Genomic DNA, 47,388 nt, shown 5'->3' with positions numbered 1-47,388 from the left:
TAGCCGGCCGCTTAGACCCCCTCACCCCAACCCTCTCCCCCAAAGAGAATCGCGAAAATGTTTGGGGGTGAAGGTCAAGCGATTGCCGCGATTCTCTTCGGGGGAGAGGGGGCTAAAAACTGCACGACCTCCCCGGGAGGGTCGCGAGGAACGAGCGGGGAGGGCGATCCGCGACGCAGAGGCCGAAGCGCGAACAGATTCCGCTGGCCCTCCCCGGGCCTGAGAGCCCGACCCTCCCGGGGGGAGGGTTTCTGTTTATTAGCGGCTTACCGCTTCGCCACGCTGTCGATGATCTCCTCGAGGTCGTATTTCGGTTGGTAGCCGATCGTCTCGCGGATCCGCGTTAGATCGGGGACGCGGCGGCGGATGTCTTCAAAACTCTCGTCGTAGGCGTCGGCGTAGCTTTGGAAGCGGATCGTGGTGTCAGGGTTGACGCGGCTGCGGACCATTTCGGCCAGCTCCAGGATCGACACCGGGCGGTCGCTACCGATGTTGAACACCCGTCCGTGCGCCGCTTCGTTGGCCACCAGTTCTATCACCGCTCCGACCACATCGGCGACGTGAGCAAAGCAACGGACTTGGCGGCCGTCGTCGTGCACCACGAGCGGATCACCGCGGCGGGCGGCGTCGACGAACCGTGGCAGCACCATTCCGTAAGCACCCGTTTGCCGCGGTCCGACGACGTTGAAAAAGCGTCCGATGACGACCGGCAAGCGATGCTGGCGGTGGAAGGCGAGAGCGAGAAATTCGTCGATCGCTTTGGAGGCTCCATAGCTCCACCGGCAGCGGGTCGTCGAGCCAAAGACCAAATCGTCTTCCTCGTTCCAAACCGGTTTCGGATTCTTTCCGTAGACCTCACTGGTGCTGGCGATAAAGCACCGCACGCTGTCCCCGGCCGCGGCCCGAGCACCGAGCCGATCGAGGATCAGCTGCGTTGGGTAGATGTTACGTTCGATCGTGCGGATCGGCTGCGCGGCGATCAAGGCCACGCCGACGGCGGCAGCCATGTGGTACACCTCGTCGGCCCGGTCGACCAACTCGGCGGTCAACTCCGGATCCTCGATCGTCCCCTCGATGAACTCGAGCTGCGGATGGGAGCGGATCGCGGCCAAGTTGTCGCTCCGCCCGGTCGAGAGGTCGTCGACCACGACGACATGGTCCCCCCGCTCCAGCAGGCGTTCGGTTAGATACGATCCGATGAAGCCGGCACCGCCGGTAACGAGCGTTGTTTTCACGCGAATGCTTTTGCTGGAGAGAGGAGCGAGCGGGGAGCGCCGAAGAGAATCGCGGGGGCGAGTCGGCCTGGTCGCGGGGGGCGTCGGAGCGTCAATCCTTTCCGCTGTGTCGGGGCACCGGTAGACTACGCCTGTCGGAAAAGCCTAACGAAAAAATTGTCGACCGTGAGCCATCCTCAAATCGAGGGAATGATAGCAGTGCTGGTGATGTTTCGGACTCGACTCTCGCAGGCCGACCGTCGGCTGCGCTTTCGCTCGCCCACCTGGTTCTCGCCACGCTCCGTGGCGGTCGCTGGACTCGCCCTCAGCCTGAGCCTGCTCGGGTCGGCTCGGCTCGCAGCCCAGGACGACCCGGCCCCAGCCCAAACGCCCCCGCAAGCGACCGGGGTCGCGGAAGCGAGTGAGGCAGCCGAGGCGAGCGAAAACCCCGCAGCGCTCGCCCAGTACGCCGATGCGGCCAACTTCCAAACCAACGGCGAATTGGAGTTGGCGATCGAGGCCTGGCAGGAATTCCTGAGCGAATTCTCCGAAGACCCGCTCGCTCCCAAAGCGGCGCACTACCTGGGGGTCTGCTACATGCAGTTGCCCACGCCGAACCACCAGGCGGCCGCCGAGGCTTTTGAGCGGGCACTGAAGGACCAAAAATACGGGCTTCGCGAGGAGAGTTTGTCGAACCTCGGGTGGTGTCGGTACGCGGCGGGAAGCGATCCAGAGTCGCCCGACGCGAAGCTGCTCGGCAAAGCGATCGAGGCCTACAAACAACTGATGCAGGAGTTCCCCCGCTCGCGGTTTGCCGACCGGGCGCTCTTTTACAGTGGTGAAGCGCATTACGCGCTCGACCAGCCCCGCGAGGCGCTGCGGTACTACGATCGGCTGCTCAAATCGTCGCTCGCCGAAGAGTCGGCGCTGCGGTGCGATGCGATGTACGCCCGCGGTTTGGCGCTGGAAGATTTGAAGGAGTACGACCAAGCGGCCGCCGCCTACCGCAGCATGCTCGAGACGTGCGGGAGTGATTCGCTGGCCTCGGCGGTACGGCTTCAATTGGCCGATCTGCTGGTGCTGCAGGAAAAATATCCCGAAGCCGAACAGGCGTTCAGCGAAGCGATCGTCGCCGGCGGGCCCGAGCTGGCTCGCTCGATCTACCGCCGCGCGTACGTGCTGACGCAGATGGACCGGGCTGCCGAGGCGGCCGCGGCTTACGAGTCACTGATCGAGCAATTCCCCGAGTCGCCCTACGCGGCTTCGGCGCTGCTGGCGGCGGCTCAGAGCTACTACCGTGCGGGTCAGTTGGCCGAAGCGGCCGAGCGATTCCAAAAGGTCGTCGACAATCAGAGTGACGAGGCGGGGGCCGATCGTTCGGCGGCGACCGAGGCGGCCCACTGGTTGTCGGTGCTGGCGCTGCGGGAGGGTCGCGTCGAGCAAGCCGAGCAGATCGCGCGGGAGCAGATCGCCAAAGGGACGGCTGGTCCGTACCAAACCACGCTCCGCTTGGACGCCGCCGAAGCGCTCTCGATGCAGCCCGAAAAACAGCAGCAGGCGTTGGCGGAGTTCGAGCAGATTCTCCAGGACGCCCCGGACGACCCGCTCGCCCCTCGGACGCTCTACAACGCCGCGTTCACCGCGCTGCAGCTGGGCCAACCCGCCAAGTCGCTGGAGCTCACGGCCGCTTTCACCAAACGCTTTGCCGAAGATCCGCTCGCTCCCGACATGCAGTACATCGCTGCCGAGGCGCACCTAATGGCTGGCGACCCAGCAGCGGCGAGCGATCAGTACGCCGCGCTGCTCGAGTCGGCCAGCGAGAATCCGCAGCGGCCGCTGTGGGTGCTGCGTGCTGCTTCGGCAGCGCTCGCCGCCGGAGAGTACGACCGAGCGATCGAGCAGCTTCAGCAGAACCTTGAGACGCTTCCCCAGGCTCCGCAGAAGGCCGAAGCGCAGTTCCTGATCGGCTCCAGCTACCTCGCTTCGCAGCGGCCCGCCGAGGCGGTCATCGCGTTCGAGCAGGGGCTCGCCGCCGATCCGCAATTTGCACGAACCGCCGAATTGTTGCTGCGGCTCGGGCTGGCCCAGCGAGCGGCCGACGACGGGGCGGCAGCCAAACAAACCTGGCAGCGGATCGTCACCGATTTCGCCGATACGCGTGCGGCCGATCAGGCGCGTTACCAGTTGGCTCAGCAGGCCTCCGATGCCGGTGAGATGTCCGAGGCAGTGAAGCTCTACAGCGAATTGCTCCGCGAGGGGGCCGAGCCCGGGCTGCGGCCGTTCGCTCTGTACGGGCGGGGCTGGAGCTTGCTGCAGCTGAAGGAGTACGAGCCGGCGCTCGAGCCGCTCAACTCGCTACTTGAGGAATTCCCCAAACATCCGCTCGCCGACGACGCGCGGTTGGCCCGCGGAATCACGCTCCGGCGGCTGGGGAAGAACGATTCGGCCAGCGAAGATCTGCAGGCTTTCATGGAGCAGTCTCCCGAGGGCATGAATCTCGGTCACGCGCTTTACGAATTGGCGATGATCGACCGCGAGCGGAAACAGCCCGGTGAGGCAGTGGAGAAACTCCAGCGACTCGTCGCCGAAGTCCCCGACTATCCCGCCTTGGCCAGCGTCCGCTACGAATTGGCCTGGGCTCTTCGCGAGGCCGATCGAGCGGAAGACGCGGCGGCCGAGTTCGCCAAGCTGGTCTCGCAGTTCCCAGAATCCGCGCAGGTGGCCGAGGCGAGCTACTTCGTCGCCGAACAACGGTATGCGGAAAAGGACTGGACCGCCGCGGCCGATGCCTATCGCACCACGGCCGAGCGGGCGGAGGATCCGGAGCTGCTCGAGAAGGCGCTCTACCGACTCGGTTGGTCCCATTACCAGCAGCAGGAGTATGACCAGGCGATCGAGGTCTTTGCCCGCCAACTCGACAAGGCCCCCGAAGGCAAACTGGTTCTCGATGCACTGATGATGCAGGGCGAAAGCCACTTCAAGGCGGAGAATTACGAAGCGGCCTTGGCTGCGTACGAGCAGGCCCGCTCATGGATCCTCGAGCACGATGGCGAGGGCCGCAAATTCTCCGACCCGGCCGAACAACAAGTTCGCGAGTTGGTGTTTTTGCACGGTGGCCAAAGCGCGGGACAGCTCGGAAAATGGCAGGAGGCGCTCACCTGGTACGACCAATTGCGGAGCCGCTACTCGACCTCGAGCTACCTGCCGCAGGTGTTTTACGCGACCGGATTCGCCCATCAGCAGCTCGAGGACGACGAGCAGGCCTTGAAATTCTATGCCGAGGTGGCGGACAACTACCGAGACGAGTTCGCCGCACAAGCCCGCTTCATGATGGGAGAGATCTACTTCAAACGCCGCGATCTCGCCCGAGCGATCCCCGAGTTCAAACGCGTGATGTATGGCTTCGGCGCGGAAAAAGCTCCCGAAGCGATCCGCCAATGGCAAGTGAAAAGCGGCTTCGAGGCGGGACGTTGTGCGGAGCTGCTGATCCAGAACAACCAGGGAGAGCGGCGGCAGCAGGCGATCGAATTAGCCGAACGCTACTACCAGTTCGTCATCGACGGCTTTCCTCAGCATGAGTTGGCGGCTAAAGCACAGGAGCGGGTCGACGTTCTCGAGCGGTTATGAGCGCGAGTACTGACCGCCCGAATTCGATTCGGAGAATGAGCGTGAGACCCGTAGCTCTGGTGGTTCTGATCGTGACGAGCGCGAGCCTGGGGGGCTGGGGAGCCTCGGCTGCCGCTCAGGCACCGGCACCTCCGGTGGGTCCCCCGCCCTGGGCCACCGATTTCGATCCCGACGAGGCGGAGCTGCGGGCGCTGGCTAACCCCGAGCCCGATCCGGCCCTGGAGGGAGCGGCCGGTGAAGAATCGGTGAGGGCTCCCTCGGGAATCGACTTGATCACGTTGATCGGCCAGGGGGGCAACTTCATGTGGCCGATCGGGGTGATGAGCATGCTAGTCGTCACGCTGGCGGTCGAGCGGATGCTCAGCTTCCGCCGCCGCCGAATGCTGCCACGCAAGCTCGTGCGGAGGCTCGACGAGTTGATGAACGATGGCGGGGCGGAGTTCGATCCCGAGGCGGCGTTTCAGGCTTGCCTGGAGCATCGTTCGGCGGCGGCCAACGTGATCGCCGCGATGCTGATGCGAACCGGACGGCCGCTCGACGAGATCGAGCGGGCCGGCAGCGACACGGCGCAGCGCGAAGCCGACGGGCACGCTGGCCCCATCCGCTGGCTGAATCTGGCCGCCGCCGCGACGCCGCTGATGGGGCTGCTCGGAACGGTCTGGGGGATGATCGTCGCCTTCCATACCTCTTCGGCGCTCACGGCCGATCGGAGCCGGAGCGAACAGTTGTCCGAAGGGATCTACGTCGCCTTGGTCACGACGTTAGCCGGTTTGGCGGTGGCGATTCCCGCGGCGATTATCGCCCAGTATCTCGAGAACCGGTTGGTCAAGATCTTTCACCGGATCGAAGAGCTGGCGTTCACGATCGCTCCGGCGCTCGAACGGTTTCAAGGCCGGATGCGGATGGATGCTGACGCCCGTTTGCAGCCGATCACGCCGCCGACCGAGCGGGGAACGTCGCCGTCCGTTGCCGCGGCCGCACCGCCAGCCACGGGCACGGCAACCGGCACGCCAACCGGCACGGGGCTCGGGCGAGGGGAGAGCGAAACTCGATCCCGCGGCGGGGGCGGCAAACCGGCAGCGACCAGCCGCTGAGTGAAGGCATGAGCGTAACCATCAAACGATCGGCCGCCGCGGGGACTCTCAGCCTGACTCCCCTGATCGACGTCGTGTTCTTGCTGCTGATCTTCTTTTTGGTGACCAGCAAATTCGACGAACAGGAGCGTCAGTTGCCGATCGAGCTGCCGGTGGCGACCAGCGCCACGCCGATGACCGAGCGGCCGCGGGAGATAACGGTCGACATCGATCGCGAGGGGAACTTGTACGCCAATGGCCAAGCGGTCACGCCCGAGGAGCTCGAAGGAGTGCTGCGGCGGGCGGTGGCGAACAATCCGGTCCATCAGCTGGTCGTCATCCGCGCCGACGCGGCAGTCCCGTTCCAGCCGGTCGTGTTCGTGATGGATCTGTGCAACCGCAGCGGCGTGGCCGAATATACCGTGACCACTCAGGAGGGGCCCGGCGCCTAAAGGGGCGGCCGCGGCCAACCAGCGATGCCTCGACCGTTAGGCCAAATTCTGCCCCGCGATGATGATCGCGCGATGGAGCGAATGTGGCCGATGGACCTCGCGCTGGCCGCCCTCAGCGGGATCGTCTTGTACACCGTGGCGACTCGGCTGCGGATCGACGACCCGCGGCCTCTGTACAGCGCCTGGACGTACTTCATCGGCGTTCCGGTCATCGTGGTCGCCTTTTCGGTGCTGCTGCGGAGCGTCGCCTCGCGGTTCGTGCGGCGGTCGATGCAGCTCGGGTTTTTAGCCAGCGTGCTCGTCCATTTGCTGCTGGTGATCGCCGCCTTCAACGTGATCATCTTCAGCCAGTACTGGCCGGCGGCGACGCCCGGAACCGAACCGGTCCGGACGCCGATTCGCAAAACCGTTCCCGATTATCTGTTCAATCGCTCGGTCGCTTCGCAGGAGAAGCCCGATTGGGCGCGACCGGTCGATGCCGCCACGGCTTCGCGGGTGCTGCCCGAAGAGGAGCGGCGGGTCTCGCCAGCCGAGGAAGCTGCCGAGCTGCTCGAGATGCCGCGCGAGCAGCCGCGGTTGCAGGAAGTCGAACAGCCGCCGCCGAGCCCGCCGCGACGCGAAGCGGTGGCGATGCCGAGCCCCGCATCGTCCGCTCCGCCGCTGCCTCGACAGGACCTCCGCCGCTCGCCCCAGGTCGAACTCTCGCTCGAAGTCCCCGAAGTCGCGATCGCCTCGATCCCTGAGGCGGCGGCCCCGGAGCGGCAAATCGACGATCCGGCGGCGAGCCAGCGGACGCGGCCGGCCGAAATCGAGCTGCGGATGTCGGCGGCGGAGCAGGCCCCCACGATGCAGCCAGAGCCATCGCTGCAGTCGGTTCAGCCGGCTCCGGTCCAGCGACGCATCGATCGTGGGCTGCCGCGAGTCGGAGAGCTGGCCGCTGAGCTCGCCGAGCCTTCGCGGACTCGTCGCGATGTGCGGCAAGCTCCGGCCGGAGCCGCACCGACGCCTCCTGCGATGCGGATCGCCCGCGAGGCTCCGACAGCCCTCGACCAGCTGAGCGATCGGGCAACGCCGCTGGGACCGCGGGAGCCGACCAGCGGAGCGACGCTCGAGCAATCCTCCGACGCCACCGGTGCGATCGCCGCGATCGCTCCGAGCGGAGCGTTTGATGCCCCGCTGGCCCGCAGCGACCAGGCGAGGGCAGGGGGGCCGCGGATCACGGCGGGCGGAGAATCGTTGGCGGTCGAAGAGCGTCGCGGGCGTGGCCGTCGCCCGAGCGATCTTCCCGAAGCGGCGCTCGAGGGACCCGACCTGTCCGATCTGGTCACTCCCAGCGGCACTCCGCGGACCGGCGCGAGCTCGGCGCCCGGCGAGGCCGCCCCTCAGGATCGGCTCGGCCAGAGCGATGCAAACGCCATCGGCATGGGGGCGACGGGACTGGCGGGGACCGATCCGACGATGCTCGGCGGACCGGCGGCGATCGATCCGCGGCTCGACCCGGGACCCGCCGGAGGGCCCGAGGGGATGAATCGCCGCGACCGGCTGGCGCTGGCCGACGCGCTGCCCGAAGTCGCCGCGGCGGATTTGAGTCCCCCGTCGGATCGTCGTCGCCAACGGGGCGGTCCGATGACGCCGGCCGGCAGCGAAGTCACGGCGGTGCGGCCCTTCGAGCGCCGCGCCATGCGGACGCAAGGGGGAGGTCCTCCGGCTCCGGTCGGCGCAGTGGGGCCGCAGACCGAGGAGGCGATCGAACGCGGCTTGGCCTATCTGGCCGAGCGGCAAAATCCCGACGGCAGTTGGTCGCTGCAGGGACATGGCGAGGAGATTCAGATCCGCAGCGACACGGCCGCCACTGGGCTGGCCCTGCTCGCGTTCCAGGGAGCCGGCTACACGCACAAGCAACATCAGTACGCCGAGACGGTCGCCCGCGGACTTGAATTTTTGCTCCGGATCCAGCGGAGCAACGGCGACCTGTTCCGGCCCGAGGATGACGCCTCGAACCGCAATGCCTGGTTTTACAGCCACGGCATCGCAGCGCTGGCGCTCGGCGAAGCGTACGGCATGACCCGCGATCCGGAGCTCCGGGAGCCGGCTCAGCGGGCGATTAACTTCATCGTCACCACCCAACATCCGCGGTACGGCGGATGGAGATACCTGCCGCGGTCGAGCAGCGATACGAGCGTCACCGGGTGGATGATGATGGCCCTCAAGAGTGGCGAGCTGTCAGGCTTGGAAGTGCCCGAGTCGACCTACGCGGGGATCGATAACTGGTTGGCGGTCGCTCAGGAAGGGGCCGTCCGCGGCTCGCGCTACCGCTACAACCCGTACGCCGCCAACACGCCGGCCCAGCGGCACGGCCGCGTCGTCTCTCCCTCGATGACTGCCGTGGGGCTGTTGACTCGGCTCTATGGAGGCTGGACCCGCGAGCACCTCGATATGCAGCGCGGGGCCGACTATCTCGCCGAGAACCCGCCAGCCATCGGCACGCCACGCAGCCCGGCTCGCGATACCTACTACTGGTACTACGCGACGCAAGTGATGTTTCACATGAAGGGCGAGCACTGGGAGAACTGGAACAACCAACTCAGCCCGCTGTTGGTTTCGAGCCAAGTCCGGGAAGGGCCCGCCGCCGGAAGCTGGAACCCCAAGCTCCCGATCCCCGACCGCTGGGGACCGCATGCCGGAAGGCTGTACGTGACGGCGATGAACCTGCTCAGCCTCGAAGTCTACTACCGCCATCTGCCGATCTACGAAGACACGGCCAAGTGAATTTCGTGCGCTCGGGGGGCCACGGAAAAACATGGGCCACGGAAAAACACGGGCCACGGAAAAACACGGGCCACGGAAAAACACGGGCCACGGAAAAACACGGGCCACGGAAAAACACGGAAGAAACACGGAAGAGGACGGAAGAGGACGGAAGAAGACGGAAGAAGACGGAAGAAGACGGAAGAAGACGGAAGAAGACGGAAAGAGGCGAAGAACCAAAGGGAAGAAAGACACCAAATCCTCCTTCCTCTTCCGTGCTTTTCTGTGTCCTTCCGTGGCCCCAACTCGAGCGCGTGGCCCCCGCAGGAATTCGCGACTTTTATTGGGCGGCGCTTCGGGAGCCTTGCGGGCCTCCGCTGATCGGGTGCCCCTTGGGGAGCGGCCGGGCGGCGGTGGCGATTCCCCGTTTGTAGAGATGCTCTTTGATCTGCCGGAATTCGGCAAAGCTGTCGGGGTAGACCCAGACCGTGACGGTGGTGGTCGTCGGTTCGCGGCCCGCCAGTTCGATGTCCAGCAAGGACCGCTCGCTGCGGAGGACTTCCTCGACCGGTTCCGCCACCAGCCCGGGCGTCGGCTCGATCGTCATCGAGACCAGTTCCAGCCGGGTGGCGAGGCCGACCGAACCGCCGCGATTGACCGTCGTGCGGCTTCGCTCCATTTCGTAGCGTGCGGTGTAGCCACGGATCGGTCCGACCAACGACTCGGACGTTCCGGAGCGGGCGCCGCCGGCGGCGCGGCGAAAGTCTTCGCGGATCGCTTCGATCAGCAGTTCGATCGGGACGACCGACAGCCGCCCCGCTTCAAGCCGCATGTGGATTTCCTCGCCAAAGACCGTTTTGGCCATCGGGCTCGGCAGATGCTCGAGCGTCACGACGGGATCTTTCTCGCCCTCCAGTCGCTGTTGCTGACCCAGCAAGTCGGTTAATTCCTTCTCCCGCTTCGCCGCTTCCGCCGCCAGGGCTGCCGCCTGCCGTTCGGCGTCCGAGAGCGTCGCCTGCTTCTTTTCCCATTGCTCGCGAGCCGTGGCCAGCAGGTCCATCAGCACCGCCCGTTCCTGGCGGCGGCTGAGCAGCTCGACGTTGTAGCCGGTGAGGTCACGGTTGAGCTGCAGGACGTTTTCGGCGACCGCGTCGGCTCGCTGGATCGTCTTTCGCAGCTCGACCGCTTCGGCCGAAGCGGTGGCCGATTCCCGCACCGCCTCTTCGGCGACTTCCCGCGAACGGGCTCCGAGGATCACGACCAGGATGATCAGGATCCCGACGAGGTTGGCGATGATGTCCAGGAATGAATCATGCCCCATTTCCAGGACGGCTCGTTTGCGGCGGCTCATTGCGGCTTCTCCTGCTCGACTCGGACGCCACTGCCGCGGAGCAGGGTCTGCAGCTGTTCAAAGCGGCGCTCGGCACCCGCGGCGACGGTGACTACCAGCACCGGATCCCAGCGGCCGTTCTGCATCGCCAAGCCCCAGCTCTCGACGCGTTCCCGCAGCGCCGCGCCGAGTTCCACGACCGCTTGCTGAACGTCCTCGTCGCGGACCGCGATGATGCGCGGCTCGCCATTACTGCGGCCAGCCGGCAGCAGAACGAACCGGTCGGGCTCACACTGCAGCCGCATCTGGCGAACGATCGAGGTGCCTCGTCGACCACTCATCGAAGCCGGCAACGCCCAATCGTTACCCGCATGCAACTCCGGAGGTTGATCCGCGTCGGAGCCACGGCGACTGGCTTGAAAATTCGGAGACTCGGCCGCCTCGCTGAACATTTTTGCGTGCGGGTCGGGTGGTGGCGGCGTTTGCATCGGCGAGCCGACCGGCGGGGCTGCGGCACCGGCCGCAGCGTTCACTCCGGAGGGTGGCGTCTGCGACGATGCGCTGCTCCCGCTTCCACTGCCTTGCCCTCCGCCGCTGATTTGCCCTTCCGTTTCGGTCCCCCCATCGCCGCTGAGCGGATTGGAGACGTCGCCCGCGATGTTCCCCTCGCTGCGGTCGCCCTGAGCCGTGGGCGCTAGCCCCGGGCCCGATTCTTGAGCCGTGGGCGCTAGCCCCGGGCCGGTTTGGGGCGCCGAACCGGCTGGACTCGCGGCGAGGCTGTGGCGGTTTGCTTCGGCGGAACCGGCGGTGGGTTCCTGGCCGTTGGCGGTTTCGGAACCCGCGGCTAGCGCCTCGCGGCTCAGGTTGCTGGAACCGGCGGTGGGTTCCTGGCCGTTGGCGGTTTCGGAACCCGCGGCTAGCGCCTTGCGGCTCAGGTTGCTGGAACCGGCGGTGGGTTCCTGGCCGTTGGCGGTTCCGGAACCCGCGGCTAGCGCCTTGCGGCTCAGGTTGCTGGAACCGGCGGTGGGTGCCTGGCGGTTCAGGTTGCCCGGTTCGAGCCCGCCGCCGGGGCCGAGTTGGCCGTTGCTTGCGGCGACGGCTTCGCGGCTGAGTGAGCCGTAGCGGCCGGGCATTGCGGCGATTTTGGCTTTTTGGCGGAGGACGGCTTGGTGGATCGTTTGCACCAGCTTGTCGTGCAGTTCGGGGTCGGCCTCAGGGAATCCGAGCCGCAGGTCGTCGGAGATCAGCTCATAGCCGAACTGGTCGTCCCAGGCGGTCATTGCGATCCGGCAGGCGGCATAGGCGTGGATTCCGCCGGGGCGAACCAGCAGCAGCGGGTAGGGGGGAGGCGATTCGGGGTCGGTCTGTTGCCAATGGTCGCGGACCGCGCGGAGGGCGGCGTCGAGCGGGTTTCCGGGACCGAGCGGACCTTCGAGATGTTCGGCCGTGATCCGCACACCCTCGGGCTGAATGATCACCGCTTGATCGGTGCACTCGACGTAGACCGGTCGGCGGTCGGTGCCGTGGGTGCCTTGGTAGGGGACGATCACGACGCGGGGCGGTCGGCCGCTCTGGGCTTGCTGGAGCTCTTCGAGCCGCTGTTTCTCCTCGGCGACCCGCGAGCGGAGCGAGACCAAGCGGGCTTCGGCCTGTGCGGTCGTGGCGTCCGAGGGACGCTCGGCCGCGGCCGCTTCGTCCGCCAATTCAGCCAGCTCTTGGCGGAGCCGCCGCAGATGGGCTTCGAGGTGCGCGAGCTCGCTCCGCCGCTTCTCGAGCTCGGCGGTTTGCCGCGCCCGCAGCTTCTGCAGCTCCTCGGCCCGCCACTGTTCTTCCTCGGTTTGCAGCTTGGCCGCCTGGGTCTGCGAGTGGGCGATCTGCGCGGCCGAATCCTTGGCTTTCTGAGCGACGAGCGCCAGGAGCAGGATCAGCGTGCCCATGGTGCAGACCAGGACCGCGAGGAAGGGGAACAGGTTGGGTGCCAGCGCGTGGCGCGAGCGACGGCTCATGCCGCCTTTCTCCGTGCTGCCACCCGGCCTTCGGACTCGCTCGCGACCGCCGCCGGGAGCCGGGCTGCGAGGATATCGACCGCACGAGCCAAGATCCGCATCGCGTCAGCCATCCCGGCGGCTCCAGCAACGCCCTGCAGCGTCCGATCGAGCGTCTCGACCGACACGTCCAGGGTCCGCACGTTCTGGTCGAGCGTCCCCTGCAGCCGCTCGAGTTCGTGGGCTCGCGAGTGGCTTTCGGCGAGCAGTTCGCTTTGGCTGAGCAGGGCTTTTTGGTGGGACAGGAGGATCCGCGCGTTGTCGCTGAGCGCCGTCTGCCACTGCTGCCAGCGGTGATCGATTGCGTCGGCTCCCTCGCGATTGGCTTGCCGCAAACTGGCGGTGTGCTGCCGAAGCGTCTCTCCGAGCGAATCGCCGAGCGTCTCGTGGAGCGCCTCGCGGAGCTGCGTTCCGGCCTCGGCGGCGGCTTGATGCCAGTGGCCATGGGCCTCGTCGATCGTTCGCCGCCACAGTTCGGCTTGGAGCTGGACGGACGATTCGACCGCGCGGCGGATCTCCACCGACATCTGGGCGATCGCCCGAAAAGGATCTTCCGCCGCTGCCTCTTCGGCTTCGGCAAGGACCGCTGGGAGCAGCTCACCGGCCCGGGCGTCGATCCGCTCGAGCAATCGCCGACTCGACTTCTCAATCGGAAACTGCAAGAAGATCGCGATCACGCTCAGCACGATTCCAAGCGCGGTGGTATCGAAGGCCACGTACAGCCCGGCCTTGAGGCGATCGACTGCGGCCGTTCCGTCGGTGAAGTCGAGTCCGCCGAGCGTTTCGGTGATCCCGATCACCGTGCCGAGGAAGCCAAGCATCGGGATCGCCCAGACGATGATCCGCACGAGCTGCAGGGCGTCGTGGTCACCGTCGGCGGCCCGGTCGGCCGCTTCCCGCATGTCCTCGCTGAGCTGCCGCGCGTGGCCCCGCCGACGCTGGGCGTCGAGCAGCCCGGCAAGGCGATTGGCCAACGGAGTCGCCGCCACGCTCGCCGGGAGTTCGGCCAAGTGGTTCCGCCAGGCGTCGAGCCGTTCGAGCAGCGGTCGGGCCGCGGACGCTTCGGTCGCCGGCAACGTGTCGAGGCCCGCCAGAGCGTGCAGCGATTCGGGCAGCAGATCGCGATCGCTGACCGCGTCCATCTGGCGGTGCCCGCGCTGCATGCGAGCGTAGCGGGAGCCGAGCTGGGCGACCGCCATCCAGAACAGGACGGTCGTGGCGACGGCGATCGGGTGTCCCAGAAAGTATCGCTGCAGGCTCGGCACCGGGACCGCGAACACGACCGCGTAGAAGACGCCGGCCAGAGCGAGCCCGGAGAAACGGTTGAGCATGGTGAGCAGCCCTCGCGGCGTGGTGCAGAGCGAGCGTGAAGGAACGACCGCCGCAGAGGGTGCCGAGAAATCGACCTCGCGGTCAAGAGGAACCGGTGTCCGGTGTCCGGTGTCCGGTGTCCGGTGTTCGGTGGCCGGTGTCCGGTGTCCGGTGGCCGGTGTCCGGTGTCCGGTGTCCGGTGGCCGGCTCCCGGCTCCCGGCTCCCGGCTCCCGGCTCCCGGCTCCCGGCTCCCGGCTCCCGGCTCCCGGCTCCCGGCTCCCGGCTCCCGGCTCCCGGAGACCGGTTGCCTTCTTCTGCTCTTGGCTTTGCGCGAATTGCTGAACTAGGCTTGGGGGTGGACGAGAGGGTTGTCGGCTAAAGCGGATGGAGCGTCTTTTCCGGTTGTTTTGCTCGGGCAAAGTCCGCCCAGTTTGGCAAAATGCTTGAATGAGCTAAGTCAGCTTTTAGAATACAGGTGTTCCGCAGGACCGCAGGGGCAAATCGCATGGGCCGTTCACGGATGCTCGGGGCCGCCATGTTGGGGGGGTGGTTGCTCGTCTTTGTCGTCGATTCGACCGGGACCGGGCAAGCTCCTCCGCAGGGTTCACCATTGGAAAAGGCGACATCGGCAGCGAAATCGCCGCCGGTCGTCACACCGATGGCCGTGGCCGACGGAATGCTAGGCTTCGCTTCCCCCGATGCCGCGGGGGGGCAGATGGTGACACTTATCGATTCGCGGCACAGTTGGATGGCGGTGTACGCGGTGGACGCGAAAGGCCAAATTCGGCTGCTCAGTTCACGACCGCTCCAGCAAGATTTTTCCGTCCAGTACAACGTCATGGACCCGACGCCGGCCGAGATCGGCCGTTTAAAACCACGTTAAAACCGAGTCAGGTTCCGACCGATGGCCAGCAATTACCTCTCGTTAGATGAAGCCGCAAAGATCCTTGGGCTCTCTCCCGACCGCTTGGTCGAGATGCGCTCGCAGGGGGAGATTCGCGGTTTCCGAGATGGGGCGAGCTGGAAATTTCCGCAAGACGAGGTCGACCGGCTGCTCGCCGAGAGCGGCATCAACGTGCTCGCCGATGACGAAGGGATGCCGGGGGGATCCTCGATCCTGGTCAGCGAACAGCAGGTCGGTTCGGCAATCCGCGAGGGTGGCAGCAAGATCATCGGCGGCGACAAGGAAGAATCGACGTCGGGGATCGACCCCTCGGCCGACAGCGACGTCCAGCTGGTGGCCCGCCAAGGCCATGGCAGCGACGTGCAGGTTGTCCCGAGCCGATCGGCCGGGGAGGAGCAACGCGAGCCGCAGGCGGTCGAAGAGGGGGACGAAGATTTGTCGCTCGCGCCCGAAGAATCGGGGCTGCTCGATCTAGCGGCCATCGAGCCCAAAGAAGGTTCGACCGGTCCGGTCGTCGGCGCTGAAGATTTGGCTTCCTCCGGCTCCGGAGGCACCGGACCGGGCAGCGATCTCGATTTGCAGCTCCACGATTCCAGCGCCGACGTGCTCGGCGACATCGATTTGGCCGGCAAGGAAAAAGGAGGCACGGGCGACCTGGTCCGCGGCGACAGCGATCCCGAACTGGGGCTCGGTGGAATCGACGATGCACTCAGCGAAGATGACGACCTGGTGATCGCGGACGATGACGACGACGATCTGGTCCTCTCGGGCGTCGGGAGCGATATCTCGATCGCCGGCGACAGCGGCATCAACTTGATGAGCCCCTCGGACAGCGGCTTGTCGCTCGAAAGCGAGCCGCTCGACTTGGCCGGTTCGAGCATCTCGGCGCTCGACCTCGGTGGCGACGCCGGCTCCTCCCCTTCGGCCGGAGGAAGTGGAAGCGGCTCGCTGGTCGATTTCCAGTCGGACGAAGAATTCCAGCTCTCCCCTTCGGGGGTCGGGCTGGAGGCCGAAGATGAAAGCGGCTCGCAAGTCATCGAAGTCGAGGATTCCGCGGCCTTTGTCGGCGATGTGGATTATGGCGATGCGGCTTTCGGCGGTGATGCAGCTTTTGGGGGCGGTTCGGTCGTCGCCGGCGAGGGGCTGCTCGACGACGGCGCGGTGATGGCCGACGAAGGGCTGGTCGATGAAGGCTTTGTCGACGAGGGGATGGGGCTGCAGAGTGGCGAGCCTGTCGCCGCCGCGGGAGCGGTCCCCGTCGCGTACGAAACGCCGTTCTCGGTGTGGAGCGTCGTCGCCCTGGCCGGGATCCTGCTGCTGATGAGCATCGGCGGAATGCTGATGACCGATCTGGTCCGCAACCTTTGGACCTACAGCGAACCGGCCGCGCCGGTCAGCTCATTGACTGACGCCTTGATCAGCATGGCCGGACTCGAGTAATCACCGACGCTGCAAATTCATGGATGGATGCGCGATGGATCGCCAACCCCGCCCCCGTAAACCGACGCCTGCCAAGCCCCGTTCCCGGCGAGCTCCTGCGCTCGGCAGCCTTTTCTTCAGGGGTCTTCTGCTGGGCGGCCTGTTGCTGGGCGGCCTGGTGCTGGCGGGCGGCTGCAGTTGGCTCGAGCACAGCAAACTCGAACAGTACCAATCGGAGAATGACCGTCTGATCGGCGAGTTTCGAGCCGAGCGGCAGCGGAGTTCGGTGCTCGATGAGCGGAACGAAGAGCTCAGCGATCGGGTGGCGGCCTTGGAAGACCGCTTGGCGAAGGTCTCCGGTTCGCTGCGAGAAGAAACGCTCGAGGAAACGCGTTCCGCGGCCGAGAGTATCGACGTCACCGAGCCGCCCGCCGAAGCGTCCGAGCGGCTCGCGGCCCCCAAGCCCTCGTGGCGGCAGCGGTTTTGATTTGCCGCAACGCGCTAGCCCGAATTATTTATCAGCCGCAACGCGCTAGCGTCCGGTTCCCTGGGTGTTCCCATAGCCTCTGCAGTGCACAGCGGTTAGTGGCACAGTCGTTTAACGGCAAGCCGAAGGCGACTGCTTTTAAAACACCGACGCCTTCGGCTTGCCGTTAAACGATTTTTTTCCGCCTCCGCCCCGCCCCGTGGTGATTTGTCGCTTCTTTGCACCGTGCGGGAAACAGGAGTACGGACAGCCGCGTAAGATCGTTTATACTGAGAGCGTCCCGCCCCACCTGCGATTCCCACCTTCGCTCCCCCCGGCCGCCTCGAAATCCTGCTGCACTTCGGACCCTGCTGCACTTTGGACCCTGCTGCACCTCGGACCCTGCGGCAAGGGTTCCCAACTGCGAACGCCGGAGAATGACGCTGCATCGGGAAGATCCCTCTCCCGTTCTGCTCCAGCGCTTCGTTTGCTCCGCCCACTGAACGCCTCGACCACCCTATGAACGCCCGTACCTTGCTGCCGTTGCTCTTGGCTCCCGCTCTGTTGCTGGCGGTGGGCTGCGGGCGGGAGCCGGACATCGTCCAGTATCAGATCGATACGCGTCCGCCTCAGGAATTGCAAACCGAGCAGCGGATGATCGGAGCGATCGTCCCCCAAGCCGACGCAGTCTGGTTCTTCAAGATCGTAGGACCGGCGGACGATGTCGAACCGGTGGTCGAGGAAGTCCGAGCGTGGATCGCCGACGTCCAGTTCGAGGGGGGCGAGCCGGTGCTCGAGTTGCCTGCCGAGTGGACGCGGCGCGAAGGGGGCGCGATGCGGTTCGCCACGGTCGAGATTCCCACCGAAGGCGAATTGCCGCTGGAGATGAGCGTCTCGCAGCTCGGCCGCGGTGCCGAATGGGGCGAGCTGGTGGCGATGAACGTCAACCGCTGGCGAGGCCAAATGGGGCTGGAGCCGTCGGAAGAACCATTCGCCGCAGCCGAACCGCTCGCCACTCAACCCGGCGGTGCTGAACAGGCCGGCGGTGCTGAACAGCCCAGCGGCGAGGGACCCACCGAGGGCGAAGTCGCGATGTGGGTCGATTTGAGTGGGGCCTTTGGCGGCGGCCCAAGCAGTATGGGAGCGAGCAGTATGGGAGCGAGCAGTATGGGAGCGGGCGGCATGGGAGGGGGCATGGCCGGAGCTCCCTTCGCCGGTGGAGCTCCCTTCGCTGGTGGGACTCCGGCAGGCGGACCGCCGCAGATGCCTCTCGGCCCGCCCGGATCGGCTGGCGGGGCGTCGGCCGCTGGAGGAGGGTCGGCCGATGGCGGGGCATCGGCTCCCGACGGGGGCGGGCAAACCGGAACCGAGGAGCTGACGTACGAGACTCCCGAGGGCTGGCGGCCGGGCAGGATGAGCGCGATGCGATGGGCCGCGTTCAATCTCGGTCCGGAGGATCGCCAAGCGGAGCTGACGGTGATGCCCGCCGGGGGGAATGTTCGCGACAACGTCCGCCGCTGGCTGGGACAGATCCGCCCCGACGGAGTCGACGACGCGCTGCTCGACCAAGTGATCGACGCAGCGCAGGAGGTGACGGTCGATGGACGGACCGGCCAGCGATTTTTGCTGCCCGGCAGCGGTGAAAATCCCTCAGCGATCGATGCGACGATCGTTCCCATGGACGAAGGTCGCAGCCTGTTCATCAAAGTGCTGGGCGATGCCGAAACGGTTGCCGAGCAGTCCGACGAGATCGGGCAATTTCTCGAATCTTTCCAGATGAACCGCTGATCTCGCTTGGGAGATCGGGCGGGCAAACGCAAGCACAAAAACCATGGCTACAGCGAACGTCAACGATTGGTCGACTGTCGAACGAGATCCGGAGGCCGCTTCGGAGTTCCGTGCCGGATCGCTGGCGTGGCAAGCGCTGGCGGCGATCGGTTCGCTGAAGCTGACCGTCGTCCTGTTTGCCCTCTCGAGCGTCTTGGTGCTGGTCGGCACGCTCGCCCAAGAAGACCTGAACATGGTCGAGGTGAAGCAGCGGTACTTCACCTCCTGGATCGCGGCGATGCGGTTGGAAGACTTCGTTCCGCAGGCTTTCATTCGCCACCAGACAATCCCGGGCGTGATCCCATTTCCTGGCGGGGCATTGATCGGCGTGTTGTTGATGGCGAACCTGATCGCCGCCAAGGTCACGCGGTTCCACATCCGCGCCAGCGGCGGTCGACTGCTCGGCGGGGCGATCGTGTTCCTGTTTGGGCTGCTGTTGTGCTACGGCGTGATCGCCGCCGGCCATAGCTCTGATGGCGTGCAGGGCCAACCGCCAATTTCCTACCAAACGCTGTGGAGCGGACTCGTCGGAGGAATGGCGGTCCTGTGGGTGGCGGCGGTCTACCGGGCGATCGTCGCGCCGCGGACCGGCTGGCGCATCATCTGGGGCTCGTTGGCGCTGGTCACCGGCATCTTCGGTGTCGCCACGCTCCTCGGCTATTTCTCAATGTCCGCGTCGAGCTTGCGGATCACGTGGCAGCTGATCCAAGGTACGATCGTCGCCGCTGTGCTGCTCGTCGGCAGCCTGCTGATGTTCGGCAAACAGGGAGGCAACCTGCTGCTGCACTTCGGCGTGGCGTTGCTGATGATCGGCCAGTTCGCGTTCGGCGACCAGCAACTCGAGCAGCGGCTCAGCTTGGTCGAGGGGGAAGCGACCAACACGCTGGTCAACATGGACCGCCTCGAGCTAGCGATGATCGATCGATCCAAAGAGGGAATCGAAGCGGTCACGGCGGTTCCCGAAGCAACTCTGCGGCGGTTGCACAAGAGCGGCGAGACGCTGCGGGATGCGCGATTGCCAGTCGACGTGCGGGTGGTCGAGTTTTTTCCGAACAGCACCCTGATCCGGTCGAGTGAAGCGAAGGGTGAGAATCTGGCCACGACCGGCAATGGGGAACGCGTTGTCGCAGTTCCCCAGGACAGTGCGGGCGGGGTCAGCAGCGAAGTCGATCTGGCTTCGGCCTACGTCGAGCTGCTCGACAAGGAGTCGGGCGAGTCGCTTGGCACGTACCTCGTCTCGCAGTTGCTCAACGACCGGCAATTTTTGGCGATCGGCTCGAGCCAGGACATGTTCGATTCGTTCACTGCCGGGGGGCAGGAGTTTGATCTCGGGCTGCGATTCAGCCGCGTTGCCAAACCGTACTGGGTGAAGCTCAAGGACGTGCGGCGTGTGAATTACAGCGGCACCGACACGCCCCGCGATTACTCGTCGTTCATCACGCTCGTGGACACCGAGACCGGCCAGGTTCGCGACGAGCGGGTGTGGATGAACAACCCGCTCCGCTATCGCGGCGAGACGTTTTACCAGTCGAGCTACCAGCCGTTGCCCGGTGGCAAGGAGATGACGGGCATTCAGGTCGTGAAGAACTCCGGTTGGATGATTCCCTACATCGCTTGCATGGTCGTGGCGGTGGGGATGATCGCCCACTTCACCGGCACGCTCGATCGCTTCTTGGGGCGTCGCGAGCGGGAGACGAAGCGGGTGCCGGTCGAAGGGGCCAAGCCGGGTTCGGGGCGGTGGCCGGTGGTGCTGATGACCGGCTTGGCGGCGCTGCTCGCAGCGCTTGCGCTGGTGCCGTGGTCGGCCGTCTCGATGGCGATGCGGCCCGAAAGGCGGCAGGAGGCGTTTGATCTCTACCGGGCTGGTGAGATTCCCACCCGCTATGGCGGACGCGTGATGCCGCTCGACGCCTTCGCTCGCCAGACGTTGCGAGCGATTAGCAACAAGACGTCGCTGCCGCTCGAGGAAGCCGAAGAGTCGTCGCCGGGAGCGCCCGGTGAAATCATCGCTCGGGCCGGCGACGCGTCGAAGCTGTCGGCGCTGCAGTGGCTGTTGGAAGTCGCGTCGGGCGATCCGGCGCTCCGCGATCTGCCGATGTTCCGGATCGAAGCCGACGAGGTGCTCGCCGAATTCAGCATCAAGCGGCGGCGGAGCATGCTCTACTCGCTCGCCGAACTCGCTCCGGGGCTGGAGAATTTCCAGACGCAGCTCCGAGCGGCCGAAGCCAAGGAGCCCGAACAGCGGACCTTCACCGAACAGAAACTGATGGAGTTGGCCAGCCGTTTGAACGCGTATCGGATGGTCGATATCGCGTTTGGCGAACCCGCCTTGCCGTCGGTTCCCGAAGAGTTCCGTGGCCCGAACGTGACGCCCGAGCAGCAACGGCAGGCTCAGTTCATGTTGCTCGCCCGGCAGATGTCGAGTCTCCGCGAAGCCCCGGTGCCGGCAGTGGTCCCGCCGACGGCCGAGACGACTTCGGCCAGCCAGGATGTGCCGCCGTGGACGCCCTTGGCGAGCGGTTTGTTTTTCAATGCGATCAGCTCGGTGACGGGCGAGCCGGCGGCGCCGGGGACCGAGACCTTTTCGGCCATCGTGCGGCATTACAACGAAGGGAACGAGCAGGAGTTCAACGAAGCGGTCGACCGCCATTTGGCGGTCGTCGCGGAGCTCGAACCGCGCGATTACCGGCCGGCGGCGGTCGGCGTCGAGCGGTGGCTCGAAGCGGTCCAGCCGACCGTGACGGCGCGGATTTTCTATGGGCTGTTCCTCGTCCTGGGGCTGCTGGGATTGATGATCGACCTGCCGCGGCTTCGCTGGAGCGTGTGGGGCGGGCTGGCGGTGGTCGCCGTCGTGCACACGTTCGTGCTGCTGGCCCGAATGTACGTCACCGGTCGAGCTCCGGTGATCAACCTCTACTCGTCGGCCGTCTTCATCGGCTGGGCCGCAGTGCTGGCCGGTTTGCTGTTGGAGCTGGTTTATCGCCGCGGCGTGGGCAACGTAATCGCCGCTTCGACTGGATTGCTCTCGCTGATGGTCGCCTGGTTCCTGAACACGGGCGATACGATGCCGGTCCTGCAGGCGGTGCTCGACACCCAGTTCTGGCTGGGGACGCACGTGATCACGATCGCCCTCGGCTATGCGGCGACCTTCTTAGCGGGCGGCTTGGGGATCGTCTATCTGTTTGGGATGCTTGGACGCGCCGGGGTCCAAACCTCGCTGGCCCGCGACGTCTACCGAATGATCTACGGGGTGACCTGTTTCGCGATCCTGTTCAGCTTTGTCGGCACCGTGCTTGGCGGCTTGTGGGCCGACGACAGCTGGGGCCGCTTTTGGGGCTGGGACCCGAAGGAGAACGGCGCTCTGCTGATCGTGCTGTGGAACGCGTTGATGCTGCACGCTCGCTGGGACGGGATGGTCCGCGAACGCGGTTTTGCCCTGCTAGCGATCGGCGGCAACATCATCACCGCGTGGAGCTGGTTCGGCACCAACCAGCTCGGCATCGGGCTGCACAGCTACGGGTTCACCAGCGGCGCGCTGGCGCTGTTGAGCGTGTTCGTGGCGAGCCAATTGGGGCTGATCATCCTCGGAGCCATCCTGCTCCGCCCGTCGGGCGAAGCGAAGTAAACCGTCCGTTAGCCTTTCCAGGCTGACATTTACGGACACCCTCCCCCCGGGAGGGTCGCGAGGAACGAGCGGGGAGGGCGCCGGTTGCCTGAAACCGAGGGTTCGGTCTTTTGAGCCGTAGGCGCTAGCCTCGGGCCTCGCAGCCCCGGGATTTCCGCTGCAGCACCCGCGGCTAGCGCCGTCGGCTCAAGGTTTTCGGTCTTTTGAGCCGCAGGCGCTAGCCTCGGGTGAGCCGCAGGCGCTAGCCTCGGGCCTCGCAGCCCCGGGGTTTCCGCTGCAGCACCCGCGGCTAGCGCCGTCGGCTTAAGGTTTTCTGACAGAGCCTAGCTGGAAAGCCTGACGTACTTTTCACTCTTCGGCGATGGCTTCGGGGGCGACTTCGGGCGTGACCGACGGTGGGACGCCGCGGATCTTGAGGAAGCCGGAGATCGAGACGATCGCAAGGGCGATGAGGACCAGCACGGTCAGCCACGTCTCGCGTTTCCGCCGAATCCCTTCGAGCTTTCCCGACCGCCCCACGAGCGCTGACGCGAGGAAGAACACGACCAGGGCCAGCAGCATCTTGATCCCCATCAGCGCGTGGTAGGGACCGTCGCCCGGATGGGCTTCGATGCCTAGCATGTAGTTGTAGACGCCGGTGATCAGAAACAGCACGATTCCGAGGTGCACGTAGCGTTTCCACCGCCCGATGACCGCCGGCAGCAGCTGGGCAAGGGAGCCCTCGTCGAGTGGGCGGCCTTCATTGAGTTGGCGGCCTTGATTGAGTTGGCGGGTTGCCGGGAGGAGGACGAGCAGCGTGAAGATGCTGCCGCCGACCAGCACGATCGCCGTGATCACGTGCACGATGCGAGACAGCACGGCCAGCGCGAATTCCAAGTCCATCGTCAACTCCCTCGCGGAACAGTGTGATGCGTTGCGTTGGTGCAAGTAGGACGCACGAGCCACGTTTGCTCAAGTGGTCGAGCTACTCAGTTGGCGTCCCTCTTCCGGCTGCTACCGGTTGAACGATTCGGTGCCCTCTCTATAAAGCAGCTACGCCGCCGGTCGATAGCGACTGCTACCGTCGATCGCACCGGTCGGGTCGCAAACGCTGCTTTGGCGAACATGCGAATGAAATGGTTGGCCTCCTGGGCGGCCGCGGTTGCGATCAGCCTCCTTCGCTGGACCTGTCGGATTCGCGTCCACGATGATCCGCGCGACGAGCTGCGTGCGGCGGGGCGGCCGTACATCTACTCCATTCTGCACGCCCACCAAGTCGCAATCACCATCGGGGCCGAACCGGGCACCGGGGCAATGGTCTCGCGGTCGGCCGACGGCCAGATCATCGTGCCGGCGCTAAAAATTCGCGGCTGCGTGCCGGTCCGTGGCTCGGGGCGCGGCAGCGGAGCCGACAAGGGAGGCCGTGCGGCGCTGGCTGCGCTCATCGAGCACGTCCGCACCGGGCGCCCCGCGGTGCTCGCGGTCGACGGCCCCCGGGGTCCCCGGAATCACGTCCACAAGGGAATCGCGACGCTCTCGCAGGAGACCGGAGCGGTCGTGCTGAACGTGGTCACCGTCCCCACTCGCCGCTGGATTCTCAGCCACAGCTGGGATCGGCTGCAGATTCCGATGCCGCTTTGCACGATCCACGCCTACTTCGCCCCGCCGATCGAACCGCTGCCGGAGGAAGGGATCGAAGCCTACCGCAAACGGATCGAGCTCTCGCTCAACACGCTCGAAAGAAAGCACGACGCAGCGGAAGCGGCAAGGAGTTTGGGGTAGGGAGCAGCCGATGTTCGTGATCGTACTCGTACTCGTACTCGTACTCAGCGCAGCGGTACTCGTACTCGTACTCGTACTCGCTCCCGCGCACCCAGCCTCAGAACGGGCGCGCGGATCGAGTACCGCTTCGCTGAGTACGAGTACCGCTGCGCTGAGTACGAGTACCGCTGCGCTGAGTGCGAGTACCGCTGCGCTGAGTACGAGTACCGCTGCGCTGAGTACGAGTACCGCTTCGCTGAGTACGAGTACCGCTGCGCTGAGTACTGAGTACTGAGTACTCTGCCCCCTCCTCACCGCGGGCGTTCGCTGAGGCGGACTCGAGGGACTCGCGGGGGCTGGGCTTCGGCGGCGGACGGTTCGCTCTGGAGCGGCGGCAGGAGGCGGCGGGCCCAATCGTCATCGGGACCGAGCGGAATCTCGAGCCGCTGGTTGGGGTCGACCGTGCTGCTCAGCGCCTCGGCGGTGAGCCGGCGCTTGGGGTCGACGTGGGCCAGGGGGACGTTGTTCGCCACGATGGCCGTCCCGGGCGGCATCGATTCGAAGTGCGGTTGGCGATAGCAGAGCCCCGAGAGCTGGACCTCGGACCCGTACAGCTGGAACCCGAACGCGACGCTTTGGCAGGCGATCCGCTCGCGAGCGGTGAGTGCCTCGGGATGCACGCTGACGCCGAGCGACTGGGCGGCCGCTCGCAGCAGTTCCGGGTCGACTTTGGCATTCTCGATCGCCACCCGGCCAATCGCCTCCGAAATCGGCCGGCCACGGTGCCGCGTCAAGCTTTGAATCTCGATCGTCCCGGTCCCGGTCAGCCGGTGGTCGAACAGCTCGAACAGATCGAGCATGTTCACCTGCGTGAACCGGGCCCCTTGGAGCTGGACCGTGTAGTCGTCGTGATCGAGTTCCCAGCGGAGCGAACCGGAGAACTGGGCGTCGACGCCGAGGCGTCGCATGACGGGCAGGTAGTCGGCCAGCATGCTGCAGGGCAGGGGGCTGCTGCCGGTCGTCAGCGACAACCGGGTGCGGGGCAGGGGGCCGGAGCGATCGCGGCTGACCTGCAGCGTTGCCGGAGCTTCTTCGGGGCTGCGTCCGGCGAGCACGAAGCGGGCGGCCGCGACCGTTTCCCCTTCACGAGGCTCGATCCAAACGTCCAGCGGCGAGAGCGTCAGCCCCTGCGACTGGTTGTGAATCGACAGGTCCTCGGCCCGCATCCGCAGCCCCGCTCCGACCAGATCGGGCTGGCAGAGGAAGCGATCGTGGACCAGTTGCCAGGCGAGCGGAAACTGGTCCGAGAGCAGTTCGGGTTGAGAGAGGTGGATTTTCGTCTGGCCGTCGACCACGGCGTAGAACACCGTGCGGACACGGGCCACTTCGTCACCGGTCTCGGGATTCATCAGCCGCACTCCCTCGAGCTGCCACGCCCCGGGGCTCGGCCGCATCATCTCACCGATCGCCACGCGAACCCCGAGCCGTTGCTGCAGCGCGGCTTCGAGGGCTGCGATCTCCGCCCGGTAATACCACGGCGTGCGGGTGACGATGACCGCCGCGAAGGTCAGCAGCGTCGGCAGCGCGCAGAGCAAGAGAAAGGCTAGGCGGCAGAACGCTCGCTCGGTCCTCTCATGCATCCTTGCATTCCAGGCGTGGGGGGAAGGTGGATTTCTTTCTCTCGTACTCGTACTCAGCGAAGCGGTACTCGTACTCGTACTCGTACTCGTACTCGGATCACCAGGGTTGGAAGCGAGTACGAGTACGAGTACGAGTACGAGTACGATTGCATGCTCTCGCTACTCGCCGCTCGCTACTCGCCGCTTTCAAACTTGGCGAGCCATTTGGTGGAACAGCTCGTAGCGGGCTCGCATTTCCGTCAGGCTGTCCCCGCCGAACTTGTCAATTAAAGCGGCGGCGACTTCGAAAGCCACCACCGCTTCGATGATCACCGCAGCGGCCGAGATCGCGCAGACGTCGCTCCGTTCGTACTGGGCTCGGTGCGGCTCCTTGGTTTCCCAGTTGATCGAGTCGAGGGGTTTGCGGAGCGTGCTGATGGGCTTTTTGGCCGCTCGGATCACCAGCGGTTGGCCGTTGGTCATCCCCGCCTCGAGTCCGCCCGCGTTGTTGGTCGGTCGGCGGTAGCCGAGGTTCGGCGAATCGGCTTGGTTGCTGTCGAACTCGATCGGGTCGTGGACTTGGCTTCCCGGGAGGCGGGCTGCTTGGAAACCGAGCCCGATTTCGACGCCTTTGATGGCTTGAACCGCCATCACCGCTTGAGCCAGCCGGCCATCGAGCTTGCGATCCCACTGGGCGTGGGTGCCGAGCCCGAACGGGAGGCCTTCGACGCGGACTTCGATGATTCCCCCGAGCGTGTCTCCCTCGTCGCCGGTGCGATCGATGAACTGGCGGAACTCCTCGTCGGCCGCTGGGTCCAGCCCATAGACGACCGATTGGCCGCGGAGCTGGCGGTGTTCGGCGATCGTACCCGGGGGCGTCGTGATCGCCCGGCCGCCGATTTCCGTGACGTAGCCCAGGGCATCGATCCCGAATTCGGCGAGCAGCTGCTTGGCCAGCGAGCCGGCGGCGACGCGGACCGCGGTTTCGCGAGCCGAAGCCCGTTCGAGGATCCCGCGGATGCTGCCGAGATACTTGATCGCTCCGGTCATGTCGCCGTGGCCGGGGCGGGGTCGCTCGAGATCTTTCAGACGCTCGAGTTTGTAATCGCGGTTGATCACCTGCAGGGCGATCGGGCTGCCCAGGGTTTGGCCCTGCCAGATGCCGCTCAGGATGTCGACCTTGTCGGTCTCCAACTGCTGGCGTTTGCCGCGGCCGTAACCTCCTTGGCGAAGTCGCAGGTCGTCGTCGATCTTGTCGGTATCGATCGTCAGCCCGGCGGGGAAACCGTCGACCAAAGCCAGGAGGGCTTTTCCATGGGATTCGCCGGCGGTCCAGTAACGCAGCATCGGGGCGTGGGTGCCAGAATGGAGGTTCGATCAGGATGGAAGGGGCAGCCGGGGCTCCCGCCGCACGAGCGTTGCCAGTCAATTTGCGATGCGAGCGCGGCGATTTGCCCCGCGAGCGCGGCGATTGACCCGGCGGGCTCGGAGAGCGCAAAATCTCGGCCAGCCGTCGCATCTTACTTATGAGCCAATTTTCGGGCCAGGGCGTTCTGGGGGAGTGGGACAGATCAGCGTCAAAGAATTTGTCCTTCGCCACTGGTTTTTGTTGTTGCTCGCCATTTCGCTCGCGGTCGGCTTTCTCGGACCGAGTGCGATCGCCGATCTGGGCGATCTGCCGGGGCTCCGTCCGTCGCTGGTAGCCGGCGTGTTGTTTCTGATGGGGCTTGGGCTGGGGGCTCCGGCGGTGCTCGAGAGCATTCGCTATCCGGCGGCCGGATTGCTGGCTCTGGGGATCAATATCGTTGGCGTGCCGCTGCTGGCGGCGCTGGTCGCGCCGCTGTTGCCGATCGATCTCGGGGGCGGCTTGATCGTCGCGGCCGCGGTGCCGTGCACGCTCGCCTCGGCCTCGGTCTGGACCCGCAAGGGGGGCGGCAACGACGCGATTTCGATGCTCGTCACCGTGGTCACCAATCTGCTCTGCTTTCTGATCGCCCCGCTGACCTTGGTGCTGCTCCTCGGCCGCTCGGTTCCGCTCAGCTTTGCCGATCAAGCCGCCAAGCTGGCTCTGCTAGTCGTCGCTCCCTTGGTGGCCGCTCAGGTTTTGCGGCAGTTGCCCGCCGTCGCTGCCTGGGTGAGCCGCAGCAAGATGCGGATCTCGATCGCTGCTCAGGCGGGGATTCTGCTGATGGTCCTGTTCGGAGCCGCCGAGACGGTGCGGAGGATGGGGGAGGGCGGGACGACGACCTCGACGCTGTGGATCGTCGCCGTCGGGGCCTTGGTCATCGGCGTGCATGCGAGCGCGTTGTTCGGCGGCTGGTGGGCAAGCGGCGGGCTGGGGCTGCCGGCCCGCGATCGGATGGCGGTGGCGATCGCCGGCAGCCAGAAAACGCTGATGGTGGGGCTGCAGATCGCCATCGACTGCGGCGTCAGCATGCTGCCGATGATCCTCTACCACGTCGGCCAGTTGCTGGTCGATACGCTGTTCGTCGAGCGGTGGGGAACGTCGGAGCTGGAACTCGTGCTAGGAGCCGAAGACCGCGCTTCCGAGGGCGATGGCGATCCCCATCCCGAACAGCAGATGCAAGGGCATCCCGCAGAGCCCTAGCACGATCCCGATAATCGCGTGGGCTGAGCCTTTGATGATCGGTGTCTGGCGGCGGGCGCGGAGGCCCCCGATGCCAAGGATGATCGAGGCGACGCCCAGGGGGAATCCGATGACCGGCAACAGCGAGACGATCCCCAGGTAGTAGCTGATCAGCGCTTTGGGGTTTTTGTACGGGATCAGCCCCCCGGTCGCATCGCCCATTTCTCGCGGCGGCTGGCCGAATCCGGCGGGGCTGTACTGAGCTTGGCTGTGCTGAGTGGACGCGTGCTGAGTCGCGTGAGGCGGCGGAGCGGTGTCGGAGGCGAGGTAGGGATTCTGGGGCGAAGTGGTTTGCGGCCGATTTGTTTGGAGGTCGTGAGTTTGGGGGTCGTGCATCGCGGGGGCGCTCCGATTGGTGCAACTGGGGGGGTGGCGTCAGTATACGAGGCCGGCTCGTGCGGTGTCGGGGCGGGGGCCAACCACGAATGAGGCGAATCAGCCGAATGGATGTCAGTCGGAGAGGGACCGCAGACAACACGGAGAACGCGGATGGAGAATTCAGGAAAGTTAAGGGAGCGGGCTGCCGACGGTCCTTTAGCGGGGCTTTTGCCCCTTGCCCTCTTTGCCACTTGCGACCTAAGATCCCAGATTGCTTCCCCCCGGGTCCCGAGGCCATTCCTTGTACACGCCAAGGCGTGGTCCCTTGAGTTAGGAAATATGCGATGAAAGACGCCATTCACCCCCGTTACCAGGAAACGACCGTCAGTTGCGGTTGCGGCAACAGCTTCACCACTCGCAGCACTCAGCAAGAGCTGAAGATCGACATTTGCAGCGAGTGCCATCCGTTCTACACGGGCAAGCTGAAGTACGTGGATACCGCCGGTCGAATCGATAAGTTCCAGAAGAAGTTTGCCGCCGGCACCTACGCCAGCCTGGCGAAGAAGAAGGGCGGGGCGGCGAAGAAGAAGTAATTTTGGCACTGCCAGTTCTGCTGCGAACCGACGTCAGCCGCCGCGCCGCCGACCAGGCGTGCGGCGGCTGTTTTTTGTTCTCGACGGCCACGGCCGCCGACTGTTGCGCGCGTCCCTGCGGATCCATTGACCGATGAGCGAATCGATTCGCGATACCCTGGAAGGAAAGTTCGAACGGTTTGGCGAACTCGAGCGTCAGATGGCCGATCCGGTCATCCAAGGCGACGGCTCGCGGATGAGCGCGATTGCGCGGGAGCATGGGGGGCTGGTCAAGCTGGTCCACAAGTACTCCGAGTTCAAGAAGCTGAGCGGGGAAATTCGCGGCTGCGTCGAGATGGCCGAAGCGGCCGAGGATGCGGAGGAACGCGAGTTGGCCGAGGAGGAGTTGGTCGATCTGCGGTCCCGCCGCGAAAAGCTCTGGGATGAACTGCTGGCGATGACGATCGGCGGCGAGGACGCCCACCGGACCCGCTGCGTGATGGAGATTCGCGCCGGAACCGGAGGCGACGAGGCCGCTTTGTTTGCCCGCGACTTGTTCGAGATGTACCGCAAGCATTCGGAGCAGCGAGGCTGGAAGATCGAGATCCTCGACGCCAGCGCGACCGAGCTCGGCGGCTTCAAAGAAATCACCCTCGCCTTTACCGGCGAAGGGGTTTTTCGCGATCTGCAGTACGAGAGCGGAGGCCACCGCGTGCAGCGGGTTCCGGAAACCGAGACGCAGGGTCGGATTCACACCTCCGCGGCCACCGTGGCGGTGATGCCCGAGCCGGAGGATGTCGAAGTCGAACTCAAGCCGGACGATTACCGGCTGGACAAGTTTTGTGCTTCCGGCCCCGGCGGTCAGCACGTCAACAAAACCGAGTCGGCGGTGCGGCTGACGCACCACGAGACGGGAATCGTGGTCCAGTGCCAGGACGAGAAGAGCCAACACAAGAATTTGGCCAAGGCGCTGCGGGTTCTCAAGACGCGGATCTACGAGCTCAAGCGAAGTCAGGAAGATGCCAAGCGCGCCGAAGCACGCAAGACCTTGATCGGCTCGGGGGACCGCAGCCAGCGGATTCGCACCTACAATTATCCCCAAAACCGGTTGACCGATCACCGCATCAATTTGACGCTCTACAAATTGGATCAGATCCTGGCTGGAGATTTGGACGCTGTGACCGGAGCGCTGATCGAGTACGACCGCGACCAGCTCCGCAGCGACATGCACGAGGAATAGAAAGGATTGCGATGACGACCGGGCAGGCCGAGCCATGGACCGTGCTTCGATTGCTGGAGTGGACGACGCAGTTTTTTAAGAAGCGGGGTTTCGAGTCGCCACGGCTCGATGCGGAAGTCTTGCTGGCCGAAGCCCGGGGTTCGTCGCGGATCGATCTCTACACGGCTTTCAATCAGGAGCCGACTCCCGAGGTTCGGGAGGCGTTTCGGGAACTCGTTCGCCGTCGCGGCGAGGGAACTCCGGTCGCCTATCTCGTGGGCCACAAGGAGTTCTATTCGCTCGATCTGCGAGTCAGCGAAGCGACGTTGATTCCTCGTCCCGAAACCGAGCACGTGGTGATCGAAGCCCTCGATCAAGCCAAGGCATGGCGGGCGGCGGGCAGAGCCACCGAGCGGCCGCTGCGGATCGTCGATTGCTGTACCGGCAGCGGTGCGATCGCCGTCGCCATCGCCAAGAATTTGCCCGAGTGCGAAGTCACCGCGACCGATCTCTCGCCCGAAGCTCTGGAGATCGCCAGCTACAACATCCATCAGCACCAGCTCGATGACCGCGTCCGGGCGGTCGTTGGCGATCTGCTCGAGCCGATCCCCGCCGAGCCCGCGATCGACATCATCTGCAGCAATCCGCCGTACGTCAGCCAGAGCGAATACGACGCGCTTGCCGCCGAAGTCCGGGAGCACGAGCCGCAGATGGCGCTGCTCGCGGGACCGCGAGGGACCGAGGTGATCGAGCGGCTCGTTGCCGAAGCCGCGGTGCGGTTGGTTCCCGGTGGGCGGTTGATTCTCGAGCTCAGTCCGATGATCGCCGACGCCTCGCAGCAGCTCGTCGAACAGCACGGCGGCTACGAAGCGACGAAGTTCATCAAGGACCTGGCCGGCCACCGCCGAGTCCTCAGCACCACGCGAGCGGAGTGACCTCGCTGGACATATCAGCCGCAACGCGCTAGCATCCGGTTGTCACGGCGTTTTCGGGAACCGGGGGCTAGCGCCCGGCGGCTGATTTGATGTCGAGGCACTCAGCTCTGCGCGTCGACGTTGCCGACGCCTTCGGGGAGCGTGCCTTCGGCGACTTCGTTCTCCCACTCGTCCATCAGCGGCCAGCTCTCGGCGAGCGTGCCGAAATCGGCCATCGTCAGGTAGCCGCGGACGCGTTTGATCGTCCGCTCGAGCATCGCGTTGTCTTTTTCGAAGATCGGCCCGTGGCTGGGCAGCAACCAGCGGACGTCGCTGTCGCGGATCCGCTCGAGCGATTCGACGAACGCGCCGAGATCGCTGCCGTGGTGGGGATCGACTGCCCCGATGCAGCCGTCGCGATAGATGTTGTCGCCGCTCAGCAAGATGTCGCCGGTGCGGAAGGCGAGCTGGCTGTCGGTGTGCCCCGGGGTGTGCCAGACTTCCAGCTCGATCGAGCCGACGCGGAGGATGTCGCCGTCGACCACCGTCGTATCGATCTCCACCGGCGGCATCTCCAGGTCCAGCCCTTGCGGTTCGATCTCGGCGAGCGTCCGCAGGCGGTCGCCTGTCTGCAGGGGCGTGACGGCGTTCGGATGAGCCGTGATCGTCGTCCGCAGCAGTTGCTTGGCTTTGGCCAAACCTTGGATGTGATCGACGTCGGCGTGGGTGGCGACCAGCGTCTTGCAGTGGGCCAGCGGAAAATCGAGTTGCCGAATCAACTCGATGTAATCATCCACCGTCTCCTCGTAGCCGATGTCGATCAGGATCCACTCATCGCCATCGTAGATCAGGTAGACGTTGCAGCCGAGGACTTCTCCCGCCTGGAAATTCAGCTCGATGATGCCGGGAAATAAGGGTTTTCGGGTCAGCATAACGAAGCGTACTCCAAGCGGCGAAAAGGGGAGGGGATGGCTGGCTCTCGACGCGGGCTTTCCCCACCGGTGCTAAAACGTGAGCATAGGAAAAACGGGGCCCTTTCGGGAGGGGCAGCGGCGCGCGGACCCGGCGTTACCCTCGCCGAGCTTCGTTGCCGAGGATCGCGCGCAGCCCGTGGCGGTAGCTGGGAAACGCCAGCCGGCTGAGCAAATCGCGCTGCATCCGATGGGTCCAAATCCGCTTGTTCGAATCGCCCCGCGACGAAGCGGTCGGAGACGAAGCGGTGGGAGACGAAGCGGTGGGAGACGAAGCGGTGGAGGCGGTGAAGCGGACTGGGGGGCTGCCGCTCAGGCGAGCCATCTCCTGGTAGTACTCGGCTCGGACGACCGGGTGCCCGTCGGCGATCAGGTACAAGGGGGCCGGAGCCGGGTGAGCCCAGGCCCGCAGCACGCACTCGGCGGCATCGTCGATGTGGATCAGGTTCAAGAATCCCTCGCTCGCCGTCGCGATCGGCTCGCCGCGGCGGATCATGGCCAGCCGTGGAACGCGCCCCGGCCCGTACAGTCCCGCCATCCGCAACACGACCGTCGCCGCACGCGATTGCGGCGGGCGAACGCGCCGCAAAAGTTCCTCGGCCCGCAGATGCGCGGCCCCTCCTTCGCTCGCCGGATGGCAAGGCGAGCACTCGTCGACCCAGCGACCGTCGTGCTGGTGGAAGACGCCGGTCGAGCTGACGTAGCAGACGCGGCTCGCCGGGGAGATCACCTCGAGCGCCCCCCGCAGTCCCTCGACATACACCTCGTGCCGCGATTTTTTCGACCGCGGATCGTAACCCACCGAGACCAGCACGTGCGTGGCGGTTCGGGCCGTCGCGTGCAGTCCGCTGAGCGCGCGGCGATCGTTCCAGTCGCCCAGTTGGGGATCGATGCCCTCGGCGGCCAAGGCGCGGGCGCGGTCCGCGCTGCGGGTCAGGGCGGCTACCCGCCAGCCTTCGCAAATCAGCTTCCGGGCGACGCGAATGCCCAAGTATCCACAACCGAAGATCAACGCCGACTTCGCGGCAGGCGAAGTGTCGGAAGAAGCGTCATAGAGCGTCATGCCGGGCTCGGTTTGGCGATTCGATAGGAAACAAACCCGCCCCTGGACTCTCGCGGGTTGTCTACAATGATTTCAGTCGGTCTATAGGGAAAGCGGGCGGTCGGCAACCCGATGCGCTGCCCTCGCGTACTGTTCTGCTGGAAATGTTGAGCCGACTCTGCTAGCCCAAGTTATTTATCAGCCGCCACACGGCTAGCGTCCGGTTCTCACCGCGTTTTCGAGAACCGGGGGCTAGCGCCCGGCGGCTGATCACAAGTTACGGGGAGCGACCGGCGGGAGTGAGAATGCACGCAAAGAAAATGAGAGCGACGCGTGGGCCGCTGGTGCGCCTGCTGGTGCTTGGGCGAGTACTGGTGCTCGGGCTGTTGCTGGCTCCAGGGTCCTGGACCTGGGCTCAGGAATCGCCGCAGCCGAGCACGGCAGCGGGTCGGACGTTTGTCGCGGCTCCGGCCGAGCTGGAGCCAGTCCTCGATGGGGAAACCCCCGAATCGCTCGAACAGCTCTCGGCGATGGAGCAGCAGCAACGCCAAGTGGCACGCTTGGCGGCAGCCTGCACGGTCAGCGTCCAGATTGGGATCTCTCAAGGCTGCGGAGTGATCATCACTGGGGATGGCTACATCCTGACTGCCGCGCACGTGGCGATGCGGGCCGATCGTGATGTCACGATCACCTTGGCCGACGGTCGCGAAGTCGCTGGCCGGACGCTGGGGCTGAACCGCGAAGTCGATGCGGGATTGATCAAGCTCAAGAGCGACACCGACGACGGCAAACCGTGGCCGCACGCGACGCTCGGACAAAGCGCGGATCTCGAGCCGGGGATGTGGTGCGTGGCGATGGGACACCCGGGCGGTTATGAGCAGAGCCGCGGCGTCGTCGCTCGCGTCGGACGGATCTTGGCGGTTCGCCACGGAGCGATCGTGACCGACTGTGCGCTGATCGGTGGGGACAGCGGTGGCCCGCTGTTCAACCTCGAGGGGGAGTTGATCGGCGTCCACAGCCGCATCGGGAACGATGTTGCCGATAACCTCCACGTTCCGGTGGATCACTACGACCGCAGCTGGGATCGCTTAGTGACGGCCGAGGCCTGGGGGTTCCTGCCCGGCTTTCGTCCAGTGCTCGGCGTCCGCGGAGCTCCCGATACCACGGTCGCGGAGATTCAGGACGTGATTCCCGGTTCGCCAGCGGCCGCCGCGGGACTGAAGTCCGGCGACGTGATCGAGCGGTTTGGCGACGTGAACATTAGCGACTTCAATTCGCTTAAAGATGCGGTCGACGATACGATGCCCGGCGAACAGATCCGCCTGCGGCTGCGGCGTGGCGCGTCGGTGTTGCGAGTGATCTTGGAAATCGGCCGTGACCCCTCGTCCTGAGTCCTCAATGGAGTTGATCGTGATGCGACGTTCGCACCTGCTGGCTCTGGCATCGCTCGTGGCTGTGCTTGGAGTTGCTCCACCGCAGGCGGCAACCGCGCAGGATGCCAGTGACACGCAGTGGCTCCATGAGCGATTTGCGTTTCGCGTTTCGAATCGCCGCGATAACGGCGAGATGATGAAGCTGTTGCAGCCGGTCTGCGAATCGCCCGGCGCTGCGACCGTCCAGGTGTTCAGCGATGGCAAGCCCGTGGCGCTGGGAATCGTCGTCGGCTCCGACGGATTGGTGCTGACCAAGCGGAGCGAGCTCAGCGGCGATCCGATCCGGGTGCGGTTGCCCGACCAGCGGCTGGTCAACGCGCGGGTGGCGGCGGTTCGTCGAGAGGCCGATTTGGCGCTCCTCCAGGCGGATGCCGAAGGACTTGAAACCGCCAGTTTCTCGACCGTCGAACCGGAGGTGGGAAGCTTCTTGATCTCGGTCGGGCGGGGCGGTCGACCGATCGGGCTCGGCGTGGTCAGCGTCCGGCCGCGAGCGATCCATGCCTACGGACGTCTCGGCGTGCGGCTGGAGAATGACGAGCAAGGAAACGCGCGCGTCGATGTCGTCGTTCCGGCCAGCGGGGCTCACGATGCCGGAATTCAACCGGGCGACCAGATTCTGGCGGTCGACGGCCGAGAGGCCGATGGTCGCGACGAGGTGATCCAAGCGCTCCGCGATCGCTTTCCCGGCGAGAACGTGCACCTGACGATTTCGCGCGAGGGAGACAAGGTCGAGCTCGACGCGCAGATCCGCGAGTTCAGCCTGATGCTCGAGAGCGAGAATGACAGCCGCCTGAACGGTCCCCGCAGCAATCGCTTGAGCGGCTTTGAAAGCGTCCTGCAACACGACACGGTGCTCGATCCGGATCAGTGCGGAGGTCCAATCCTCGATTCGGCTGGCAAAGTGATCGGCGTCAATATCGCCCGCGCCGGCCGCGTCGTCTCCTACGCCCTTCCGGCTGCCCTGGTGGTCCCGCTGGTCGAAGAGATGGTCCAGGAAGTTCGCGGCAGCCAGAACTAGCGTCATCGTTTCGGCGTTGTATCAGCCGCCGGGCGCTAGCCCCCGGTTCCCAGAAACGCGGCTGGAACCGGACGCTAGCGCGTGGCGGCTGATATGTCACACAGCGTTCTTGAGTCGCGCAGGAATCCCCAGCCTCGTGCGAGTCTCTCGGGCTCGTGCTATCATGGCGGTCCCCAGTGGTTCCCGCCTTCCCTGCCCGAGAGAGGCACTATGCTGCGCACAATTGGCTACGGTTTTCTGTTCTCCTTGAGCGCGTCCTTGGCGATCCTCTCGACCGGCTGCAACCGAAGCGGCGGGGAGCGGCAGTACATCAGCGTCGGCACCGCTCCGGTCGGCGGCACGTTCTACACGGTCGGCGGGGCGGTGTGCGAAGTCGTCAATAACAACAGCGGCGACGCGGACTGGCGGGTCAACGCCGAGTCGACCGGCGGCTCGATGGAGAACATTCGGCTGCTCAGTCGCGGTCGGCTGCAGTTCGCGATGTCCAACTCGTCGATCACCTACTTCGCCGTCCGCGGGGAAGGGGATTGGGACCAGACGCACGAAGCCCGAGCCGTAATGACGCTCTTCCCGAACATTGCAATGTTCGTCACCGCTGCCGATTCGGGGATCGAGACGGTCGCGGATCTCAAGGGCAAACGGGTCTACATCGGTCCCGAAGGAGCCGGGTTCGAGTACTTCGTCGAACCGATCCTCGCCGCCCACGGACTGGCGCTCAGCGATCTCGAAGTCCGCTACGGCAGCCAACAAAACGCCGTCGATCTGCTCGGCGACGGAGCCGTTTCGGCAGCGATGATTGGCGGCGGCGTCCCCACGCCCGCGATCGCCCAATTGGCCCAGGCGATGGACCTGCGGTTGATTCCCTACGACGAGGCGGCCAAAGAGCAATTGATCCGCGAGTACCAGTTCTTTGAACCGGCGGTGATCCCGGGCGGCACCTACATGGGCATCGAGGAGGACTACCACGGGCTGAACGTCGGCTCGGCGCACCTCATCGCCCACGCCGACGTGGACGAGCAACTGGTCTACGACTTCGTCCGCATCGCCTACGAAAATCGCGAACAAATCGCCGAGCGGCATCGCGCAGCCAAAGCGATCACGCCTGAAAACGCCAGTCGCAATACCGGGACGCCGTTTCACCCCGGCGCCATCCGCTACTTCAAGGAAGCGGGCATCTGGAGTGAGGAGGCCGATGCGGAGGCTGCCCCAGCTGCCAGTGAAGGGGCCTCCAGTGAAGGGGCCTCCAGTGAAGGGGCCTCCAGCGACGCGCCCGAGTCCGCCCCAGCCGAAGCGGTAGCCGCTCCGGCTGGCGAGTAGTCTCCACAATCTTTTTTCGAAGGTTGCACCCGGTGACGACGCGTAACGAGTCGCGTGATGTTTCGGTGGACACGGCCGAGGCTTCGCTCCCTTCAGCGGCCGAGGCTTCGCCTCCTTCAGCGGCCGAGGCTTCGCCTCCTTCAGCGGCAGACAAGAGCCTCTTCGAACGCGGCTTGCACTATGTCGTGCTGAGTTTGGCGATCGTGCTCTCGCTGTACGTGTTGTTGGAAGTCAATTTTTCGACGATGTCGACGCTGGCTCAGCTCGCGCTCTTTGCCGCGATCGGGCTGCCGATTTGCTTTCTCTCCTATCCGCTGCACCCTCGTCTGCAGCACGTGACGGCGGTGCGGTGGCTCGATGTGGGGCTGGCGATCCTCTCGGTCGCCTGCTGTGGTTATCTCGTCGTGGTCGGATCGGAGCTCGGGCAACGCGCCGCCAATTACACGGAGCTCGACCAGTGGGTCGCCGGGGTGGGGCTGCTGTTGGTGTTGGAGGCGACGCGGCGGGCGATCGGGCTCGCATTGCCGCTGCTCGCGATCCTGTTCATCGTCTATGCCCACGAGTCGGTCGCGCGCGATTTGCCCGACTGGTTGTTTCCCCATGGCGGCCAGGACTGGGAAGCGATCTTTGGGCAGACCTACCTCCGCACCGAGGGGGTCTTCGGGACGGCGCTGAATGTGATGTTTCGCTATGTCTTCCTGTTCGTGCTGTTCGGCGCGTTTTTGGAAGCGAGCGGGGCGACGCAGTACATCATTTCGCTGGCGACCCGCCTGTTTGGCACCAAGTCGGGTGGCCCGGCCAAGGTTTCGGTGTTGGCCAGCGGCTTGATGGGCTCGCTCTCCGGAAGCGCGGTGGCCAACGCGGCTACGACCGGGACGTTTACGATTCCCTTGATGCGAAGCAGCGGGTTTAAACCTCATATCGCTGGGGCGGTAGAGGCCGCGGCTTCTTCCGGCGGGGCGCTGATGCCACCGGTGATGGGAGCCGGGGCGTATATGATGTTGGAGATCATCAATCGCAATCCGCCGGTCACCTATCTGGAGATTATGAAAGCCGCGCTAGTGCCGGCGGTTCTCTATTACCTGTCTCTATTTTTGCTAGTGCATTTTTATGCGCGGCGGGTGCACACGGTTTCCGCACAGCCGGCGACTCCCGTGGACCCTGAAGAGACGCGGATCTTGAGCTTTGAGGGGCTGACCTTTTTCGGTTCGCTCGGGGCGCTGATGGGACTGTTGATGGTCGGCTACTCGCCGTTCCGCGCGGTCACCTACGCGCTGGCACTGCTGGTAGTGATGATCCTGTTCAATCCGGCGATGCGAGTCGGCATCGCGACTCGGCTCGCCAGCTTGTTAGGAATCGTTGCGCTGTTAGTCGCAGCGCGATTCAACTTCACCATCTTCCACTTGGCCTCATCGCTGACCGTGGCCGTCAGCGGTCGGGAGCTGCCCTTTCCGATGTTGGGGAGTTGGGACGACGCGATCGTCGCGACGCTCGCCGAGGTTCTGATCGTGGGGCTGCTGATGCGAGCCTGGCGGGGAACGATCCTCGACGCGTTTCAAGCCACCTCGCGCAGCGGAATTGCACTGATCGTCGCTGCGTCGTGCGTCGGGATCGTGATCGGGCTGGTCTCCCGCACCGGGATCGGCACTGGAGTGCCGCAAGCGATCATCCCGCTGGCCGGCAACAGTCTGTTTTTGGCGCTAGTCGCGATCATGGTCTGCTCGATCATTCTCGGGATGGGACTCCCGTCGGCCGTCTCCTACCTGCTCTTGGCGACCGTGATCGGGCCGGTGTTTGCGGACCCTTCGTTGGGCGTGCCGATTCTCGCCGCCCACCTGTTCATCTTCTACTTTGGAATGATGGCGATGGTCACTCCTCCGGTGGCCTTGGCTGCTTATGCGACCGCTTCGATCGCCGGATCGAGTGTGATGCAGACCGGGCTGGCCTCGTTTCGCTTTGCGCTGGTCGGTTTCACGTTGCCTTATATGTTCGTCTATCGGCCGGAGCTGTTGCTGATGGCTGCCGACGGAGGTCCGCCGAATATTCTGAGAGTGCTAATGGCGATCACCGCAGCGGTTCTGGGGATTCTTGCACTCGCGGCGGGGATGGCCGGTTTCTATTTCCATCGTTTGGGATGGGGGATGCGGACTGCGCTGTTCATTGCCGCGGCGCTGGCGCTCTATCCAGGGCAGTTTGAGATGTCCGGCTACCATGTGCCGATTTCCGACATCGCCGGACTGTCGATCCTGGCGGTCGTGACCAGCCTCAGTTGGCGGCAGCGGGAGCGAAGAGCGACCGATACGCCGCCGGCGATCAGCCCTGCGTAACGCTACGGCAGATCGACTCTTTCGTCGCCGGCGATGGTGAGCATTTTGGCGAGGTTGGCCGGGTCGATCGTATCGGGGAAATACCGCACCGACGCATCACCCAGGAGGACTTGGATTCCGCCCGTGTGGCGGCTTCCCATCTGGCCGTCGGCTCCCGCGGCGAAGGCCCAGGTTAGATTCTGCCGCTCCAGGTCTTCCGGGGCGGCCCAGTGCACTCCTTGCTCTTCGACTTCCACCACCGCGATCGTGTTGCTCAGACCATCGGTAACATCGCGGAGGCTGACTGCCCGCTCGTAGGGGAACAGCGTCTCAGCCCCGGTCACGACCATGTAATTGGTCGCGGTCGAGCTAGGGTCGACCGACGATGGACACCGATAAACCGGGATCGAGGCGCTGAGCAGGGCGGCGTTCGCGGGGCTGTTCCACGGCTGCTGCGTGTCGAGTTGCCGGTACAGCGGTTCCTGGTTGAGGAACGGCAGAATCAGGACTCGCCAGCTGACCGTCGGGTTGCCCGCTGAGTCGGTCATGTAGGCCGGCGGGAACGTTCCATAGACGTCCGAATAGTTATGCAGGGCAAGCCCAATCTGCTTGAGGTTGTTCGAGCAACTCACCCGGCGGGCCGCTTCCCGTGAGGTCGTCACAGCAGGAAGCAGGAGGGCGACCAGCATTCCGCCGCAGACGAAGAGCACGAACCCGCCCGCACCGACCGCCAGCAGTGTAATCAGCAGCGAACTGCCTCGGCTGGCCGGCTTGGTTGGTTCGCTCAGCGGCTGCGACCAAGCGGGGACCGTGACCGGTTGTCCGCAGTGGGGGCAAGGCCCGGTTTGGCCGGCGTAGTTATCCGCAAAGTTGGTGCTTTTGCCGCAACGCGGGCAGGTAAAGAGGATGGACATACGCATGCTCCGCAGTGAAAGGCCGAGAGAAGGAACTAGGGATGGTTCGGAATCGACCCGTCGAGGTTGGCCAACCGCAGAAAGAAAACTGACAATAGCTGGACAGTGGTACTTTGGATCAGTTCGGAGCAGGACGACTTGCGGAATCATCGTTTAACGGCAAGCCGAAGGCGACTGCTTTTCAAAACACAGTCGCCTTCGGCTTGCCGTTAAACGACTTGGTAGCCAACTGCTGGACTCTGCTGACGTTATGGCAATTCAGCGTGAGAAAGTGGCGGTGTCCAGCTATGGTGCCCACCGCTTCAGCAAAGCGTGGGTGGGCCAATAGGCGCCGCCGAGAAGGATCGCCATTTGCGCCGCCATCCAGTAGGGCTGAGCGAGTGGAGGGCGAGGTGGATCGCCGAAGCCGAACACGAAGTTGAGGTTCTCCGCCGGATCGGTCGCATAGTAACAGGCGAGCAAAACGGCGAACGTGAGGATGCTGTAAAGGAGCAGGGCCCGGCAGTCGTAGCCGACTCGCCGCACGGCATAGACCAGCAGCGGCGGTAGGAAGACGTGGAACAACGACAACCCGCGGACAAACAGCGGAAGCTCGTCGTTGAACATGTATCCCGATTGCTCGAGCGGTCCGGAGTCGATCATCAGCCGCCCAAGAAATACAAACGTCCACGCCAGCTCAGGCAGCACGCCGCCGAGAGCCATCATGCTCAACAGCAAGCGACTCTCCGACCACAGCGCCACACAGGTGCCGAGCAGTGCGATGTCCGAGAGCCAGAGGAAATTGTGCAAACCCTGGACGCGAATCCAGACCGGCACCAACACCGCCACCCACAGCGTGCAGCCGAGTTTGATCGACAGCGGAAGCCGCTGCTCGCTGGCGGCGGAGGTGCCCAAGGGTGTGGTTATCGGAGGCTGGAGAGGTAAGCGATGATATCCGCCAGCTCCTGCTCGTTGAGCGCATCTTCCAAACCGGCGGGCATCAGCGACACGGTGCTTGCTTCGATCACCTCGATCTCATCCCGGGGAATCTGAAGCGGCTTTCCGGTCTGTTGTTGCACGGTCACCGCTTCGGCCGTCTGATCGACGACGATCCCGGTGAGCAGCCGTCCATCGACCGTAAGGACTTTGACCGGCTCGTAGTCCCGCACGATGCTGGCCGAGGGGAACACGGTCGATTCGAGCAGGGCGACGGTCGCCCGGTTCGCTCCGATCGTCGTCAAATCGGGACCGATCAGCTCGCCGCGGTTGCCCACGCGGTGGCAACTGCTGCACTTTGCTTTCTCGGAAAAGAAGAGTCGCTCACCTCGCTCAAGGTTTCCTTTGGCGACGAGCGGCAGCAGCGAGTCGAGCTTGGCAACCTTCTGCTCGTGGTCGGCTTCCAAGCGGTCGAGCAAGCGGTTCGCCTGCGGCAACAGCTCTTGGGGGAATTGTTTGATCGTGTCCGAAAAAGTCGTTGCCGCCAGTCCTCCGAATCCGCGGGAGCGTTCGATCGCTGTCAGAAATGCGCGGCCGGTCTCAACGTCGCGGGTCCGCGTGAACGGTGTCATCAGGTCGGCCAGCTGCATCGGACCCGCCTGTTCAAGCAACGGCAGCACGTCTTGGAGTTGTTCGCTGGTGAGCGAGGCGGAGGCGATCGTGCGGCTCGCCTGCGACGCTTCGGCAGGCGTGCCGGTCGGACCGAGCATCTCGAGCAACAGCGAGAACAGCTCGGGACTCAATTGGTTACCTCGCCCGGAGACCGCTTCGTAAGCCGCCACCCGCAGCTGACGCGAGAGCGACTCGTCACCGCCAATGGCGCGCAATTGCTCGTCAAAGCGATCCGTGCGAATCGCCCCGACAGCACCGATGGCCAGGGCAAGCGTCCGCGGATCGTTGTCGCTTTGAAGCAGCTGCCCGAGCGGCTTCTGCCACTCCGCCGGCAACTGGTCGAGGTTCGACTGAGCGATCGCCTGCAGCACGAATTGGGTCCGCTCGCTTTCCGGATCGGCGGCCGAGAGCATCTTGCCGAGCTGATCGATGACGCTCGGTTGGCGGATTAAGTTCGTGATCAGCCCTTCGATGACATCCGAGCGATCGGGCCGCTCAGCCGATGCGGTGAGCAGTTCGTTGAGTGTCGCGGCGGCCAATTCCGCCCACTCGGGACGACGCTGCAGGATCCGCAGCGCGGTTCGTCGCAACGACTCGGATTCGGCGTCGAGCAGCGACGTCACGAAGGCTCCGTCGAGCTGCCCGTGATCCATTTGATCGAGCGCGTTGAGAGCCCCCTCCACGCTGGCCGCTCGCTGCGAAAGTTCGCTCGGCTCGAGTCCTGCAAAAGCCTGGGCGGTCGCCTCAGCATCGTCGATCTCGATCAGCGCGTAGACCAGGGCGTGCCGCTCCGCTCGGTCGACCGCCTGCTCGAGCCCCTGGAGCAACGCGGGGACGGCTTCGGAACTGCCGATCCGGCCGAGCGCTTGAGCGGCGACGCGGCGGACCGCCGGCCGGTCATCCTGCTGCAGAGTAACGATCAGCTGGGGCAGAGCGGCGGCGTCGCGGTGGGTTGCCAGAGAGTGGCAGGCCGCTTGGCGAACCGTCGGCTCGGAATCGTCGACCGCAGCGCGGAGCGCGGCCAAGGCTTGGGAGCGAAGTTCAGACGGTGCGTCCTCCGCCGGCGCCTCCCGCTGCATCGACTCCCGCTGCATCGCCTCCGCTTGCACGATTCGGGACAGCGCCCACACGGCTGCCAGACGCGTTTGTGGCGAGCCGCTTTCGATCGCTGTCTGCAATGCTGGAAGAGCCGCAGCGCCACGGCCAGCCAGCTCGGCGGTCGCCCGCTCGCGAACGCGGAAGCGCGGGTCCCCTGTCCGCTCGAGGCATTGCTCGGGACTCAGCTGCGCCCACTCGATCTCGCTCCCCCAGGGATAATTCACGGCTGCCGCTCCCTCACGGCGGACGCGGTAGATCCCACCCAGGACGTCGGGCTTGGAGAACTGGGAAGTCGGACAGCCGCGATAGAACCAGCCCCCGGTGTCGATGACCAGCAGACTTCCGTCGGCGTCTTCGAGCACGTCGGTGGGATGGAAGTCGCGGTCGGAGCTGGACAGGAACGGACGCTGGATGGCCTGGTAGGTCGAACCCTGCGGCGCTAGCTCCACCTTCGCCACCTGCCCGGTGTTGAAGAACGTCGCGAAGAGGACATCTCTCCCTTCAAGATCGAACGAGTCGCTGCGGTACCGCATCATTCCCGAGACCGCGACATGCCCGAACGAATGGACCGGGCCGAGCAGATCACCCGTGACTTTCAGTTCTTCGAGCACTTGGCTGCGGTGGGGATAAGCACCGCCGTAGAGCCAGTGCACCAGGGCGTCGACTCGCGGGCGGGTGTAGAGAATGTTGACCGTTCCCAGCACATCGCCCGCTTCGGAGAAATCGACTTCGACCGGGTTGTCCATTCCGCCGCCGGCGTGAATTTGAACATCCGAACCGTCCGGACGGCAGGAGAAGATGTAGCTCCCGACTCGTTTGCTGGTGATCTCGCCCGCTTCGTTGCGGAATTCGTGGCCGTGGTAACCGTCGCACCAGTAGAGCCGTCCGTCGGGAGCCAGAAAGCAACCATGGATGCTCGCCGCGTTCCCGGTGAAGCCAAACTTGTCGACCAGGATCTCGCGTTTGTCGGCAACGCCGTCTCCGTCGCTGTCCTCCAGCCTCCAAATGTTCGGCGGCGAGGCGACGTACAAAGCACCCTCGTGCCAAGCCGCTCCCATCGGGAAGGTCATCTTGTCAGCGAACACTGTCGCATGATCGAACCGCCCGTCCCCGTCCCGATCCTCCAGCAGGCGGATCGAATTCGGCGTCTGGGCTTCGAGCGTGTCGGCGTCGAGATTCAGCCCCGCGCTCTCGCACACGAACAACCGCCCGCGGTCGTCGAAGCAGGCCATCGTGGGATGCTGGACGAGCGGAGGAGCAGCGACACGCTCGACGGTAAAGCCCTCGGGGACGGTGATCTCCGGCGTGCGAAGCTCAGCCGCCGCGAGCGGAACCGCAGTTCCCAAACCCATCAGCAGCGCGGAACCGCAGCGGGCGAGCAGCCGCCGAGCGGGAGTCTCGACACGACGCAGGAAGAACGATCCCAAGTGACTGCCGACGGATAGATGTGTCATGGCTCGCTAGCTGCCGCGAGGCGGAAGGTGGGGGAAATCGTGGGAGGGGAGCGTACTGATGTTAAACCGGTTCGCCCCCGCGTGCAGCATTCGAGCGGCGAATTACCGAACGTACGCGTCCCAGGCGCCGTACCGCTCGCGCACTTGGCCGCGGGGAAGCGACAGAAGGATTGCAGCGATCGCCAGCCCCGTCGCGGTCGCTGCATACCCAGTCGACGCCTCGTCGGTGAACCAGACGCCTCCCGCCACGATCAAGCCAATCAGCACATTCAGATAGCGCCCGATCCGCACGACCTCACCCATCGCGATCACCGCGACAGTCACGATCAAGGCCCCGCCCAAGTGGCCAATGTCGGCGGCGAGGCTCTGGATCCCGATTCCGAAAAAGGTCGGAGTCAGCATCAGGGCGACTCCCGCCAGCGTCGCTCCGCTCAGCGTCCAAGGAAAGCTCATGCCCCAGAGCGAGGCTTTGACGACGTTCCCCGGCTGCTCCGCAAACTCCACGAGCTCTGGCGACCGCTGATCCTCTTCGCAGCCCTCGGCGGTTCCCCCTTTCCAGAACAGCTTCCACCACGAGCCGCCGCGGTCGCCCCGGCGGTGGGCTTGCTTGACGTGCTGGAACATGGCGATCACCTCGTCGGCTTGCAGCGGAATCATCGGCAGCATGATCGCCGCGGCCAACAGGCAGAGGGCGCACCAGTGGTGGACCAGCACGGGCTGGGAAATGACCAGGATCACGTGGGCTAGCCCCAGCGGAATGACTAAGATTCCAAAAAAGGCCACCATCCAAGGCATCGTCCGCCACCGCGCGGAGCTGCCCATAAAACCCATTAAGAACTCAAACGTGTAGGAGATCGCTCCCAAGCCTCCGTCGGAGATCGGCCAGGAGTGAGACATGCTCGAATTGAGCACTTTTTTTGTCCCTTGGCTGAAGCCGACCAAGGGGTCCCAAACATAATCGATATATCCGAGCTGGAACGCGGCGAGATAGCGCGAGACCAGCCAGCCAGCAAACGCCAGCGAGATCATGATCCAACGCTGCGGCCAGCTCGAAGGATTGTAGGTCCAGCCGGGAGGCGAATCGGGACCCATCTGCATATACATGATCATGTTGGGCATGCCAGGGATGAGGATCGTCAGCGCGATGATCCAAGCCCCGATGATCGTGTCGTTCAGATAAGCTCCGGCGGTCGGTGCCCAAAACACGATCGGAGCGAGCGTCAACCAGACCCCGACGAAACAACAGCCCCAGAGGCTGACCGGTCGGTTCGGACGCAGCGAACGCCAGCCCAAGACGAGCAACACGAGCCCGCTCAGCACATCGCTGGCCGCCATCAACTGGGCCCGCAGCTCGGTGTGCGTCTGGTCGCTGAACCACACCCCGCGGCCGCCGCTTGGATCGACCCACAGCTCTTCGTTGAGGTATCCAAAGGTGAACGGCGACGAAATCAACCACACCGCCAAGAGGATCAGCGACCAGTAGATCCAAAGCGTCTTCTTGTGATGCATCCGCAGCATCTGGTGACGCTGCTCGTCGCTCATCGCGTGCCCACCATGCCCTCCGTGCCCCGACTGCTCGTGTCCCGAGTGCTCGTGCCCCGAGTGCTCGTGCCCCGACTGCTCGTGCCCCGAGTGCTCGCCGTGCTGCATCAGTTCCATCGGGCGCGTCACTCCTCGCTCACCCATTCCACCATGCGAGTGCTGTTCACCGTGGGAGTGCTGTTCAGCGTGGGAGTGCTGTCCAGCGTGGGAGTGCTGTCCAGCGTGGGAGTGCTGTCCAGCGTGGGAGTGCTGTCCAGCGTGGGAGTGCTGTCCAGCGTGGGATTCGTGTTCGTGAGCGGCTTCGGTGTGGGGGTGGTCCTCGCGGGACATTGAAAGTCCTCGGCGGGTTGGGGGAAGCGAGTGGGGAGCAGGATTCGGGCGCAGCAACTGGCATACCGCTTGGGTCCAGCGTGCGTCGGTCGGCGGTGGGAGTTATCTTGGGAGCTCTGCCGTTTTGCTCCGGCGTCGACTCGCTTTGCTCCTCTTCCTCGAACCATTGAAACGCTATGGCTCTCTCGCGACGCGCTCTTCTTCGTACCGCCAGCGCAGGCTTGGCGACCTGTGCCGCCCTGTCCGCCGCCCCGAGCGTCGGGGCTCAAGAGGCCGAGCAGGAATCGTCCGCTGCTGAGGGTAAGTTCAAGCTGGCCTACGCGCCGCACCCGGGGATGTTCCGCAACCTCGCCCGCCGCGAAGGGAAGGGGGAGGAAGCGATCCTCGACGAGATTGCTTTTGCCGCCGAAGCGGGCTTCACGGCGTGGGAAGATAACGGGCTGCCCAAACGCGAGCCGGCGCTGCAGGAGAAAATCGGTCAAGCGCTCCGCGACCACGACATGCAGATGGGGGTGTTTGTCGCCTATGCCAACTTCAACGAGCCGGTGTTTGCCCGTCCCTCGCTGGGCCGGCAAGAGGAAGTCCTCACCGCGATCCGCGAATCGGTCGACGTGGCGCGGCGGGTCGGTGCTCGCTGGGTCACCGTCGTTCCCGGTTCGATCGATCAACCGACGCCCGAAGAGGCGGCCGACAATCGCTACGGCGGACCCCGGTTGGCCGAGGGCTATCAAACGGCCAACGTGATCGAACTGCTCCGTCGGGCCAGCGAGATCCTCGAACCGCACGACCTGGTGATGGTGCTCGAACCGCTCAACTGGCACACCAACCACGGGGGCACGTTCCTCCGCGACAGCGATCAGGCCTATGCGATCTGCAAAGCGGTCGACAGCCCGTCGTGCAAAATCTTATTCGACATCTACCACCAGCAGATCACTGAAGGAAACCTGATCCCCAACATCGACCACTGCTGGGACGAGATCGCCTACTTCCAAGCGGGCGACAACCCCGGCCGCAAGGAGCCGGGCACCGGCGAGATCAACTACCGCAACGTGTTTGCCCACATCCACCGCAAAGGCTTCCGCGGCGTAATCGGAATGGAGCACGGCAACAGCCTATCGGGACCCGAAGGCGAGCGAGCCGTCATCGACGCCTACCGCGAAGCCGACGCCTTCCCCGCGTGACCGGGTCGCCATAGTCGCCTTTCGCTCCGCGAAAGTAGCGTTTGTCTGCGCAACTTTCGCGGAGCGAAAGGCGACTATGGAAAGTAGCGTTTGTCTGCGCAACTTTCGCGGAGCGAAAGGCGAC

Annotated in this window: 34 protein-coding genes; 20 read left to right on the top strand and 14 right to left on the bottom strand. The window is 65.0% G+C overall.

Going from position 1 to position 47,388, the window contains the following annotated elements:
* Positions 1 to 266: 266 nt before the first annotated feature.
* Entirely contained in the window at positions 267 to 1,235 is a 969-nt protein-coding gene (locus tag GNK13_RS06580; protein WP_164101714.1) for an NAD-dependent epimerase/dehydratase family protein, read from the bottom strand.
* 165 nt (positions 1,236 to 1,400) lie between these two features.
* Here GNK13_RS06580 and GNK13_RS06575 point away from each other — a divergent pair, with 165 nt between their 5' ends.
* Genes GNK13_RS06575 through GNK13_RS06560 form a run of 4 tightly spaced genes read left to right on the top strand, consistent with a single transcriptional unit; the run spans position 1,401 to position 9,135 of the window.
* Positions 1,401 to 4,841 (top strand): tetratricopeptide repeat protein, encoded by a 3,441-nt coding sequence (locus GNK13_RS06575; RefSeq protein WP_164101713.1) that lies wholly within the window; start codon positions 1,401 to 1,403, stop codon positions 4,839 to 4,841.
* Between the two features lie 35 nt (positions 4,842 to 4,876).
* A complete protein-coding gene (locus GNK13_RS06570; protein ID WP_164101712.1) occupies positions 4,877 to 5,935 on the top strand; it encodes a MotA/TolQ/ExbB proton channel family protein in 1,059 nt (352 codons plus the stop codon).
* A gap of 8 nt (positions 5,936 to 5,943) precedes the next feature.
* Positions 5,944 to 6,366 (top strand): ExbD/TolR family protein, encoded by a 423-nt coding sequence (locus tag GNK13_RS06565; RefSeq protein WP_164101711.1) that lies wholly within the window; start codon positions 5,944 to 5,946, stop codon positions 6,364 to 6,366.
* 24 nt (positions 6,367 to 6,390) lie between these two features.
* The gene (locus tag GNK13_RS06560) at positions 6,391 to 9,135 is read left to right on the top strand and encodes a prenyltransferase/squalene oxidase repeat-containing protein (protein WP_235934854.1); all 2,745 of its coding nucleotides are present in this window, start codon (positions 6,391 to 6,393) and stop codon (positions 9,133 to 9,135) included.
* Positions 9,136 to 9,454: 319 nt separating this feature from the next.
* Here GNK13_RS06560 and GNK13_RS06555 read toward each other — a convergent pair whose 3' ends face one another.
* From GNK13_RS06555 to GNK13_RS06545, 3 genes are read right to left on the bottom strand one after another with little or no spacing between them, the layout of a single operon-like run.
* Positions 9,455 to 10,465 (bottom strand): hypothetical protein, encoded by a 1,011-nt coding sequence (locus tag GNK13_RS06555; protein ID WP_164101710.1) that lies wholly within the window; start codon positions 10,463 to 10,465, stop codon positions 9,455 to 9,457.
* Positions 10,462 to 12,450 carry a hypothetical protein gene (locus GNK13_RS06550; RefSeq protein ID WP_164101709.1) on the bottom strand — a complete coding sequence of 663 codons (1,989 nt, stop codon included), beginning with the start codon at positions 12,448 to 12,450 and terminating at the stop codon, positions 10,462 to 10,464. The genes GNK13_RS06555 and GNK13_RS06550 overlap by 4 nt, the downstream gene beginning before the upstream one ends.
* Positions 12,447 to 13,820, bottom strand: coding sequence for a MotA/TolQ/ExbB proton channel family protein (locus tag GNK13_RS06545; RefSeq protein ID WP_164101708.1), 1,374 nt, complete (start codon positions 13,818 to 13,820; stop codon positions 12,447 to 12,449). The genes GNK13_RS06550 and GNK13_RS06545 overlap by 4 nt, the downstream gene beginning before the upstream one ends.
* A gap of 486 nt (positions 13,821 to 14,306) precedes the next feature.
* On the opposite strand from GNK13_RS06545, the gene GNK13_RS06540 reads away from it, so the two are divergent.
* The 5 genes from GNK13_RS06540 to ccsA all read left to right on the top strand — a co-directional run bounded on the left by GNK13_RS06540 (position 14,307) and on the right by ccsA (position 22,042).
* Positions 14,307 to 14,684: a hypothetical protein gene (locus tag GNK13_RS06540; protein WP_164101707.1), complete on the top strand. Its 378-nt coding sequence runs from the start codon at positions 14,307 to 14,309 to the stop codon at positions 14,682 to 14,684.
* A gap of 21 nt (positions 14,685 to 14,705) precedes the next feature.
* Complete coding sequence (locus GNK13_RS06535; protein WP_164101706.1) at positions 14,706 to 16,145, top strand: helix-turn-helix domain-containing protein; 1,440 nt, start codon at positions 14,706 to 14,708, stop codon at positions 16,143 to 16,145.
* Positions 16,146 to 16,287: 142 nt separating this feature from the next.
* Positions 16,288 to 16,611, top strand: coding sequence for a hypothetical protein (locus GNK13_RS06530; protein WP_164101705.1), 324 nt, complete (start codon positions 16,288 to 16,290; stop codon positions 16,609 to 16,611).
* A gap of 498 nt (positions 16,612 to 17,109) precedes the next feature.
* Positions 17,110 to 18,378 carry a hypothetical protein gene (locus tag GNK13_RS06525; protein ID WP_164101704.1) on the top strand — a complete coding sequence of 423 codons (1,269 nt, stop codon included), beginning with the start codon at positions 17,110 to 17,112 and terminating at the stop codon, positions 18,376 to 18,378.
* Positions 18,379 to 18,421: 43 nt separating this feature from the next.
* Complete coding sequence (ccsA, locus tag GNK13_RS06520; RefSeq protein WP_164101703.1) at positions 18,422 to 22,042, top strand: cytochrome c biogenesis protein CcsA; 3,621 nt, start codon at positions 18,422 to 18,424, stop codon at positions 22,040 to 22,042.
* A gap of 348 nt (positions 22,043 to 22,390) precedes the next feature.
* Here the strand turns inward: ccsA and GNK13_RS06515 are convergent, their stop codons facing one another.
* Positions 22,391 to 22,924, bottom strand: coding sequence for a hypothetical protein (locus GNK13_RS06515; protein WP_164101702.1), 534 nt, complete (start codon positions 22,922 to 22,924; stop codon positions 22,391 to 22,393).
* Positions 22,925 to 23,152: 228 nt separating this feature from the next.
* Between GNK13_RS06515 and GNK13_RS06510 the strand changes: the two genes are divergently transcribed.
* Positions 23,153 to 23,803 carry a lysophospholipid acyltransferase family protein gene (locus GNK13_RS06510; RefSeq protein WP_164101701.1) on the top strand — a complete coding sequence of 217 codons (651 nt, stop codon included), beginning with the start codon at positions 23,153 to 23,155 and terminating at the stop codon, positions 23,801 to 23,803.
* A gap of 290 nt (positions 23,804 to 24,093) precedes the next feature.
* Here GNK13_RS06510 and GNK13_RS06505 read toward each other — a convergent pair whose 3' ends face one another.
* The gene (locus GNK13_RS06505; protein WP_164101700.1) at positions 24,094 to 25,422 is read right to left on the bottom strand and encodes a hypothetical protein; all 1,329 of its coding nucleotides are present in this window, start codon (positions 25,420 to 25,422) and stop codon (positions 24,094 to 24,096) included.
* A 186-nt stretch (positions 25,423 to 25,608) separates the two neighbouring features.
* Positions 25,609 to 26,748, bottom strand: a complete 1,140-nt coding sequence (aroC, locus tag GNK13_RS06500) for a chorismate synthase (RefSeq protein WP_164101699.1) — start codon at positions 26,746 to 26,748, stop codon at positions 25,609 to 25,611.
* Between the two features lie 214 nt (positions 26,749 to 26,962).
* Between aroC and GNK13_RS06495 the strand changes: the two genes are divergently transcribed.
* The gene (locus GNK13_RS06495) at positions 26,963 to 28,009 is read left to right on the top strand and encodes a bile acid:sodium symporter family protein (RefSeq protein WP_164101698.1); all 1,047 of its coding nucleotides are present in this window, start codon (positions 26,963 to 26,965) and stop codon (positions 28,007 to 28,009) included.
* Here GNK13_RS06495 and GNK13_RS06490 read toward each other — a convergent pair.
* Entirely contained in the window at positions 27,926 to 28,384 is a 459-nt protein-coding gene (locus GNK13_RS06490) for a DUF4190 domain-containing protein (RefSeq protein WP_164101697.1), read from the bottom strand. The genes GNK13_RS06495 and GNK13_RS06490 overlap by 84 nt on opposite strands.
* Positions 28,385 to 28,710: 326 nt before the next feature.
* On the opposite strand from GNK13_RS06490, the gene rpmE reads away from it, so the two are divergent.
* The 3 genes from rpmE to prmC all read left to right on the top strand — a co-directional run bounded on the left by rpmE (position 28,711) and on the right by prmC (position 31,092).
* Positions 28,711 to 28,959: a 50S ribosomal protein L31 gene (gene rpmE / locus GNK13_RS06485; RefSeq protein WP_164101696.1), complete on the top strand. Its 249-nt coding sequence runs from the start codon at positions 28,711 to 28,713 to the stop codon at positions 28,957 to 28,959.
* A 133-nt stretch (positions 28,960 to 29,092) separates the two neighbouring features.
* A complete protein-coding gene (prfA, locus tag GNK13_RS06480) occupies positions 29,093 to 30,178 on the top strand; it encodes a peptide chain release factor 1 (RefSeq protein ID WP_164101695.1) in 1,086 nt (361 codons plus the stop codon).
* Between the two features lie 11 nt (positions 30,179 to 30,189).
* Positions 30,190 to 31,092 carry a peptide chain release factor N(5)-glutamine methyltransferase gene (gene prmC, locus GNK13_RS06475; protein ID WP_164101694.1) on the top strand — a complete coding sequence of 301 codons (903 nt, stop codon included), beginning with the start codon at positions 30,190 to 30,192 and terminating at the stop codon, positions 31,090 to 31,092.
* Positions 31,093 to 31,193: 101 nt separating this feature from the next.
* Here the strand turns inward: prmC and GNK13_RS06470 are convergent, their stop codons facing one another.
* Both GNK13_RS06470 and GNK13_RS06465 read right to left on the bottom strand, forming a co-directional pair.
* Complete coding sequence (locus GNK13_RS06470) at positions 31,194 to 32,003, bottom strand: MBL fold metallo-hydrolase (protein ID WP_164101693.1); 810 nt, start codon at positions 32,001 to 32,003, stop codon at positions 31,194 to 31,196.
* Positions 32,004 to 32,139: 136 nt separating this feature from the next.
* Complete coding sequence (locus GNK13_RS06465) at positions 32,140 to 33,105, bottom strand: NAD-dependent epimerase/dehydratase family protein (protein ID WP_164101692.1); 966 nt, start codon at positions 33,103 to 33,105, stop codon at positions 32,140 to 32,142.
* A gap of 284 nt (positions 33,106 to 33,389) precedes the next feature.
* Here GNK13_RS06465 and GNK13_RS06460 point away from each other — a divergent pair, with 284 nt between their 5' ends.
* From GNK13_RS06460 to GNK13_RS06445, 4 genes are all read left to right on the top strand, one after another.
* Positions 33,390 to 34,475 (top strand): S1C family serine protease, encoded by a 1,086-nt coding sequence (locus tag GNK13_RS06460; RefSeq protein ID WP_164101691.1) that lies wholly within the window; start codon positions 33,390 to 33,392, stop codon positions 34,473 to 34,475.
* 22 nt (positions 34,476 to 34,497) lie between these two features.
* A complete protein-coding gene (locus GNK13_RS06455) occupies positions 34,498 to 35,535 on the top strand; it encodes a PDZ domain-containing protein (protein WP_164101690.1) in 1,038 nt (345 codons plus the stop codon).
* Between the two features lie 210 nt (positions 35,536 to 35,745).
* Complete coding sequence (locus GNK13_RS06450) at positions 35,746 to 36,852, top strand: TAXI family TRAP transporter solute-binding subunit (protein ID WP_164101689.1); 1,107 nt, start codon at positions 35,746 to 35,748, stop codon at positions 36,850 to 36,852.
* A 32-nt stretch (positions 36,853 to 36,884) separates the two neighbouring features.
* Entirely contained in the window at positions 36,885 to 39,179 is a 2,295-nt protein-coding gene (locus GNK13_RS06445) for a TRAP transporter permease (RefSeq protein ID WP_164101688.1), read from the top strand.
* 2 nt (positions 39,180 to 39,181) lie between these two features.
* Here the strand turns inward: GNK13_RS06445 and GNK13_RS06440 are convergent, their stop codons facing one another.
* From GNK13_RS06440 to GNK13_RS06425, 4 genes are all read right to left on the bottom strand, one after another.
* Complete coding sequence (locus GNK13_RS06440; protein WP_164101687.1) at positions 39,182 to 40,072, bottom strand: DUF1559 domain-containing protein; 891 nt, start codon at positions 40,070 to 40,072, stop codon at positions 39,182 to 39,184.
* Positions 40,073 to 40,357: 285 nt separating this feature from the next.
* Positions 40,358 to 40,966, bottom strand: a complete 609-nt coding sequence (locus GNK13_RS06435) for a membrane-associated protein (protein ID WP_164101686.1) — start codon at positions 40,964 to 40,966, stop codon at positions 40,358 to 40,360.
* Between the two features lie 8 nt (positions 40,967 to 40,974).
* Positions 40,975 to 44,211 carry a PVC-type heme-binding CxxCH protein gene (locus tag GNK13_RS06430; RefSeq protein WP_164101685.1) on the bottom strand — a complete coding sequence of 1,079 codons (3,237 nt, stop codon included), beginning with the start codon at positions 44,209 to 44,211 and terminating at the stop codon, positions 40,975 to 40,977.
* 102 nt (positions 44,212 to 44,313) lie between these two features.
* Positions 44,314 to 45,870: a vitamin K epoxide reductase family protein gene (locus GNK13_RS06425; RefSeq protein ID WP_235934852.1), complete on the bottom strand. Its 1,557-nt coding sequence runs from the start codon at positions 45,868 to 45,870 to the stop codon at positions 44,314 to 44,316.
* 33 nt (positions 45,871 to 45,903) lie between these two features.
* Here GNK13_RS06425 and GNK13_RS06420 point away from each other — a divergent pair, with 33 nt between their 5' ends.
* Positions 45,904 to 46,086: a hypothetical protein gene (locus GNK13_RS06420; protein WP_164101683.1), complete on the top strand. Its 183-nt coding sequence runs from the start codon at positions 45,904 to 45,906 to the stop codon at positions 46,084 to 46,086.
* 173 nt (positions 46,087 to 46,259) lie between these two features.
* Positions 46,260 to 47,264, top strand: a complete 1,005-nt coding sequence (locus GNK13_RS06415; protein ID WP_164101682.1) for a hydroxypyruvate isomerase family protein — start codon at positions 46,260 to 46,262, stop codon at positions 47,262 to 47,264.
* Positions 47,265 to 47,388 lie beyond the last annotated feature (124 nt).

This window comes from Candidatus Laterigemmans baculatus (genome assembly GCF_010367455.1).
GTDB lineage: Bacteria > Planctomycetota > Planctomycetia > Pirellulales > Pirellulaceae > Laterigemmans > Laterigemmans baculatus.
Note: the sequence above shows the minus strand (reverse complement) of the source record. Positions and strands in the feature narration are given on the sequence as shown.

Bases quoted from the DNA above. Each gene is read 5' to 3' on its own strand.
- GNK13_RS06570 (WP_164101712.1), top strand. From the start codon at position 4,877: ATGAGCGTGAGACCCGTAGCTCTGGTGGTTCTGATCGTGACGAGCGCG.
- GNK13_RS06565 (WP_164101711.1), top strand. From the start codon at position 5,944: ATGAGCGTAACCATCAAACGATCGGCCGCCGCGGGGACTCTCAGCCTG.
- GNK13_RS06560 (WP_235934854.1), top strand. From the start codon at position 6,391: ATGCCTCGACCGTTAGGCCAAATTCTGCCCCGCGATGATGATCGCGCG.
- GNK13_RS06555 (WP_164101710.1), bottom strand. From the start codon at position 10,465: ATGAGCCGCCGCAAACGAGCCGTCCTGGAAATGGGGCATGATTCATTC.
- GNK13_RS06550 (WP_164101709.1), bottom strand. From the start codon at position 12,450: ATGAGCCGTCGCTCGCGCCACGCGCTGGCACCCAACCTGTTCCCCTTC.
- GNK13_RS06545 (WP_164101708.1), bottom strand. From the start codon at position 13,820: ATGCTCAACCGTTTCTCCGGGCTCGCTCTGGCCGGCGTCTTCTACGCG.
- GNK13_RS06540 (WP_164101707.1), top strand. From the start codon at position 14,307: ATGGGCCGTTCACGGATGCTCGGGGCCGCCATGTTGGGGGGGTGGTTG.
- GNK13_RS06535 (WP_164101706.1), top strand. From the start codon at position 14,706: ATGGCCAGCAATTACCTCTCGTTAGATGAAGCCGCAAAGATCCTTGGG.
- GNK13_RS06525 (WP_164101704.1), top strand. From the start codon at position 17,110: ATGAACGCCCGTACCTTGCTGCCGTTGCTCTTGGCTCCCGCTCTGTTG.
- ccsA (WP_164101703.1), top strand. From the start codon at position 18,422: ATGGCTACAGCGAACGTCAACGATTGGTCGACTGTCGAACGAGATCCG.
- GNK13_RS06515 (WP_164101702.1), bottom strand. From the start codon at position 22,924: ATGGACTTGGAATTCGCGCTGGCCGTGCTGTCTCGCATCGTGCACGTG.
- GNK13_RS06510 (WP_164101701.1), top strand. From the start codon at position 23,153: ATGAAATGGTTGGCCTCCTGGGCGGCCGCGGTTGCGATCAGCCTCCTT.
- GNK13_RS06505 (WP_164101700.1), bottom strand. From the start codon at position 25,422: ATGCATGAGAGGACCGAGCGAGCGTTCTGCCGCCTAGCCTTTCTCTTG.
- aroC (WP_164101699.1), bottom strand. From the start codon at position 26,748: ATGCTGCGTTACTGGACCGCCGGCGAATCCCATGGAAAAGCCCTCCTG.
- GNK13_RS06490 (WP_164101697.1), bottom strand. From the start codon at position 28,384: ATGCACGACCCCCAAACTCACGACCTCCAAACAAATCGGCCGCAAACC.
- rpmE (WP_164101696.1), top strand. From the start codon at position 28,711: ATGAAAGACGCCATTCACCCCCGTTACCAGGAAACGACCGTCAGTTGC.
- prfA (WP_164101695.1), top strand. From the start codon at position 29,093: ATGAGCGAATCGATTCGCGATACCCTGGAAGGAAAGTTCGAACGGTTT.
- prmC (WP_164101694.1), top strand. From the start codon at position 30,190: ATGACGACCGGGCAGGCCGAGCCATGGACCGTGCTTCGATTGCTGGAG.
- GNK13_RS06470 (WP_164101693.1), bottom strand. From the start codon at position 32,003: ATGCTGACCCGAAAACCCTTATTTCCCGGCATCATCGAGCTGAATTTC.
- GNK13_RS06465 (WP_164101692.1), bottom strand. From the start codon at position 33,105: ATGACGCTCTATGACGCTTCTTCCGACACTTCGCCTGCCGCGAAGTCG.
- GNK13_RS06460 (WP_164101691.1), top strand. From the start codon at position 33,390: ATGCACGCAAAGAAAATGAGAGCGACGCGTGGGCCGCTGGTGCGCCTG.
- GNK13_RS06455 (WP_164101690.1), top strand. From the start codon at position 34,498: ATGCGACGTTCGCACCTGCTGGCTCTGGCATCGCTCGTGGCTGTGCTT.
- GNK13_RS06450 (WP_164101689.1), top strand. From the start codon at position 35,746: ATGCTGCGCACAATTGGCTACGGTTTTCTGTTCTCCTTGAGCGCGTCC.
- GNK13_RS06440 (WP_164101687.1), bottom strand. From the start codon at position 40,072: ATGTCCATCCTCTTTACCTGCCCGCGTTGCGGCAAAAGCACCAACTTT.
- GNK13_RS06430 (WP_164101685.1), bottom strand. From the start codon at position 44,211: ATGACACATCTATCCGTCGGCAGTCACTTGGGATCGTTCTTCCTGCGT.
- GNK13_RS06425 (WP_235934852.1), bottom strand. From the start codon at position 45,870: ATGGAACTGATGCAGCACGGCGAGCACTCGGGGCACGAGCAGTCGGGG.
- GNK13_RS06420 (WP_164101683.1), top strand. From the start codon at position 45,904: ATGCGAGTGCTGTTCACCGTGGGAGTGCTGTTCAGCGTGGGAGTGCTG.
- GNK13_RS06415 (WP_164101682.1), top strand. From the start codon at position 46,260: ATGGCTCTCTCGCGACGCGCTCTTCTTCGTACCGCCAGCGCAGGCTTG.